Origin of the sequence: Streptomyces megasporus (assembly GCF_000718985.1) — a bacterium.
GTDB lineage: Bacteria > Actinomycetota > Actinomycetes > Streptomycetales > Streptomycetaceae > Streptomyces > Streptomyces megasporus.
In genome coordinates this window covers 55,847-106,844 of the sequence record NZ_JODL01000019.1, presented here as the reverse complement: position 1 = coordinate 106,844, position 50,998 = coordinate 55,847, and the positions used below count along the sequence as shown (strand labels likewise).

Here is a 50,998-nt window from a genome sequence, read left to right as displayed (position 1 = left end):
GGCACGCTGTTGAGTTCTCAAGGAACGGACGCTTCCTTCGACACCCCTCCTCGGGGCCCCTCCGGGCGCTTCCCTTCGCTGTTCCCGACTCTATCAGAATCGCTCTGTCCGATTGAAATCGGCTTCGCTTTCCCAACAGGAATTCGGAATGCTCCGCCGGAGTCCTCGGACTCACGGCCGGGGCGAGATGATGTTCATCTGCCTGCCCTCGGAGCTTACACCCCCGGGCAACTTCTGAACTCTACGCCCCAGAGGTCCCCCCGTCAAGAGGGCGCCTCGGAACGATCAGAACCGTACCAGGTCCGCGGGCCCTGATGCACATCCGCCCCTCTCGGGCCCTGTCAGGCCGCCGTGGGGACCTCCGCGGGGCGGTCCGCGGCCTCCACGTCACCCATCTCTCCGGCCCGTACCGCCCTGGCTCCCAGCAGGTGGACGTAGGCCAGGAAGGCCACTTCGGCCACGACCCCGATGGTGATCCGTGCCCAGGTCGGCAGTCCGGAGGGAGTCACGAAGCCCTCGATGACGCCCGAGACGAAGAGCACCGCGGCGAGGCCGAGCGCCATGCCGATGGCCGCGCGTCCTTCCTCCGCCAGAGCCGCCCGACGGCTGCGCGGGCCCGGGTCGATGACCGTCCAGCCCAACCGGAGGCCCGTGCCGGCCGCGACGAAGACGGCGGTCAACTCGAGCAGGCCGTGCGGGAGGATCAGGCCGAGAAAGGTGTCGAGACGGCCCGCCGAGGCCATCAGGCCGATGCCGATCCCGATGTTCAGCATGTTCTGGAACAGCACCCACAGCACCGGTATTCCGAGGAAGGCGCCGAAGATCAGGCAGATCGCCGCCGCCTGTGCGTTGTTCGTCCAGACCTGGGCCGCGAAGGAGGCCGCCGGGTGGCTGGAGTAGTACGTCTCGTACTGGCCGCCGGGGCGCGTCATCTCACGGAGTTGCTCCGGAGCCGCGATGGCGGACTGGACCTCGGGGTGCGTGCCGATCCACCAGCCGATGACGACGGCGACGAGCGTGGAGAGCAGGGCCGTCGGTATCCACCAGTGCCGGGCTCGGTGGACGGCGGCCGGGAAACCGACGGCGAAGAACCGTCCCGCGTCCCGCCAGGTGGAGCGGCGGGCGCCCGTGACCGCGCTGCGGGCGCGGGCGACGAGGGAGGTCAGGCGGCCGGTCAGCGCGGGGTCGGGCGCGCTGGACTGCACCAGCGACAGGTGGGTGGACGTGCGCTGGTAGAGCGCGACGAGCTCGTCCGCCTCGGCTCCGGTGAGACGGCGACGGCGGCGCAGGAGCTCCTCCAGGCGGTCCCACTCGGCCCGGTGGGCTGTGACGAAGACATCGAGGTCCATGGGGAGAGCTTCGCAGATGACGCCCGGCCGTTCTCGGGCTGCTTGGCGGTCGGCCGACTCCTGGCGGCAGACTGTCCGTACCCGGCGTGCGCGACGTACGGGGGTTCCGCGGCGATGGCGAGGAGGCGTGCCGGGTGAGTCAGCTCGTGACAGGTGACGCGGTGGTGCTCGGGCTGCGGCCCGCGCGGCTGCCCAGCCGGGCCTTGGCCGTCTTCATCGACCTGGTCGTGCTCTGGGGCGTCTACCTGGCGCTGTCGATGGCCCTGCTGTCGGCCACCGGTTCGCTGGACGCGGCGGCCACGGCCGCGGTCGCCGTCGCACTGCTGGTGCTGGTGCTGATGGGCGGGCCGGTCGCGGTCGAGACCCTGAGCCACGGCCGCTCGCTGGGAAAGCTGGTGTGCGGGCTGCGGGTGGTGCGGGAGGACGGCGGTCCGATCCGTTTCCGGCACGCGCTGGTCCGCGGGGCGCTGGGCTTCGTCGAGATCCAGATGTCGGTGGGAGTCGTCGCGTGCATCGCCTCGTTGATCTCCGCGCGGGGGCGGCGGTTGGGGGACGTGTTCGCCGGGACGCTGGTGGTGCGGGAGCGGATTCCTGTGGCGCGTCCGATGCCGGTGCCGCCTCCGCCGCCGTGGGTGGCCTCCCACTTCAGGGAGCTGGACCTGTCGCGGGTGCCGGACGGGCTGTGGTTGGCCGTACGGCAGTACCTGCTGCGGGTGGACCAGCTCGATCCGCAGGTGAGCTGGTCGATGGCCCAGAAGCTGGCGTCCGATGTCGCGTCCTTCACGGGGGCGCCGGTGCCGGAGGGCATGCCGCCGGCCGCGTACCTGTCCGGTGTGGTGGCCGAGCGGCAGGGGCGCGACGCGCAGCGGGCCTTCGGGGCGTGGCCGGGTGCGGGGCGGCCGGACGGCGTGCCCGCCGCCCCGACGCCCCCGCCGGTCGCGTCCGCCCCACCGTCCTCCTTCGCTCCTCCCTCCCCGTCTCCCTCTCCCTCCGCGCCGGCCTCGCCGGCCGCGGAACGCCCGGGGCCGGACGGGCGGCCGTCCGCCGCCGGTCCGGAGGCGGGTCGAGGGGCGGAGGGACCGCGCACCGGTTTCGTGCCGCCCGCCTGACGCGCGGACCCGACGGGCGGCCTGACGGGTGAAGGGGTCCGGTGTCGGGTCAGGTGAACGTCGAGGGTGGGGAGTCCAGGTCCTCCAGCTCGATGCCGGGGGCCGCCAGGACGACGTCCCCGGCGATGTGGACGGAGTGCTCCTCGCCCGTCTCAGGATCGCCGACCCGGTAGTGGTCCACGACCAGAGGGCCGCTGTCGGTGGGGTGTGCCTCGCTGTCCAGCAGCGCCCACGTCCGGTCGAGGGTGCGCGGGGCGAGCACGGGGGGTGCGAAGGAGACGAGGCGGACGCGGGTGGCGGGTGCGCCGAGCGCGGGGCGCAGCAGTCGGGCCGCGGCGACGAGGAAGGCGGGGGACGCGCCGGTGAATCCGTGCGCGGGCGCGTTGCCCTCCCGGGCGTGTTCGCCGGTCGCGTCGGTGCGGACCCACGTCACGCCGTCGAGGATGCCGCCGCGGACCTGCCAGTCCGTGGTGTGGAGTTCGAGACGGAGGGGGCGGCCGAGGTCGTCCAGGGTGAGGTCGACGGAGCCCGTGTGCTCGCCGGAGGGGGCGGTGGTCCGCGAGACGTAGCGCCAGCCGGTGGGGCCGGGGGCGCACTGGAAACGCTCCTCGCCGAGGGGGGTGTGGTCGTACGGGTCGTGGAGCGAGTAGCGACCGCTGGGCATCGGTGCTCCTTCACGGGTCAGGCCCCCGCCGGGGGCGGGGGCCTGACGCCTGTCGCGTGACTGCCGACCGGTGGCCGCCGTGGTCGGCCCGTGCGCGGGGCCGGGCGGGCACGTGGTCGGTGGCGGTGTCAGTAGCGGTAGTGGTCGGGCTTGAAGGGGCCCTCCACCGGGACGCCGATGTAGTCGGCCTGCTCCGGGCGGAGCGTGGTCAGCTTGGCGCCGAGGGCCTCCAGGTGGAGCCGGGCGACCTTCTCGTCCAGCCGCTTGGGCAGCACGTACACCCCGGTCGGGTAGGCGTCGGGCTTGGTGAACAGCTCGATCTGGGCGATGGTCTGGTTGGCGAAGCTGTTGGACATCACGAACGACGGGTGTCCGGTGGCGTTGCCCAGGTTCAGCAGCCGCCCCTCGGAGAGCACGATGATCGACTTTCCGTCGGGGAAGGTCCAGGTGTGGACCTGCGGCTTGACCTCGTCCTTGACGACGCCGGGGATCTTCGCCAGGCCGGCCATGTCGATCTCGTTGTCGAAGTGGCCGATGTTGCCCACGATCGCCTGGTGCTTCATCCGCGCCATGTGCTCGGCCAGGATGATGTCCTTGTTGCCGGTGGCGGTGATGAAGATGTCGGCGGTCTCCACCACGTCCTCCAGGGTGGCGACCTGGTAGCCGTCCATCGCCGCCTGGAGGGCGCAGATCGGGTCGATCTCGGTGACGATGACACGGGTGCCCTGGCCGCGCAGCGACTCCGCGCAGCCCTTGCCGACGTCGCCGTAGCCGCAGACCACCGCGGTCTTGCCACCGATCAGCACGTCGGTGGCCCGGTTGATGCCGTCGATCAGCGAGTGGCGGCAGCCGTACTTGTTGTCGAACTTCGACTTCGTCACCGAGTCGTTGACGTTGATCGCGGGGAACAGCAGGGAGCCCTCGCGCTGCATCTCGTACAGGCGCATGACCCCGGTGGTGGTCTCCTCGGTCACGCCGCGGATCTCGGAGGACAGGGCCGTCCACTTGCGCGGGTTCTCGCGCAGGGTGCGGGCCAGCAGCCCGAGGATGACGGCGTGCTCCTCGGACTCGGCGGTGGAGACGTCGGGCACGGCGCCGGCCTTCTCGTACTCCACGCCCTTGTGGACCAGCAGTGTGGCGTCACCGCCGTCGTCCAGGATCATGTTCGGGCCGCCGGACGGGGTGTCCGGCCAGGTCAGCGCCTGCTCGGTGCACCACCAGTACTCCTCCAGCGTCTCGCCCTTCCAGGCGAAGACGGGCACGCCCTTGGGGTCCTCGGGGGTGCCGTCGGGGCCGACGGCGATGGCCGCGGCGGCGTGGTCCTGGGTGGAGAAGATGTTGCAGGACGCCCAGCGCACCTGTGCGCCCAGCGCCACCAGGGTCTCGATCAGCACCGCGGTCTGCACCGTCATGTGCAGCGATCCGGTGATCCGGGCGCCCTTCAGTGGCTGCTGCTCGGCGTACTCGGCGCGGATCGCCATCAGGCCGGGCATCTCGTGCTCGGCGAGGGTGATCTCCTTGCGGCCGAAGGCGGCCAGGGAGAGGTCGGCGACCTTGAAGTCCCGAGTGGTGTCGGTCGTCGTCATTGCGAGCTGCTCCTCGGAGGTTGGTCGAGGTGGTTCGGCCGGCTGGTCTGCGGCGGCGGACGGGCGCGGGAGGGCACACGGCTCCTGTGCCGTCGTGTGTCCTCGGCGCGTACGCGCCTGTGGGCGTACCTGTCCCCTGACCGCAGCGCAGTCCGTCGGAGGCCCTCTCTCCCTCGGCCGACCCGTGGGGTCGCCCGACCGCCATCAGCAGCGACGTCTGTGCCCCATCGAATCTACACGCTCGGCGCGTCACCCGGTCGGCGCAGGGTGGGAACGGGGGGCGGGTCGCCGCACGGTTCCGGCCAGGGGCACGCTCGTGCCCCGGCCGTCACCAGCGCCGTTCGCCCTCGTGTCGGACGTTCCGCCGCTCCTCGGGTCGGGCTCTCGGGTCGGGCTCTCGGGTCAGGACGTCCTGGCCCCGGCGGTCCCGGTGGCGCCGGTGGCGCCGGTGGCGCCGGTGGCCTCCGTCCGGTAGATGTCCGGTTCCAGGTAGATCACCCGGGCGATCGGGACCGCCTCGCGGATGCGGCTCTCGGCCTCGTCGATCGCCCGGGCGACCTCCGCCGCGGACTCGCGGCTCTCCACCGCGATCTTGGCGGCGACCAGCAGTTCCTCCGGGCCGAGGTGGAGCGTGCGCATGTGGATGACGCGGGTGACCAGCTCGCCGTCGACGATCGCCTCGCGGATCCTGACGAGGGAGGCCGGGTCGGCTCCCTCGCCCAGCAGCAGGGACTTGGTCTCGACGGCGAGGACGATCGCGATGAGGATGAGCAGCACGCCGATGCAGACGGTGCCGATACCGTCCCAGATCGGGTCGCCGGTCAGCAGCGCCAGCCCGACGCCGAACAGGGCCAGGATGAGACCGATCAGGGCGCCCAGGTCCTCCAGCAGCACGACCGGCAGTTCGGGCGCCTTGGCCCGTCGGACGAACGCCGTCCACGACTGCGTGCCGCGGACCTCGTTGGACTCCTTGACGGCCGTGCGGAAGGAGAACGTCTCGGCGATGATCGCGAAGACCAGGACGCCCACCGGCCAGTACCAATGGTCCAGTTCGTGCGGGTGCTTGATCTTCTCGTAGCCCTCGTAGACCGCGAAGAGCCCGCCGACGCTGAACAGGACGATGGAGACGAGGAAGGCGTAGATGTAGCGCTCGCGGCCGTACCCGAAGGGGTGTTCCTCGCTCGCCTTCCGCTGCGACCGCTTGCGGCCGAGCAGCAACAGCGCCTGGTTGCCCGAGTCGGCCACGGAGTGGACGCCCTCCGCGAGCATCGACGAGGAGCCGCTGAAGGCGAACGCCACGAACTTGGCCACGGCAATGGACAGGTTGGCGCCCAGCGCCGCGACGATCGCCTTGGTTCCGCCTGATGCACTCATGGCAGGGTGACTCTCCTGGGGAGGGTTGAGGACAGCGGGCCCGTGCTCCGGCCGCGGCTAGACCGCCACGGTCGCGCGGAAGAGAGTACCGCTGCCGAAGGCCCTCACACCTTCTCCGGCCCGAACGAAGGCCGACCGGCCCTTTCCGAGGACCAGTTCGGCGCTTCCCTCGTTCCGGTCCGTCCCGCCGTCCGCCCGCCGCAGGGTGATCTCCCCGTCCGTGCACAGCAGGATCTGGGGGGTGCGGTCGTCCAGCACGCGCGGCGCGGACCGCGGCGTCAGGACGTGGCGGGAGAGCCGGAACTCGTCGACGGGCGTCGCGTACACCTCCTCGCCGTCGGGCGTCGCCTCCGGCCGCAGCACGTCCGGGTCGACCGGCTCGAAGCGGACGACGCGCAGCAGTTCGGGCACGTCCACGTGCTTGGGGGTGAGGCCGCAGCGCAGCACGTTGTCGGAGTTGGCCATCAACTCCACGGCGAGACCGTCGAGGTAGGCGTGCGGGACGCCGGCGCCCAGGTAGAGGGCCTCTCCGGGCTCCAGGCGCACGACGTTGAGGAGCATCGCCGCCAGCACGCCCGGGTCGCCGGGGTAGTGGTCCGCGATGCCCGCGTAGGCGGCGTACTCCGGGGCGTGGGGCCCATCCTCGGCGCCGAGCCGCCGGGCCGCCCGCGCCGCCGCGTCGACGGTCTCGGCCATCGCCTCCCGCTCGGCCGACAGGACGGCGGTCAGCACCTCGCTCAGCGCCTCGTCCTCGGGCTGGGCCCGCAGGATGTCCGCGTACGGCTTGAGCCGGTCGACGTCCAGGGCCTCCAGCAGCTCGGCGGTCTCCGCGGGGCGGCGGAAGCCGCACAGGCCGGTGAAGGGGGTGAGGGCGCAGACGAGTTCGGGCTTGTGGTTGGCGTCCTTGTAGTTGCGGTGCGGGGCGTCGACGGGGACGCCGCGCTCCTCCTCGTCGGCGAAGCCCTCCCTGGCCTGGACGAGGTCGGGGTGCACCTGGAGCGAGAGCGGCGAGGCCGCCGCGAGCACCTTCAGCAGGAACGGCAGGCGCGGTCCGAAGGCGCGGACGGTCTCCGCGCCCAACTCGCCCTCGGGATCGGCCTCGATCACCTCCGACAGGGGCGTCTCGCCCGCGCCGCGGTCGACCCGTGACGGGGCGCCCGGGTGGGCTCCCATCCACAGTTCGGCCTGCGGTTCGCCGGTCGGCTCGGTGCCGAGCAGTTCGGGGATGGCGGTGGTGGAGCCCCAGGCATAGGGGCGCACGGTGTTGGCGAGGAGGTCCATGCCGGGTGGTGTCCTTGGGTGCTCGTCCGGTTCGGTTCGGGGCCGCCCGTCGGGCCCGTCAGGGCCGCTCGCCGGTGGCGAGCGTGAGGTATACGGCGGCGAAGTCGAGGGTGGCCAGCAGTTCGGCGGCGATCTCCAACGGGCCGCTGCCCTCGGCCGGTTCCAGTTCGCTGACCGGGGTGCCGTGCCCGTACGCCAGGTCGCGGGCGGCGACGGCGGCGGAGTCGGCCGTCGGGGCGCCCTCCCGCAGCAGGACGATCCGGGTGTGCGGCGGCTCCGGCTCCTCCACGCGGTCGCGGAAGAAGTCGTCCGTGTCGTCGCGTGAGAGCGCGCCGTCGAGCAGCGCGCCGTGGACGGTCATCGCCTCGGGCAGTCCGGCCGCCAGCGCGGGGCGGCCCGCGAGCGCGGTGAGGGTGGTGGCGCAGTGGCGGGCCGCGGCGTCCGCGACGGTGCCCTCGCTCCACAGCAGCGGCAGCGCGCCGGAGAACTCGGTGGCCAGGGCCTTGGCCGGGTTGTTGTAGGTGGCGGCAGCGGGGCCGCAGCGCTCGGCGACCCGGTCGAGCCGGTCGGCGAGCGCGTGGAGGCCGGCGGACTCGGCGGTGGCCAGGCCCAGCCGGTCGACCAGGACGAGGAGCGGGGTGAGCAGCGCCCACAGGACGCCGGGGGCGGCGGGCGGGCTCTGCCGCGGCTGCTCGTAGGCGTCGCGGGGGTCGGGGCCCTCGTACCGTTGGCCCGGCACGGCGGCGAGGGGCACGGACAGGCCGCGGGCCTGGGCCGTCGCATCGGCCAGCGGGGCCTTGGCGGGGCAGACGGAGACCACGGTGCAGCCCCTGCGGTACGCCTGCTCGACGAGTTCGGCCAGGCCCGCCTCGGTGCCGTCGGGTGTGGCGAGCAGCAGCAGGTCCAGCGGTCCGACCCAGCCGGGCAGCGTCCAGCGCAGGGCGCCGGGGGACGCCCGGGGGCCGGTCGGGCGGAGCAGGGTGACGGGGACGGCGCCGTTGCCGAAGGCCCCGAGGAGGTCGGCGACGCAGGAGACGGCGGGGCCCGTCCCCGCCACGAGGACCCCGCGGGGGCGCCCTTCGGGGCGCAGGTCGGTCAGCCCCGCCTCGGCTGCGTGCCGGAGGGCCGTACGGACGCGGGCCCCGGACGCGGCGGCTTCGCGCAGCAGCCCGTGGGTGTCGGCCCCGGCCAGGGCCTCGGGGGCGTCGAGCAGGGTCTCGTCCAGCATGTGCGGCCTCTCCGGTCGCCGGGGTGGTCAGGCGGGGCGGCGTGCCTCGTCGACGAGGAGGACGGGGATGCCGTCCCGGACGGGGTAGGCCAGCCCGCACTCGGCGCCGCCGCAGATCAGTTCGTCGCCCTCCTCGCGGAGCGGGGAGTGACACGCCGGGCAGGCGAGGATCTCCAGGAGGCCGGCTTCGAGCGGCATGGGTGTGCGTCCCTTCGAGGAAGTGCGGTCGTGCGGTCAGCGTACCGCCGGCACGCGACACGCCACCCGCGGGTGTCGCACCGTGGACGACCCGTGGACATCCGGGGGCGGCGTGCGGCTCCCGGCGGGCCGGGGGCGTTCGGGCACGTTCGGGCTCGGGTCAGCCGCGGACGACGGCCAGCACCTCGTCGCGGACCCGCGCGACCGTCTCCGCGTCGCGGGCCTCGACGTTCAGGCGCAGCAGCGGCTCGGTGTTGGAGGGGCGGAGGTTGAACCACCAGTCGCCGGGCGCGGTGACCGTCAGGCCGTCCAGCTCGTCCAGCTCCACTCCCCGGCGGTCGGCGTAGGCGGCCTTGACGGCGGCGGCGCGGGCGGCCTGGTCGTCGACGGTGCTGTTGATCTCGCCGGAGGAGGCGTAGCGGTCGTACTGGGCGACCAGTTCCGACAGGGTGCCCTCCTGCCCGCCGAGCGCGGCCAGGACGTGGAGGGCGGCGAGCATGCCGGTGTCGGCGTTCCAGAAGTCGCGGAAGTAGTAGTGCGCCGAGTGCTCGCCGCCGAAGATCGCTCCGGTCCGGGCCATCTCCTCCTTGATGAAGGAGTGGCCCACCCGGGTGCGCACCGGGATGCCGCCCGCCTCCTTCACGACCTCGGGGACCGACCAGGAGGTGATGCAGTTGTGGATCACCGTGGAGCCCGGGTGCTTGGCCAGTTCGCGGGCCGCGACCAGGGCGGTGACGGCCGACGGCGAGACCGGCTCGCCGCGCTCGTCGACGACGAAGCAGCGGTCGGCGTCGCCGTCGAAGGCCAGTCCGATGTCGGCGCCGGTCTTCCGCACCCGGTCCTGGAGGTCGACGATGTTGGCCGGGTCCAGCGGGTTGGCCTCGTGGTTGGGGAAGGTGCCGTCGAGCTCGAAGTACATCGCGTCCAGCTCGATCGGCAGGTCCTTCAGGACGGTGGGCACGGTGTGGCCGCCCATGCCGTTGCCCGCGTCCACCACGACCTTCAGGGGGCGGATGGCGGTGAGGTCCACCAGGGAGCGCAGGTGGGCGGCGTAGTCGGCCAGGACGTCCCGTTGGTCGATCGTCCCCCGGTCCGCCACGGGTGCGGGGGCGCCGGCGTCGGCCCACTCCTCCACCAGGGCGCGGATCTCGGCCAGACCGGTGTCCTGGCCGACCGGGGCGGCGCCCGCGCGGCACATCTTGATGCCGTTGTACCGGGCGGGGTTGTGGCTGGCGGTGAACATCGCCCCCGGCAGGTCGAACCGGCCGCTGGCGAAGTAGAGCTGGTCGGTCGAGCACAGCCCGATCTCGGTGACGTCGGCGCCCTGGTCGGCCGCGCCCCGCGCGAAGGCCCGGGACAGGCCCGGCGAGGAGGGGCGCATGTCGTGGCCGACCACGATCGCGTCGGCGCCGGTGACCCGCACGAACGCGGCACCGAACAGTTCGGCGAGGCCTTCGTCCCACTGGTCGGGCACCACGCCACGCACGTCGTACGCCTTCACGATCTGCGACAGGTCAGGCACGGTCCACCCCTTCTGGAGTATCTGGTGACAGCCCAAATGTAACCGGGATGGATCAGTTCTCGGGGGAGCGCAGCACCCTCAGGTGGCCTCGTCTGGCCACCTCCATCAGGTCGTGGTCGCGCACGCCGCCGGGGCCGGGCCGTTCGGCGGGGGCGGCGGTCCTGCGCCGAGGGGTCCGGGCGGCCTCGCGCACGGCGTTGGCCAGGGCTTCCAGGTCGTCGCCGCTGGGGCGGGCGGGGCCGGTGTCCACGGCGAGGCGGACGACCTCCCAGCCGCGTGGGGCGGTCAGCCGTTCCGAGTGCTCCGAACACAGGTCGTAGCAGTGGGGTTCGGCGTAGGTCGCCAGGGGGCCGAGGACGGCGGTCGAGTCCGCGTAGACGTACGTCAGCGTCGCCACGGCAGGGCGGCCGCACGCGGTGCGCGAACAGCGACGTACAGGGCTCACGACGTTGGACGGTACCGCACTCTTGAGCGGGCCGCGACGACTCTCCTGCGGGTCACCCGGTTGTGTCGTACCGGTTCTCCGGGGCCGTGCGTGCCGGTCGCGCCCCGGCTGACCTGCCCTGTGACGGAAAAGCCCCGATATGGGTCGGACAGAGGGGCCGTTATCGCTTCGTTCGGATACCGTCATCGAGGAGCGATCTTCGATCGAAGGGATGACCGAAACCGCTCCGGGAGAATTCGGATTCGACCGACCGGCGACGCTTGCCTTCCGGGGGTCCCGCGGTGCCGCCCGTCGCGCCTCCCGCGGTGCCTCCGCGCGCGGGAGCGCCCCGCGTCGCCGCGGGTCCCCGGCCTCCCCCGGAGGGCTACTCTCAGGATGATGAGCAACCCTGTACCGCCTCACCGCCCCGATCCGCGACCGCGTCGCCGGGATCGTCACGGACGCGGCATGCGCGGCCCCATCGCGCCTCCCCAGGTGCCCATCGCCATGAGCCGCGCCGACGCCTTCGACGATCTGGTGCGCGACTCGGCGGACCGGCTGGAGCGGAAGTGGCCGCAACTGGCCAGGGTCGAGTTCGTGGTGCAGGAGGTACCGCCCGCCCGGTCCGCGGAGGACGACGACTGGGGCGGGCTGTGGGGCGACGGTCCGGACACCGTCCCCCTCGGTCGGTACACGGCGGCGCGGGACGGCAGACCCGACCGCATCATCGTCTACCGGCGCCCCATCGAGCTGCGGTCCAGGACGCGCGACGACCGGGCCCTGCTCGTCCACGAGGTCGTCGTGGAGCAGGTCGCCGAACTCCTCGGGCTGGCCCCGGAGTCGATCGACCCAAGGTACGGGCAGGACTGAGGCCCGGGGCGGGGCGCCCCGGGCCTCTCGGTCGAGGGACGCCCCCGTCGGGGGACGCCCCGGTCAAGGTGGGTCCCGGTCGGGGGACGTCTCAGTCGAGCAGCACGGACAGGTCCTGCTCGCTCCGCGGCACCGCCACCGTGCCCCGGTCGTCCGGGAGCGTCTGCACGGTGAACATCGGGATGCCGTCCTCCGACACCCCCAGCGTCCGCGCCGCGTACACCGGTCCGCCCGAGAGCCGCTCGACGGTGAGCGCGTACCGCCCCTTGCCGCCGTTCGGCCGCAGGTCGTCCACGGCCGTCGTGGTGCCGGCCTCGAGGGTGTACGTCTTGCTCACCGGCTCGCCGCCGTCGCTGCCCGCCGAGGCCGTCACCCGCACCTTCGCGGCCTTCTCCGGCGCCGTCAGGGAGAGCACCGTTTCCGCGTCGGTTTCCGCGTCATCGCCGCTCTGCGCCCCGGCGTCGCTGCCGGCGACGGACGCGCGCTCCTCGATCGGCGCGGTGGCGGGGACGAACGCCGTCTCCTGCTTGCTCCCCTTGCCGCGCAGCACCCGTGCCGCGGCCACCACCGGCGCCCGCTTGCCCTCCTCCGTCGGGCTCAGCAGCAGCGTCCCCGCCTCGCCCCGGGTGATGTCCCCGAGGTCCACGGCGACGGTCGTCCCGCTCCTGACGTGCAGGGTCTCCTGACCGGCCGGGGTGATCACGCCGGTGGGGGTCGACAGTTGCACCTTCAGGTCGGCGTCCTGCTCACCGGGGGCGAAGACCACCAGGCGCACGGCGGTGGCGTCGGCCGGGATGCCGGGCAGCACCAGGCCGTCGCGGGACGCGACGGAGGCCGGCAGCCAGTCGCCGCCGAGCTCGTCGTCGAGGGACTGCACCTGGGCGCCGATCCGGCCGCTGCGCGCCACGACGTGCACGACCACGTTGGTCACCGGCTCCCGCGAGAGCGTGGAGAGCAGCACGGGGACCGTGGCGCGGGCGGGGACGTTGATGCCCTCCCCGCTCTCGGTCCTCACCGAGCCGTCCTTGCCGTACAGCTCCAGGTCGACCACGGCCGGGGCGTCGTCGGGGTTGGTGAGGTGGATGTAGTCGTGGCGGTCCTCGGCGGTGCTCGCGCCGGGGAACCAGAACTCGGTGTCGGGCACCGTGCACGACAGACCCAGCAGCCCGCGGCCGGTGCCGGCCGTGACGAGGGTGCTCTGCTGAACCGTCCAGCCGGGGGCGAGCCGGCCGTCGGCCGAGCCGGTGAGCGCGGGGGACCCGGAGCGGTCGACCTCGGCGACGACCGGGACGCCGGGCTCCTTCACCGGCGCGACCGGTTCGGGTCCCTTCTTCTTCCCGTCGCCGTCCTTGCCGCCACTCTGCCCGCCGCCCTCCAGGGTGCTCGCGGCGGGCAGCAGCTCGGCCGTGTCCTTCCCGGCCGTCTTCCGCTCCGCGCCGCCCTTGGGGGTGAAGGCGGTGTACGTCGTCTCGCCGATCTCCGAGGAGGTGGGCTGCGGGCACACCAGCGTGGAGCGTTCCACCGGGAGCCGGGACGCCGCCGTGGGGGCGGCCGGGTCGTCGGAGGGGGCGTTCAGCGAGGCGAGACCGGTGACGGCGGCCAGCGCGGTGACCACGCCGATCAGGGAGTAGGCGGTGCGGTTCATGGGTGGTCGCTCCTGTTGCCGTACGTGGTGCCGTCCTGCGGGGTGCCGTGGCCGCTCGGGTCGTGGCCGCCCTGGCCGTGGCCCTGGTGGCCGTAACCCTCCTGGCCGTAGCCGCCGCCGTACGCGCCCTGGCCGTAGCCCTCCTGGTAACCCCCTTGACCGTAACCGCCGTATCCGTCGTACCCGTCGTAGGACGGCCGGTGCTGTCCGCCCCCGCCGTAGGGGTCGGACTGGTCGGCGTACCGGCCGTCCCACCCGCCGTGGTCCTGTTGGGGCACGTACGGGTCCTGAGGCCGGACGTCGGGCTCCGCGGGCACGGGCGCCGGTTCGGGGGTCGGCTCGGATGCCGGCTCAGGTGTCGGTTCGGGACGGGCCTCCGGCTCCGGCGGCGGACCGCCGGCGGCCTCCTGGGCCGCCCGCAGCCTGCGTGCCCGGCGCCCCTCGCCCGCCACGGGCTCCGCGGGCACCGTCTCGGCCTCCGGCAGGTCGTCGTCGACCTCGCGGCGCCGTCCCGGCAGCGCCATGACCAGCACCACCAGCGCCAGGAAGCCCTGTGTCCACACCCATCCGGTGTGCGCGAGGGAGGTTTCGTGCGTCAGGTCCAACCGGCCGCCCTCGGCGGGCAGTTCGAAGCCCTGCGCCCAGCCGTCCACGGTGACCGGCTTCAGCGCGCGCCCGTCGAGCGTGGCCTGCCACCCGGGGTCGGCCGCGTCGGCGATCCGCAGCACCCGGCCGGCGGGGCCGGCGGGGATCTCGGTGTGGGCCTCGACCGGGCCGGCGGGGACGGTGACCGACTCGGCCTCCTCGCCGGAGCGCGCGTCCTTCCCCGACTCGCCGGGGACGATGGTGACGCGGGCGACCTGGGCGTCCACCCGCCACAGCGCCCCGCCGTCCTGCTCGCTCAGCCTGGTCAGACCCGGCGTCGAGTCCAGCACCCGACCGATCTCCCGGGGCGCTCCGTCGCGCACCAGGACGTAGCGGACGGCGTAGCCGCCGAGCTGACCGGTCTGGTCGGCGCCGGAGCCCGCCACCAGGTTGCCGACCACCTCGCCCAGCCGCGGGTCGTCGCCGACCGTGTGGGCCACGTCCCCGTCGCCCAGGCGGGCGCCGGAGCCGCGCACCAGGCTGTAGGAGACCCGGGTCGCGTCGCCGGAGGCGGTGTCCGTGCCGCCGCCCTCGCCGTCGATGACGAGGGTGCGCGGCCGGTCGCTGGTGTTGCTCTCCTCCGCGACGAACGCCGGGACCTGCGCCGGGCCGCGCCGCGACAGCGGCCCGTCCGCACCGGCCGCCATCCACGCGACGGCGGCCACCAGCGGCGCCGCGACGGCCGCCAGCGCGATGAGCGCCGCGAGCGGTTGCCGCCAGCCGAAGCTCTGCGCGGCGACCCGCTCGTACGCGCCGTCGGCGCCGACCACGGCGGCGGCCAGCAGCGCCAGCCCGTAGACGAGGGTGGCGGGACCGGCCCATCCCGACCCGCCCGAGAGGGCGGCGAAGAGCAGACCGGTCAGGGCGGCGCTCCAGGCGGCGACGATCGCCGTGCGCCGCTCGGTGCGCAGCAGCGCGGCGAGCGCGGCCGCCACCACGCCGATGAACAGCATGCCGCCCACGGTGCCCGGCCCGCCGGGGTTGAGCGCGAGCAGTCCGGTGGCGGAGGCGGTGCCCTCGCCGTACGGCAGCCCGGCCTCGTCCAGGAAGGCCGAGGGGTCGGTCAACAGCTCCAGCGACCACGGCGCGAGCAGCACCAGCGGAACCGCCGACAGCACGACGCCGCGGATCGCGTACGCCACCGCGTGGGTGCCCTGTCGCACCCGCAGGGCCACGACCACCAGCGTGAGCACGGTGGCGATCGGCCAGATCACCGGGGTGAACGCGGTGGTGAGGGTGAGCAGCAGCGCGCAGGCCCACACGGGCCGCCACCCCGGCCCGCCCTCGTCGCTCCCGCGGAGCCCCGCCGCGGCGACCGCCGCACGGGCCATCAGCGGCAGGGTGACGGCGAGGACGGCGGTGCCGAGCCGGCCGCTCGCCAGGGCTCCGGTGGCGGCGGGGAGGAAGGCGTAGGCCACGCTGCCCCAGGCGCGCAGCAGTCGGGACTCGACCAGCGGCCGGGAGGCGAAGTAGGCCGTGAGCCCGGCCAGCGGCACCGAGCAGACCAGCAGCAGGGTGAGGGTGAATCCGGTGCTGCCGAGGAAGACGGTGGCGAGCGTGGCGAGGACCGCCAGGTACGGCGGCGCGGACGCGGAGCCGCCGACGCCGACCGGCTGCCAGGACTCCAGGTGACGCGTCCACAGGTCGGTGACGTCGCCGGGCGCGGGCAGCAGGGCGCCGCCGGCCAGCGCGCCACCGCCCAGCAGGTCACGGCAGGCCACCAGGGAGACGACGAGGAGGAGGGCGAAGAGCACGGGCGCCGGTTTGCGGGCGATCCGCTTCAACCGGGCGAACTGCTCGACGTCCAGGAAATCGGCGTCCTCGTCACCGGGGCCGGTCTCGACGGCGCCGTGCCGTCCGCCGGCGGAGAGGTCGGGGTCGGAGCGGCGGGTGAGGTTGCTCGCGATCTGCTCGACGGTGGCCCGCACCGTCGCGCCGGGCGGCGGGAAGAGGGGGCGCAGGTCGGAGTGGCTCACGACGGCTCTGCCGCGTCTGCGCCGGGCGGCGAGGACGAGGCCGGGGCGCATCAGGACGCCGGCGAGCCCGGTGAATTCGTCGAGCGCCTGCCCGGGCACCTTGCCGACCAGATAGGCCACCATCCGCAGCAGAGTGCCCAGGACCAGCCGCAGCAGGACCCAGGGCAGCAGCTTGCCGGGGGCGTTGACCAGCAGCGTGTAGACCGCGCCCGCCTTGTCCACCCGGTGGGGGCCGGCGACCGACCGCCCCATGCAGTCGATGGGGCGCCGTTCGCGCGCGGCGGCCTCGGCGTGCCGCAGGACGGCGTCCGGGGCGACGAGCACGCGGTGGCCGGCGGCCTGGGCCCGCCAGCACAGGTCCACGTCGTCGCGCATCAGCGGCAGGCGCCGGTCGAAGCCGCCGAGCTCCTCGAAGACGTCGCGGCGTATGAGCATGCCGGCGGTGGAGACGGACAGCACCTGGCGCACCTGGTCGTACTGGCCCTGGTCCTGTTCGCGGCGGTCCAGGCCGGTCCAACGGCGCCCGCTGTTGGCGATGGAGACGCCGACCTCCAGCAGTTGGCGCCGGTTGTACCAGCTACGCAGCTTTGGTCCGACGACGGCGGCCGAACGACTGGCGTCGGCGACCCGCAGCAGTTCGGCGAGGGCGTCCGGTTCGGGCGCGCAGTCGTCGTGCAGCAGCCACAGCCACTGGACGGGCTCGCCGTGGGGTAGTTCGGGCAGGTCGTAGGCGTCGTCGCGCCAGGTCCGGGTGACCGGGTCCCAGCCGCTGGGGCGCTTGAGGTAGGGCAGGTCGTCGGGGCCCATGACCGGCGCGGTGCGGACCGCCTCGTCGACGGCCGCGCCGAACCCGGTGCGGCGGGCGAGGTGCAGGACGCGGTCGGGGCCGAGGGCCTCGGTGAGCAGTCGGGCGGATTCGTCGGCGCTGCCGGTGTCGGCGGCGACGATGTTCTGCACCGGACGCTCCTGGTTGACGAGTCCGGCCAGGGCGTCGGGCAACCAGCGCGCGCCGTCGTGCGCGACGATCACGGCGGTGACGACGTGCCGCGGGAACTCCGGTGGCTGGGTGGAACCGAACGCCCCTGGCTGGGGAGAAGCGAACGCTGCTGTGGCCGCCTCGTACTGGGCCGCCGGGTGGCTGTGCACGGACATCGGGGTAGGGGCCCTCCGGCCGGGGTCCGGGGGTCGCCCCCCGGAAGGCTGCTGCGTCGGACTGGCTGTGGATCGAGCCGGACGCGGGTGCCGCACGGGCGGCGATCGCGTCGTGGACGGCCCCCCACACTAATGGCTGAGCGCGGCCCGTCGTTCGGGGTCCCGTGTGACGGCCCCCGAACAGCGGTCCGCCTCCCGCGTGTGGAGCGGGAGGCGGACCGGATGCCGGGGGAACCGTGTGGCGTTGTGTGGTGGTGTGTGCCGGTTCGTCAGGCGGCGGACGGACGGTGGCCGGTGGTCGGTCCGTCGGGCGGGAGACCGGAGCCGGTTCCGACGGTTCGACGGCGGAGGAGCCGGCGGTCCGTCAGACGGCGGCCTTCTTCAGGCGGCGACGCTCGCGCTCGGACAGACCGCCCCAGATGCCGAAGCGCTCGTCGTTGGCGAGGGCGTACTCCAGGCACTCGGAGCGGACCTCGCACGCGAGGCAGACCTTCTTGGCCTCCCTCGTCGAGCCACCCTTCTCGGGAAAGAAGGACTCGGGGTCGGTCTGGGCGCACAACGCGCGCTCCTGCCAGCCGAGCTCCTCGTCCGCCTCTTCGACCAGCAGTTGTTCGAACAGCTCGGTCATGCGTGCGCCCCTCGTCTGTCTTTACGTCCCCGTGATGCTGTCGTTATCGATCCCGGCCGAACGACACGAGTGAAATTACAAGTGTGTGCATCCACCCGAGTCAAGCCGGGATCTGCTAATGGGCCCGTTATTCACCCTGCGGAACCAAGGCCCTGCATTAAGTGCTTAAATCACCACAAACTATGACACACAGATCGGACATCCCGCTCACTCCTTCACCCCGCTCGGAAGGACGCGACCGACTCCGACCGCGTTGCCCTCCACGCGCCGAAGAGAAGTTGATCACAGTTGGATCACGGATCCACAACGGCGTTGCTCCATACGGATGTTGCGCCGCCTGTCCGTCTTCGGCCCGCATAAACCTTTCAGCGCCCCCCACGACCGGATGTGGTGAATCACACCTGCCAAACGGGCCATCCGTTTGACAGCGAGACGGGGTACCCGCTCTTCTTGGTGTCATGCCAGCGATTCGCGCGTTCAGCCCGGCCCGCCTCCGCGGGGCCCTTCGCGCTGCCTGCTTCTCCTGTCGCTGTCGCTGTTGTTGAGGCGTTCGCCGAGGCGTTGACCAGAGCGCCGACCGAGGCACCGAGCGGGGTTCCGAGGCTCTGCCTCACCTCTGCTTCCCTTCTGCCTCCCGTCTGCGCCCTCTCTGCGCCCTCCTTCGCGTCCCACCGCCTCCGCCTCCCCCGCCTCCCGGCCGTTCCGGGACCTTCCCCCTTCTCCGCCTGCCTTCGCTCCAGAGGACCTTGACCGTGAACAGCGACGTCGAGATCGCCGGCGACCCGCTCGCCGTGCCCCACCTCCTGCCGCCCGTCCCCGCCCACCCCTCCACCGTCGCCGGCTTCGCCGGCCTGGCCCGCGCCATCGCGGCCGACCGCGCCGGCTGGGCCCCGCTCGTCCGGTACGACGCCACCACCCGCTGGTACCACCGGCTGCGCACCGGCCCCGGCTACGAGGTCTGGCTGCTGAGTTGGGTGCCCGGCCAGGGCAGCGGGCCGCACGATCACGGCCCCTCCTCCGGGGTGCTCACCGTCCTCGACGGCGAGCTGACCGAGCGGAGCCCGAGCGGGGTCCGCGCGCTCGGCGCGGGCGCCCAGCGGGTCTTCGCGCCCGGCTACGCGCACGAGGTCGTCAACGACGCGCTCGAACCGGCCGTCAGCCTGCACGTCTACTTCCCCGGCCTGACCGAGATGCCGATGCGCCCCCCGCACGCCCTCGCGTGCACCCCCGCGCACCGGGACGTCCCCCCGCTCCGGACCTCGTCCCTCGGCTGACGCCCCGACCGGAAGGGGGCGTCCCCATCCTGAGAGACTGTCCCTTATGCAGCGCATTGTGGTTCTGGCCGGGGGCATCGGTGGTGCCCGCTTCCTGCGTGGGCTGAAGAAGGCCGTGCCCGACGCCGAGATCACGGTCGTCGGCAACACCGGGGACGACATCCACCTCTTCGGCCTCAAGGTCTGCCCGGACCTCGACACGGTGATGTACACCCTCGGGGGCGGCATCCACGAGGAGCAGGGCTGGGGCCGCGCCGACGAGACCTTCGCGGTGAAGGAGGAGTTGGCGGCCTACGGCGTCGGACCGGACTGGTTCGGCCTGGGCGACCGCGACATCGCCACCCACATCGTCCGCACCCAGATGATCGACGCGGGCTACCCCCTCAGCGCCGTCACCGAGGCGCTGTGCACGCGCTGGAACCCGGGCGTGCGGCTGCTGCCGATGACCGACGACCGAGTCGAGACCCACGTGGTGATCGACGCGGAGGACGGCGGACGCAAGGCCGTGCACTTCCAGGAGTACTGGGTGCGGCTGAGGGCGGTCCCGCCCGCGCGGGCCGTGGTGCCGGTCGGCGCCGAGCAGGCCAAGCCCGCGCCGGGCGTGCTGGACGCCATCGCCTCGGCCGACGTCGTCCTCTTCCCGCCGTCCAACCCGGTGGTCAGCGTCGGCACGATCCTCGCCGTGCCCGGCATCCGCGAGGCGATCGCCGACGCCGGGGTGCCGGTGGTGGGTCTCTCCCCCATCGTGGGGGGCGCCCCGGTGCGCGGGATGGCGGACAAGGTGCTGGCCGCCGTCGGAGTGGAGGCCACCGCCGCGGCCGTGGCCGGGCACTACGGGTCGGGCCTGCTGGACGGCTGGCTGGTGGACACCGTGGACGCGGACGCCGTGCCCGAGGTCGAGGCGGCGGGCATCCGCTGCCGGGCCGTGCCGTTGATGATGACGGACACGGACGCCACCGCCCGGATGGCGCACGAGGCGCTGTCGCTCGCCGAGGAGGTGCGGGTGTGAACGGCTCCGCTGAGGTCCCGGCGTACCGGGTCTGGGCGCTGCCCGGGATTCCGGAGGTGAGCCCCGGCGACGACCTGGTGAAGCTGCTGGCGGACGCGGCCACCGCGCCCGGCCTGCCCGGGCTGGCGCACGGGGACGTGCTGGTCGTCACCTCGAAGATCGTCAGCAAGGCCGAGGGTCGGGTGGTGGAGGCCGCCGACCGCGAGGCCGCCATCGACGCCGAGACCGTGCGGGTGGTCGCCCGACGCGGCCCGGCGCGGATCGTGGAGAGCCGGCACGGCTTCGTGATGGCCGCGGCCGGGGTCGACGCCTCCAACACCCGTGCCGGGACGGTGCTGTTGCTGCCCGAGGACCCGGACGCCTCCGCGCGCCGCATCCGCGACGGCCTGCGCGAGACGCTGGGCGTCGAGGTCGGCGTCGTGATCACCGACACCTTCGGGCGCCCCTGGCGCGAGGGCCAGACCGACGTGGCGATCGGCGCCGCCGGCGTGCGGGTCCTCCAGGACCTGCGCGGCGGCACCGACATGTACGGCAACCCGCTGGGCGTGACGGTCACGGCGGTGGGCGACGAACTGGCCGGGGCCGGCGAGCTGGTGAAGGGCAAGGCGGACGGGCTGCCGGTCGCGGTGGTCCGGGGCCTGCCCCACCACGTGGTGTTCGAGGGCGACGACGACCGGGGAGGCGACGGCGGCGCGGACGATGCCGGGGCCCGCGCGCTGATCCGCGACGCGGCGAACGACATGTTCCGCCTGGGCACCTCGGAGGCCGTCCGGGAGGCGGTGACGCTGCGGCGCACCGTCCGGGAGTTCACCGACGAGCCGGTGGACGGCGCGGCCGTGCGGCGGGCGGTGGCCGCCGCGGTCACGGCCCCGGCGCCGCACCACACCACCCCGTGGCGCTTCGTCCTGCTGGAGTCACAGCGGTCGCGCACCCGGCTGTTGGACGCCATGCGCGACGCGTGGGTGGCCGACCTGCGCCGGGACGGGAAGAGCGAGGAGAGCATCGCCAAACGGATTCGGCGCGGCGACGTGCTGCGCAACGCCCCGTACCTGGCGGTGCCGTGCCTGGTGGCCGACGGGGCGCACGTCTACCCGGACGCGCGTCGGTCGACCGCCGAACGGGAGATGTTCGTGGTCGCGGCCGGCGCCGGCGTGCAGAACTTCCTGGTCGCCCTGGCCGGCGAGGGGCTGGGGTCGGCGTGGGTGTCCTCCACGATGTTCTGCCGTGACGTGGTGCGGGAGGTGCTGGACCTCCCCGCCGACTGGGATCCGATGGGCGCGGTGGCCATCGGCCGGGCGGCGGCTCCGCCCAGGCCCCGCCCGCCGCGGACGGCCGACGCCTTCACCGTCGTCCGCTGAGTCGTCCACCGAGCCGCCCGTCGAGCCGCCCGCCGGTCGACCGCGCGCCCCGGGCGCTCACAGGCGCGCGATGTCCACGCGCGGGAAGCGGGGCGCGCGGCGGGGCGGGACGCGCCCCGTCGACAGGATCAGCCGGGTGGCGCGGTGGCGCTGTCCCGCGTACGGGGCGAGCAGCTCCAGCATCCGCTCGTCGTCGCCGTCCCGCGCGCCCGTGAGGGCGTGGACCACGATCCTCGGCAGGTGGAGGTCCCCGACCGTCACCGCGTCCGCCGCCCCGAGGACGCGCTGGAGCGTCTCGGCCGCCGTCCACGGTCCGATGCCGGGGATCGCCGTCAGTCGGGCCGTGGCCGCCACCGGGTCCATGTGCGCCGCCTCCTGGAGCCGGCGGGCGCGGGCGACGGCGCGCAGGATCGTCGAGGAGCGCTTGGCGTCCACGCCGGCCCGGTGCCACTCCCAGGAGGGGATCAGCGCCCAGGCGCGCGGCTCGGGCATCACGTACATCGGCTCGGGCATCCCCGTGAGCGCCGCCCCGGAGCGCGTCCCGGCCGGGCCCGGCGCGGGCTCGCCGTGGCGGCGCAGCAGCCGCCGCCAGGCGCGGTACGCCTCCTCGGTGGTGACCTTCTGCTCCAGGATCGAGGGGATCAGCGACTCCAGCACCAGGCCGGTGCGGACCAGCCGCAGTCCGGGCAGGCGGCGGTGGGCCTGGGCGACGAGCCGGTGGCGGGGGACGAAGGCCGACGGGTCGTCGTCGGCGCCGAGGAGGGCGGGGAGGCCGTCGAGCGCCCACGGGGCTCCCGGCCCCCAGGCGCGGGCCACCACCTCGCCCGCGCCCGCGTCGGGCTCCAGGCACAGGGTGGCCGGTCCGCACGGGGTGCGGGTGGCCCGCCAGACCGCGCCGCCGGCCACGCGGCAGGCGGGGTCGTACGGGCCGCGCCGCAGGACCCGCAGGTTCCGGTACAGGTCGTGCGGCTCCCAGGGCTCCGGCGGGGCCCAGCGGCGGGTGGCGGGAGCGCCGGTCACGGCCGGATGCTCCCGCCTCCGGTGTGGGCGATCGTCTCTGTCACCGGTCCGTCCTGCTTCCTGGCCGCTCTCCGACCGTACACCGGCTTCCGCGCCGGGCGGTCCGGGCCAGTCTAGGCCGGGCCGCCCGGCGCGGCGGGAGCCTTGGTGCTACCTGCCCTGCAACCGGGCCGCGTTGTTCCGGATGGTGCCCAGCTTCCCGTAGAGGCGGTCGCCGGGGCAGCCGGTGACATAGCCGTCCCGGTGGCCGGAGACGGTGTTGAACCTGACCTTGGTGCCCTTGCTGTACTTGCCGCCGGCGGAGGTCATGACCGCGGTGCCCTTGGGGTTGACGCCGTGCAGGCCGAGCTTCCACGCGACCAGGCTGGAGACGGCGTTCACCGCCGCGTTGGAGGGGTTGGTGGTGTTGTACGTGCCGAGGACGGCGATGCCGGTGCTGTCGGCGTTGAAGCCGTAGGTGTGGGCGCCCATCACCGGCTTGGCCACGCCTCCGGCGCGGCCCTCGAAGATCTTCCCGCACTTGTCGACGAAGAAGTTGTAGCCGACGTCCCGCCAGCCGTTGCTCTTGACGTGGTAGCGGTAGATGCCCCGGATGATCGAGGCCGACTGGGAGCACGAGTAGTTGTTGCTCGCCGCCGTGTGGTGGACGAAGGCGACCTTGACCGTGTTGGTGTAGAGGAACGATCCGCGGATGCTCTCGTCGGCTCCCCAGCCCCTGCGGGTGACGATGGCCGGGCGCGGACCGATGGGGGCGGCGGTGGCGGCGGTCAGCTCGCCAGTCGTCCCGCCGACCTCCGGGCCGACCACCGTGCCGACCTCCGCGCTGTTCGCCGTGCCCTCCGTTCCGGGGTTCCGGTCGACGCGCGCGGCCAACAGATCGCCCTGGGACGCCTCCTGGTCCAGGGCGGGGATCTCGTGGGAGCCGATCGGGGCGAGGTCGGCGTTGGCCTCGCCGCTGGCGCGGGCCTGGGGGGTGAGGTCGTCGGTGGGGGTCTCGCCGGGGTCGACCAGGTCCAGGCGCAGCCCCTCGGGCAGGGCCGCCGTCTGGTCGGGGCCCTCGGCCTTCTCCGGCACGACCCGGACCTGTACGCCGTTGGAGTCGCCGACCCACAGCGGGGCCGTGGCTCCGCGCAGCCCGCTGTCCTTGCGCTCGGCCGAGTCGGGATCGGGCCTGTCGGCGTGGGTCTCCAGGTCCTGCCAGTCCGTCCAGGCGCCGCTGTCCACGGCCTTGGTGCGCACCTGGATCCGGCCGTGCAGTTCCTCCTCGGGGTCGTTCCAGACCACGCCGAGCAGCGAGAAGGGCTCGACCTCGCGCGCCGGGAGGCCCAGGGGGAAGGATTCGTCGGACGAGCCGTCCGAGCCGGGGGAGCCGGGTGAGGGGGTCGCGTCGGGCGGGGTCAGCGGGACGAGCGGCAGCGACCGGGTACTGCCCGGCAGCCGGGGAGAGGTCACGGGGACGGGGGCCGAGACGGTGGCCGCGGAAGCGCTGTTCGCCGCTCCGGTGGGCAGAGACAGCGGCAGCGCCGCGGCGGCCGCGCAGGCGACACCGATCGAGGACGCAATGAATGCACGCATAAATCCGATATTGGACAGAGGTGGTAACTCTGTCGAACCGGACATTGACGGACCGTGACCCCGGCCGCCTTCCGTCGCCCGTCGACTCCGCTCCGCCCCGGCGTCCCCCGAGGAGCGGCCCGCGTACCCTGACGCCGATGAACACCACCGATCGCACCCCCGCCGACCTGCTGCGATCCGCGCTCGCCGCGGACGCCGCCCGCCCGCTGGTGACCTTCTACGACGACGCCACCGGCGAGCGTGTCGAACTCTCCGTCGCCACCCTCGCCAATTGGGTGGCGAAGACGTCCAACCTCCTCCAGGACGACCTGTCCGCCGAGCCCGGCGACCGCCTCGCGCTGCTGCTGCCCGCCCACTGGCAGACCGCGGTCTGGCTGCTCGCCTGCTCCTCCACCTCGGTCGTCGCCGACCTGACCGGGCCCGAGGCCGCCTCGGGCGCCGACCTCGTCGTCAGCGGCCCGGACACCCTCGCCGAGGCCCGCGCCTGCACCGGCGAGCGCGTCGCGCTCGCCCTGCGCCCCCTCGGGGCCCGCTTCCCCCAGGCGCCCGACGGGTTCCTGGACTACGCGGTCGAGGTGCCGAGCCAGGGCGACCGCTTCACCCCCTACGCCCCCGTCGACCCGGACGCGCCCGCGCTGGTCGTCGACGGCGCGGAGCTGACCGGCGCGCAGATCGTCGAGCGCGCCCGCGCCGACGCCGCCGCCCGCGGGCTCGGCCCCGGCTCACGACTGCTGTCGGTGCTGCCGTACGACTCCTGGGAGGGGTTGTCGGCCGGACTGTTCGCCCCGCTGGCCGCGGGCGGCTCCGTCGTGCTGTGCCGTCACGCCGAACGCCTGGACGCCTCGACGCTGGAGGAGCGGAAGGCGAGCGAGCGCGTCACCCACGTCGCCGACTGATCCGTCCCGAACACCCCCGATCCGTTTCGGGCGTCGGGACAATCCCGGCGTCCGGGACGGGCCGCGCGGCCACCGGTCGCGCAAGTGATTTTTCCGCGCCGCCCGTACAACCCCCCACGCCCATCGAGTGTCTGTACAGGAGACCGGCGACCGCACGCCTGTGCGCGTGCGTGGACACGCCGCCAACCGTGCGAGGGATGAACGCAGACGTGACCGAACCCGAGGGTGCGCACCCGGCCGATCTCCCACTCCCGCCCCGTCGTCGCTGGCTCCGCTGGACGGCGCTGGGGGCGTCGGTCGCCGTGCTCGCGGCGGCCGGGGTGGTCTGGACCCTCTACAACAAGCTGGACGGCAACATCCGCACGGATGTCGAGGCCGTCAACCAACTGCGGCGCTTCGAGAGCGAGCGCCCGGAGCCGGTGGTGCACGAGGCGGAGAACATCCTCCTCATAGGCTCCGACGACCGCGGCGGCAAGAACCGCAAGTACGGCCGCGACAGCGGCACCCAGCGCTCGGACACCACGATCCTGCTGCACCTGTCCGCCGACCGCTCCAGCGCCACCGGGGTGTCGATACCGCGCGACCTGATGGTGGACATCCCCGAGTGCGAACAGCCGGACGGCACCCTCACCCGGGCCCGGTTCGCCCAGTTCAACTGGGCCTTCCAGTTCGGCGGGGCGGCCTGCACGATCCGCACCGTCGAGAACCTCACCGGCATCCGCGTGGACCACCACATCGTGGTGGACTTCGCCGGCTTCACCAAGCTGGTGGACGCGGTCGGCGGCGTCGAGGTCTGCCTGGCCGAGCCGGTGGACGACCCCGACGCCCAACTCGCCCTGGACGCGGGCCTCCAGACGCTCGACGGCGAGGAGGCCCTCGGCTACGTCCGCACCCGCAAGGGCATCGGCGACGGCAGCGACACCCAACGCATGGCCCGTCAGCAGGAGTTCCTCTCCCTGCTGCTGCGCAAGGTGCACGACGAGGGCATCCTGACCGACCCCACCAGGCTCTACTCGGTGCTGGACGCGGTGACGTCCTCGCTCACCGCCGACCCCGGACTGGACTCCCTCGCCGAGCTCTACGACCTGGCGACCAGCGTGCGGGACATCCCGACGGACCGGGTGCGGTTCATGACCGCGCCCCGGCAGCCGTACACCTACGACCCCAACCGCGACGAGCTGGTGCAGCCGGACGCCGAGCGGCTGTTCACGGCACTGCTCAACGACGAACCGGTGCCGGAGCCGGAGACCTCCCCCGAGGAATCCGGCTCCCCCGAGGCCGGGACCGAGGCGTCCAGGGCCGGGTTCACGCCGTCGTCGACCGAGGCCGGGCCGGCGGAGCCGACCGCCTCGCCCTCACCCGGAGGACGGGCCCCCTTGGCCGAAAACGTATGCGGATGAGCACGCGGTGGGGACGCCCGAGAAAAACAACACACCCCCTGGCCGAAAAATTGACAGGGAATGCCCCTTTGGTGACCAAGACAACTTGCCTACAGGGGTGCTCTGCACCGCACTCTCCCAGATAGTGTGTGCAACCCGGTGCGCTCACCCAGCCGGCCGCGCACCACATGATGACTGACCAAGCGCCTTGACACCCCCAAGGAAAGGCGCTGCGTGGCATCGACGGAGGACTCGAACAACCGTGGACGCGCAAAGCCGTGGACGGGCGGGTGACATGGACCCCGCAGATCAGTGGGTGTTCGACCCGGACACCGGCGACTACAGACTGCGACTGCCTTCCTCCGGAGCGCAGGCGACCTCCGCCCCGCCGTCCCCCTCCGTTTCCGCTCCGTCCGGCTCGTCCTCTCCCCGGGCCGGCGGCTCTCGGGCCACCGGTACGCGCGCCGCCGGTTCCCGGTCCGCCGGCTCCCGCGCTTCCGGCTCCCGGGCTTCCGGCTCCCGAGCCGCGGACCGGGGCACGGCGACTCCCCGCGGCGAGGTACCCCGGCAGCGTCGCCGGCGCGCGGCGGAGAGCCCGTCGGCCGGCGGCGGGGCCGCGGGCGGCGACGGCCCGAAGGCCGGCCGGCAGACCGGCCGGCGCAAGCCCAAGCCGAAGAAGGACCGGAAGAAGAAGGCCCTGCTGTGGACCGGCGGCGTCACGGCCTTCCTGGTCGTCGGCACCTCGGCCGCCGCGTACATCGCCTACGAGCACTTCGACGGCAACCTCAGCACGGTCGACGTCGGCAACGCGGGCAACGGCGGTTTCGGCGAGGGCGGCCCGATCAACATCCTGCTGATCGGCACCGACAAGCGCACCGGCAAGGGCAACGAGGGCTACGGGGACAGCGGCAGCGGCGGCCACGCCGACACCACGTTCCTCTTCCACGTCTCCGAGGACCGCACCAACGCGACCGTCCTGAGCATCCCCCGGGACCTGATCACCGACATCCCCGACTGCCCCACCAAGCAGGCGGACGGCTCCACCGAGATCATCCCGGGCACGCCGAGCACCCGGTTCAACAACAGCCTCGGCCAAGAGGGCCGCGACCCGGGCTGCACCATGCGGACGGTCAAGGAACTGACCGGCCTGGACGTCCACCACTTCATGATGGCCGACTTCAACGCCGTCAAGACGCTGACCACCGCGATCGACGGCGTCGACGTCTGCCTGGAGAAACCCGTCAAGGACCCCAAGTCCAAGCTGGACCTGCCCGCGGGCGTGAGCACCGTCATGGGCGAGGACGCCCTGGCCTTCGTCCGCACCCGCAACAGCTTCGGCAACAGCAGCGACCTGGACCGCATCAAGGTCCAGCAGCAGTTCCTGAGCTCGATGATCCGCAAGCTGAAGTCCAACGACACCCTCACCGACCCGGGCAAGCTCTGGGACCTGGCCGACGCCGTCACCAAGGCGCTGACGGTGGACACCGGCATAGGCACCATCAAGAAGCTGACCCAGCTCGGTCAGGAGATCAGCGGGATCAACACCAAGAACATCTCCTTCGTCACCCTGCCGGTGAACGACAACCCCGCGGAGCGGGTCAAGGCCACGGTCGTCCTCGACGAGGCCAAGGCGCGTCCGCTGTTCTCGATGCTGCAGAACGACGTCTCCCTCACCGAGGTGGAGAAGAAGGAGAAGGCCGCCAAGGACAAGGCCAAGAAGGAGCAGGAGGCGCTGCTCAAGGGCGAGCGGGCCGCGGCGTCCGACGTGCGGGTCGAGGTCCTCAACGGCGGGGAGATCGCCGGCGCCGCACAGGCCACGCTCTCCTGGCTGCAGAACTCCCAAGGCGTGCCGAAGTCCAGCAACGGCGGCAACGCGCCCTCCAGGATCGCCGAGACGACCCTGGAGTTCGCCCCCAACCAGGCCGACCAGGCCCGTAAGCTCGCGGACATCATGGGTCTGCCCGCCTCCGCGCTGAAGCAGGGCACCGAGGACGCCGAGCCCCTCGAGCCGATGACGCTGACGCTGGGCGCCGACTTCAAGGGGGCCGGCATCCCCATCGCCGCCCCGACGAAGCCTCCGGAGGACCTCGGGAACGTGGAGGCCGACAAGCAGATATGCGCCAAGTGAGGCCCGTGCGCCGCGCCTTCGACGCCGGCTGAACGACATGGGGGAGGAAGACCCGTTGGGGCACAGTGCCGTACGGGGCGAGGGAGCGCGCGGACGCGCTCCCCGGGCAGAGGACTTCGGCTGGAACGACAGCCTGTACGACGGGCCGGAGGAGGACGGCACGGACGCCGACGCGCCCGCGGGCAAAAGCGCCGGCTCCAAAGAGGCCAATGTCCCCAAGGGGGCCAAGGGGGCCAAGGGGTCCGGAGCGCCCAAGGGACCCGACGGTTCACGGCACGACCGGCCCCGGATCCCACGCCGCGGCAGGCGGGTGCTGCGCTGGACGGCGCTCGGCCTGTCGGTGCTGATCCTCGGCACGGCGGGCGCCGGCTACCTCTACTACGAGCACCTCAACGGCAACCTCACCAAAAAACCCCTCAACCTCGGCGACAAGCAGCTCGGTCACGGCACGGACGCCGCCGGCCGCTCGCCCGTCAACATCCTGCTGTTGGGCTCCGACAGCCGGAACTCCGCGCGGAACGTCGAACTCGGCGGCGCCCGGAACGAGGTGGGCCGCGAACCGCTCGCCGACGTGCAGATGCTGCTGCACCTCTCCGCCGACCGCCGCAGCATGTCGGTGCTGAGCATCCCCCGTGACACCAGGGTCACCATCCCCGAGTGCACCGACCCCGAGGACGGCACGGTCCACCCCCGGACCGTGGACAAGATCAACTCCAGCCTCCAGCACGGCGGTCCGGGCTGCACGGTGGCCACCTGGATGGAACTGACCGACATCCCGATCGACCACTTCATGATGATCGACTTCGCGGGCGTGGTGGACATGGCCGACGCCGTCGGCGGTGTCCCGGTCTGTGTGGACGCCAACGTCCACGACCGGCGGTCGGGCCTGCGCCTGAAGAAGGGGACCACCACCATCACGGGCGAGCGGGCCCTCCAGTGGCTGCGCACCCGGCACGGTTTCGGCGACGGCAGCGACATCGGCCGGGCCAAGGCCCAGCACATGTACATGAACTCGATGGTGCGCCGGCTCAAGGCGGGCACCAAGCTCACCGACCCGGGCAAGCTCCGCTCCCTCGCCGAGGCCGCCACCAAGGCCCTCACCGTCGACGACGGCATCGGCACCGTCAAGGAGCTCTACGACCTGGCGAACGAGCTCAAGCGGGTCCCCACGGGCCGGATCACCATGGCCACCATGCCGTGGGAGTACGCGGGCGGCGGCAGCTACGTGGTGCCCAAGCCCGGCGACGCCGAGGAGGTGTTCTCGCTCATCCGCGAGGACATCGCGCTCGACGGCAAGGACGAGAAGCCGAAGAAGGACGCCGAGGAGAAGGCCGCCCCCGCCGACCGGATTCCGGTGCGGGTCAGGAACGGCACCGGCTCCACCGCCCTGGCCCCCGTCAACGGCCGCGCTGCCACCGTCACCGACCTGCTGCACCGGCTCGGCTTCACCCGGGCCGAGGCCGACCCCACCGCCGTCTCCCAGGCGAACACCACCTTGTCGTACCCGGATCAGGACCGGCGCGGCGACGCCCTGGCCGTCGCAGGAGCCCTCGGGCTGCCCGAGCGGGCCGTGCGGCGCTCCGCCGACGTCGACGGGATCACCCTGGTGATCGGCGCCGACTGGCGCGCCGGGGACGCCTACCCCAAGACGGAGCCGAGCCCGAAGGACGGGAAGCGCCGGGCCCCGGACAGCGCGGACGCGCTCAACGGCGAGGACAAGGACGCCTGTATGGAGGTGAACCCCGCCCACGTCTGGTGACACGGCCGTCCGGTGACGCGGCCGTCCGGTGACAGGTGTGGGGCCGCGTACCGCGACCCCACGCTCCGTCCTTCTCGCCGTCCTTCTCGCCGTCCTTCTCGCCGTCTTCCTTCGCCGTTCTCGCGGCCCCGGCGCCCGGGCGGTCAGCCGCCGGCGGTCACCGGGTCCCGACGACTGGCCTTCACCTTCTCCGCCAGCTTGCGCGGGCTGGTCAGAAAGCCCCATCCCCACGACATGTGCATGGTGGCCAGGGCGAGCGGAATCCGCACCCGCGCCTTCACCGGCAGCCCCTTGCCCGCCGGGATCGAGCCCGCGGTGATCGCCGCCAGATAGCCCGCCGGGACGACCAGGCCCCACGGCGTGACCAGCGCGCCCACCACCAGACCCGCCCCGATGGCCACCACGGCCGCGGGCGGCGCCAGGTAGCGCAGATTGATCGAACCGGAGTGGTAGCGGGCCACCACGTGCCGCCAACGGCCGTAGTTGCGGTACTGCTTGGCCAGGGCGCGGACGCTCGGACGCGGCCGGTAGGAGACCAGCAGCTCGGGCGAGAACCAGATCAGCCCGCCGTCCTGACGGATGCGGTAGTTCAGCTCCCAGTCCTGCGCCCGGATGAACTCCTCGTTGTAGCCGCCCAGCCGCTCCAGCACCTCCCGGCGGAAGACGCCCAGGTAGACGGTCTCGGCCTCGCCGGCCTCGCCGCCGGTGTGGAACGCGGCGTTGCCGACGCCGATCCGGGAGGTCATGGCGGCGGCCACCGCCTTCTCCCAGTCGTTCTCGCCCTCGGCGTGCATGATGCCGCCGACGTTCGCCGCGCCGGTCTCCTCCAACAGGCGTACGGCGGTCGCGATGTAGTTCGGCGAGAGCATGCCGTGCCCGTCCACGCGCACCACGATCGGGTGGCGGGAGGCGGCGATGGCGGCGTTGAGCCCCGCGGGCGTACGGCCGCTGGGGTTGGGCACCGTGCGCACCCGCGGGTCCTCGCGGACCAGTTCCGCGGCGATGGCGTCGGTGCGGTCCTCCGAGGGACCGAGGGCGATCACGACTTCCAGCTCACCGGCGTACTCCTGCTCCAGGATGTGCCGTACGGAGCTGCGCAGGTACCGCTCCTCGTTGAGCACCGGCATGATCACGGAGACCGCGGGCGGCGCCGCGGCCGGGGAGGGGGTTTCGGCTGGAGACGTCACCGGGCCACGGTACCGCGAACGGGTGACCGCCTCGCACGGCAGCCGGGTGGCCGCGGACCGAAGGCGGCGTGTGGCCGCGGTCCGTAGATCGTATGGGCCTATGTTGGCCCCTTCCCGGCCCCCACCCCACGGAGGTGGTTCTCCGATGCCCGCACGGTCCCGTCAGCGCGGCCGCCACGCCCGCCCGCGGCCCAAGCGGAGCGTCCTGTCCCGCTGGGGCATGCGGACGGCCACGGCCGTCTCGGCGCTGGTGCTGGTGACCAGCGGCATCGGCCAGGCCGTGGTCAGCCGCCTGGACACCCGGCTGGAACGGGTGGACCCCTTCCGCGGGCTCAGCCACCGGCCCGCGGTCGGCGGCGGCACCAACTTCCTGGTCGTCGGGACCGACGACCGCGACACCGTCACCGAGGAGGAGAAACAGCGCTACTCCCTCGGCGGCACCCCCTGCAACTGCACCGACACGATCATGCTCGTGCACCTCTCCGCCGACCGGGACCGGGCCAGCGTGGTGAGCATCCCCCGCGACTCCTACACCGAGTTCCCCGAACACACCGACCCGGCCACCGGGGAGCGGCGCGCCGACCGCACCGGGAAGATCAACGCCGCCTACGCGATCGGCGGCCCGAGCCTGACCGTCCGCACCGTCGAGAAGATGACGGGGGTGCGCGTCGACCACTACCTGGAGGTGGGCTTCACCAGCTTCATGCGCACCGTCGACGCCCTGGGCGGGGTGCCGGTGTGCACCCCGAGGCCGCTGCACGACAGCCGCAGCGGCCTCGACCTGCCGGCCGGCACCACCCGTCTGAACGGCGGTCAGGCGCTGCAGTACGTGCGCGCCCGGTACCTCGACCCCGACGGCGACCTCGGCCGGATCAAACGTCAACAGCGCTTCCTGGCCTCCGTCATCGACGAGACCGCCCACAGCGGGGTGCTGGTGAACCCCGCCAGGCTCAACCGGGTGGTCTCCGCGCTGCTCGGCTCGGTGCGCGCCGACCCGAATTTCGGCGCCGACGAGCTGCTCGCCCTCGCACGGGCCATGCGGGGCTTCACGACCGCCTCCTCGGAGTTCGCCTCGGTACCGGTCGCCGACCCCGACCACGCCGTGCCGGGCGTCGGCTCGACGGTGCTCTGGGACCACGAGGAAGCGGAGCGGATGTTCGCCGCGCTCCGCCGGGACCGCCCGTTGACGGCCTCCGGGACGGTGGGCGCGAAGAACCCGGAGAGGCCCGGCGAGCAGGCCGGCCGGGAGGGGAGGTCCACGCCGTCCGAGCCCCTGCCGGTCGAGGTGGACCCGAGGACGGTCCGCGTCCAGGTCGAGAACGGCACCACGGTCGCCAACCTCGGCGCGTGGGTGGACCGGGAACTCCGCGCCACCGGTTTCGACACCACCGGCACCCCGCGCGCCGCCGAACGGCAGGACATGCGCGAGACGGTCGTCCGCTACGACCCCGAGTGGGACCGCTCGGCGCGGGCCCTGGCCGCGGCGCTCCCCGGCGCCCGACTGGAGAAGGTCGAGGGCCAGGGGCGGGTGCTGGAGGTGACGGTCGGCACGGACCACAACCAGGTGCGGAGGGTACGGCCGCGCCCCGCCCCCACCGAGCCGGCGGAGGACGAGGAGTCCCCGGAGCCCGAGCGGCGCGCGCCGGCGGTCACGGGCGACGAGGTCGCGTGTTCCTGACCCGGTGTCCGGCGTCCGGCCCCTCCCCCGGGCCCGGACGCGGTCTCAGTCGTCGAGCATGCCCTCCGCCGTCCGCCGGTCGCGCAGTTCCTTGATCGCCCGGCGGCGGGCCAGTCGGTGGGTGCGCCGGATCTGCGCCTCCTGGCGGCGCCGTTCGTCCCGCTCGGTCTCGGGGATCACCGGCGGCACGGGCCGGGGCCTGCCGCTCTCGTCCACCGCGGTGAACACCAGGTAGGCCGAGGCGACCCGGGTGGCCGGGGTGGACTCGTTCCAGCGCTCGGCCATCACCCGCACGCCGACCTCCATCGAGGTCCGGCCGGTCCAGTTCACCTGGGCCTTCACATGGACCAGATCGCCCACCCGGACCGGCTCCAGGAAGACCATCTCGTCCATCGACGCCGTGACCGCCGGCCCGCCCGAGTGCCGCCCCGCCACCGCGCCCGCCGCGTCGTCGACCAGCTTCATGATCACGCCGCCGTGGACGGTGCCGAGCAGGTTGGTGTCGCCCGCCGTCATGATGCGGGACAGGGTGATGCGGGACACGGACGTGGGCTTGCCCGGCAGTTCGTGCCCGGGCGCCTGGGCCTGAATGGTCATGTCCTCCAGCCTATGCGCCCGCCCCCGGCGGCCCCCCAATGCATCATCTCTGCAACAGCCGCACCCCCGTTCCGTTCCCCCGTCTGTGCCTCACCCGTGGGGAGCGTGCACACTGCCTTCCATGACTGACTGGCCCAACGGCGGAAGCGCCGGCCCCCGCCCGGACCCGACCCGTGTCATGCCGACCGACCAGCGCGGCGGCCACAGCGGTTACGCGGGCTACGACTCCGGTTACAACACCGGCCAGGTGTACGCCGGTTCCGGTTACGGCGGCCCGGGCCGCGGCGGCTTCGGTCCCGGGGATCCGGGCCCCGGCGGCGCCGGTCCCGTCGACTGGGGCCGGCGGATCAAGGTCGGTCTGATCACCCTCCTCGTCGTGGTGCTCGTGTGGTCGGTCGGCACCTACTTCTGGGCCGACTCCAAGCTGCGTCGCGAGGTCGACCTCGGCATCGTGCAGGACAGACCCGAGGAGGGCGAGGGCACCACCTATCTGATCGTGGGCTCCGACAGCCGCGAGGGCCTGTCCTCCGAGGAGCGGAAGAAGCTGCGCACCGGCTCGGCCGGGGGCAAGCGCACCGACTCGATGATCCTCCTCCACGTCGGTGGCCAGGGGACCACGATGATCTCCCTGCCGCGCGACTCGTGGGTCACCATCCCGGAGTTCACCGGTTCCGAGACCGGCAAGACCTTCCCCTCGCCCGGCGCCCGCAAGCTCAACGCGGCGTACTCCATGGACGGCGCTCCCCTGCTGGTCCGCACGATCGAGTACAACACCGGTCTGCGCATCGACCACTACGCGGAGATAGGCTTCGGCGGCTTCGCCGAGATCGTGGACGCGGTCGGCGGCGTGGAGTTGGACATCCCCCGCGACATCAAGGACGAGAAGTCCGGAGCCGATTTCAAGAAGGGCCGTCAGACGCTCGACGGGGCCCAGGCCCTGGCCTTCGTCCGCAACCGCTACGAGGCCGGCAGCGACCTGGAGCGCACCAAGAACCAGCAGAAGTTCCTGGCCGCCCTGGCGAACCAGACGGCCACTCCCTCCACCGTCCTCAACCCCTTCAGGCTCTACCCGACGATGAGCGCGGGCCTGGACACCCTGATCGTGGACGAGGACATGGGCCTGTTCGACCTCGCCTCGATGTTCTGGGCCATGAAGGACGTCACGGGCGGCGAGGGCACCTCGATGAACATGCCGATCGCGGGCAGCGCCCCGCAGGGCTCCCTCAAGTGGGACATGGAGAAGGTCAAGCTGCTGGTCGGCCAGCTCAAGAACGGCGAGAAGGTCACGGTCGGGAGCGACTGACCGCGCCTCGCCCCGCCGGTGGGCAGGGCCCGGACCGTCCGCCCGGTCCGGGCCGTGGCAGAGCGGAGAAGGCCCGGGGACACCCCGGAGCAGGGGCGTCCCCGGGCCTCGGTCACGGCGTGGGACGGAGCCTCACGGCAGGTTGCGGGACATCACGATCCGCTGGACCTGGTTCGTGCCCTCGTAAATCTGCGTAATCTTGGCGTCGCGCATCATCCGCTCGACCGGGTAGTCGCGGGTGTAGCCGTAGCCGCCCAGGAGCTGGACCGCGTCCGTGGTGATCTCCATGGCGACGTCCGAGGCGAAGCACTTGGCGGCGGCGCCGTGGAAGGTCAGGCCCTCGGACTTGCCGTCGGCGCCCAGGGTGACGCGCTCGGAGCGGGCGGCGGCGGCGTAGGTGAGCTGACGGGCGGCCTCCAGCTTCATCGCCATGTCGGCGAGCATGAACTGGACGCCCTGGAAGTCGGCGATGGCCTTGCCGAACTGCTTGCGCTCCTTGACGTAGCCCTTGGCGTAGTCCAGCGCCCCCTGGGCGATGCCCAGGGCCTGGGCCGCGATGGTGATGCGGGTGTGGTCCAGGGTCTTCATCGCGGTGGCGAAGCCGGTGCCCTCCTCGCCGATCATGCGGTCGGCGGGGATGCGGACGTTGTCGAAGTAGACCTCGCGGGTCGGGGAGCCCTTGATGCCGAGCTTCTTCTCCGGGGCGCCGAAGGAGACGCCCTCGTCGCCCTTCTCCACCACGAAGGCCGAGATGCCCTTGGAGCGCTTCTCGGGGTCGGTGACGGCCATCACGGTGTAGTACTCGCTGACGCCGGCGTTGGTGATCCAGCGCTTGACGCCGTTGAGGACCCAGGCGTCGCCGTCGCGTACCGCGCGGGTCTTCATGCCCGCGGCGTCCGAGCCGGCCTCCGGCTCGGAGAGGCAGTAGGAGAACATCGCGTCGCCCTTGGCGAGCGGGGCGAGGTACTTCCGCTTCAGCTCCTCGGACCCGGAGAGGATCACCGGGAGCGAGCCGAGCTTGTTGACCGCCGGGATCAGGGAGGAGGAGGCGCAGACGCGGGCGACCTCCTCGATCACGATGACGGTCGCGAGGGCGTCGGCGCCCGCGCCGCCGTAGTTCTCGGGCACGTGGACGGCGTGCAGGTCATTGGAGACCAGGGCGTCCAGGGCTTCCTGGGGGAAGCGGCCCTGCTCGTCCACCTCGGCGGCGAAGGGTGCGATCTTCGCCTCGGCGAGCGAGCGCACCGACTCGCGGAGCATCTCGTGCTCTTCGGACGGCCGGTAGAGGTCGAAGTCGGTCGATCCCGCCACGGTGTCTCACTCCCTGAGTGCGGTTCTGCTAACTACCGTTAAGTAACACGATTCTAGTGCGGGGCCCTCCCCCAAGGCTCCCCCCTGGATACATGACTTTGCCGACACTGGCCACGACACGGCCGGTTATGCTCGCGGGCAGCACCTCGCCCTTCTCCCGGGAGCACTCCATGTCCCTCAGAATCACCGTGATCGGCACCGGCTACCTCGGCGCGACGCACGCCGCCGCCATGGCCGAACTGGGTTTCGAGGTGCTCGGCCTGGACGTGGTGCCCGAGAAGATCGAGGCTCTGACCCAAGGGCGGGCCCCGATGTACGAGCCGGGACTGGAGGAGCTGCTGCGCCGCCACGTCGTCGGTGTGGAGGGTTCGACCGGGCGGCTGCGCTTCACCGACTCCTGGGAGGAGGTGGGCGCGTTCGGCGACGTCCACTTCGTCTGCGTGAACACTCCCCAGAAGCAGGGCGAGTACGCCTGTGACATGTCCTACGTGGACAGCGCGGTGGACTCGCTGGCCCCGCACCTGACGCGGCCGACCCTGGTGGTCGGGAAGTCGACCGTGCCGGTCGGCAGCGCGGACCGGCTGGCGCGGCGGCTGGCGGAGCTGGCCCCGGCGGGCGAGGCGGCGGAGCTGGCGTGGAACCCGGAGTTCCTGCGCGAGGGCTTCGCGGTCGAGGACACCCTCCACCCCGACCGCATCGTGGTGGGGGTGCGCTCGGAGCGCGCGGAGGAGCTGCTGCGCCAGGTGTACGCCAAGCCGGTGTCGGAGGGTTCGCCGTTCGTCGTCACCGACTTCCCCACCGCCGAGCTGGTGAAGACGGCGGCCAACTCCTTCCTGGCGACCAAGATCTCCTTCATCAACGCCATGGCCGAGGTCTGCGAGGCGGCCGGCGGCGACGTGGTGAAGCTGGCGGAGGCGATCGGGTACGACGACCGGATCGGGCGGAAGTTCCTGCGCGCCGGCATCGGCTTCGGCGGTGGCTGCCTGCCCAAGGACATCCGGGCGTTCATGGCGCGGGCGGGCGAGCTGGGCGCCGACCAGGCGCTGACGTTCCTCCGCGAGGTCGACTCGATCAACATGCGTCGCCGCTCCCACATGGTGGAGCTGGCCCGCGAGACGGTCGGCGGCACCTTCCTGGGGCAGCGGGTGGCGGTGCTGGGGGCGACCTTCAAGCCCGACTCCGACGACGTCCGGGACTCGCCCGCGCTGAACGTGGCCGGGCAGATCCACCTCCAGGGCGGCCAGGTGACGGTCTACGACCCCAAGGGGATGGAGAACGCCCGACGGGTCTTCCCCACCCTGGGGTACGCCGACAGCGCGTCGGAGGCGGTTCGGGGCGCGCACGTGGTGCTGCACCTGACGGAGTGGCGCGAGTTCCGGGAGCTGGACCCGCAGGTGCTGGGCGAGTCCGTGGCCCGGCGGCGCATCCTGGACGGCCGCAACACCCTCGATCCGGAGCTGTGGCGGAAGGCGGGCTGGTCCTTCCGCGCGCTGGGCCGTCCGACGGCCTAGCCGCCCGTCTCCTCGCCGGGGCTCCCCGTTCCCGGGGCCCGGTTCCCGGGCGACCGCCGCGCGCGGTACGTCCGCATCTTCGCCCGGCTGCCGCAGACGGCCATGGTGCACCAGCGCCTGCGGCCGGCCGGGCTCCTGTCGTAGTACGCCCAGCGGCAGTCGTGCGCCTCGCACACCTTGAGGCGGCTCCAGGTCCCGTCGCCGGCGGCGGTCGCGACGGCGACGGCGATCCGGGCGGTGAACGCCGCGGCGCCCGGGAGGACGTCGGCGGGTCCGAGTGACGCCGTCCCTTCCTCGTCGACGGCCAGGACGAGCGGTGCGCGGCGCAGCAGCGCGGCCAGGTCGGCCGCCGCCTCCTCGGGCGCCGTCGCGCCCGTGTGGGCCAGGCAGGCGGCGCGCAGCCCCTCCCGCAGCCGGACGACGTCCGGGACATCGCGTTTGTCCAGTCCGAGTCCGGTCAACCCGTGGTCGTGCGCGAACGCGGCGAGGCCGTCCGGGGTGGCGAGGGCGTCGGTGCCCGCCCCCACGTCCAGGGTGTTGATCAGGTCCCGCACCAGGCGGAGCGCCGGTGGTGTGGGATCTCGCTCCTCGGGCTGTTCCACCCTTGCCACGTTACCGCCTTAGGGCCATCATGAGGTAACTCGTTACCGGTTGCTTGCTTCAAGGGGTAACGAGGCTCGGATACGGACACCACGGCACAGGAGGAAGCACCATGGCCATCACCGCGTTGGGGGCCGTCGTCGTACTGGACTGCCCGGAGCCGGGGAGGCTCGCCGACTTCTACGCGCGCATGCTGGGCGGGAAGGTCGAGGGCGAGGGGCGCTGGATCGAGGTGACGTTCGACTCGGGCGAGCTGAAAGGCCGGACGCTGGCCTTCCAGGAGGCCCCCGGCCACGTGCCGCCCACGTGGCCGAGCGCCGAGCGCTCCCAGCAGTTCCACCTCGACTTCTACGTGCCGCGGGAGGAGTTGGACGCGGCCGAGCGGGAGGTGCTGGAACTCGGGGCGGAACTCCTCGAGGGCGACGACGGCGGCAAGCGCGACTTCCGGGTCTACCGGGACCCGGCGGGGCACCCCTTCTGCCTCTGCGTCGACTGACCCGGCGGCGACCGACCCGGCTGCGGGGGAACGGCGAGGGCAGGCCGGGGAAGCGGGGGCCGCGGAAAGGACAAGGCGGGCGGGGAGCGAAGTGTGGGAACACTCCGCGCCCCGCCCGCCTCGCGCTGTCCTCGAAGAGGGGGTCACACGGTCCGTGTCGGACCGGTCGACTCGGCTCAGATGTTGACGCCGTTGGCCCGCAGGTAGGCCAGCGGGTTGATGTCGGAGCCGTAGCCGGGGCCGGTGCGCACCTCGAAGTGCAGGTGCGGGCCGGTGCTGTTGCCGGTGGAGCCGACGGCGCCGATCTGCTGGCCGACGGTGACCTTCTGGCCGGCGCCGACCGAGATCGCCGAGAGGTGGCCGTACTGGCTGTAGCGGCCGTCGTCGTGGCGGATGACGACCTGGTTGCCGTACGCGCCGCCCCAACCGGCGGACACCACGGTGCCGTTGGTGACGGCCTTCACCACGGTGCCGGTGCCGGCGGGGAAGTCCTCGCCGGTGTGGCCGTTGGACCAGCGGGCGCCCGCGGCCTTGTAGGAGCCGGACGGAGCGGCGTTCACCGGGGCGGTGTAGCCGCTGGAGACGTTGGTGGACGCGCCGGCGCTCCGGTCGGCCCGCTCGGTCGACCGCTGGACGGGCTTGGAGTCGGTCTCGGCCTTCTCCGTCTTCTGCTCGACCTTCGGAGCGGCCTTCTGCTCGACCTTCTGCTCGACCTTCGGGGCGGCCTTCTGCTCGACCTTCGCCTCCGGCTTGGCGGCGGCCTTCTGCTGGACGGCCACGCCGCCCAGGGAGAGCTTCTGACCCGGGTAGATCAGGTTGGGGTCGTCGCCGACGACCTGGCGGTTGTCCTCGTAGATCCGCTGCCAGCCACCGTCGACGTCGTGGGCGGCGGCGATCTTGAACAGGGTGTCGCCGCCGACGACCCGGTACGAGGTGGTCTCGCCGGACTTCCCGGCGCGCTCGGCGCGGTCGGCCCGCTCCGGCTGGGCCTGCTGGACGGGCTTCTCGGCCTTCTGCGGCTTCTGGGTCTTCTCGGGCTGCGCCTCGGCCTTGGGAGCCTTCCGCTGCTCCTGGGCGGCCGGGGCCTGCCGCTCGCTCGCCTTGTTCTCACCGTCGGGGGAGACGGCGGGGGCGGGGCCGCCCTTGGTCAGACCGGCCTTGACCGAGCACACCGGCCAGGCACCCGGGCCCTGACCGTCCAGGACCTTCTCGGCGATGGCTATCTGCTGGTCCTTGGTGGCCAGGTCGGCGCGCGGGGCGTACTGGGTGCCGCCGAAGGCCTCCCAGGTGCTCTGCGTGAACTGCAGGCCGCCGTAGAAGCCGTTGCCGGTGTTGATGTTCCAGTTGCCGGTGCTCTCGCACTGCGCGACCCGGTCCCAGGTGTCGACGGAGGCGGCGTTGGCGTTGCCGGTCGCGATCAGGGGCAGGGCCACACCGGCGCCGCCCACCGAGATGGCCAGGGTCAGGCGAGTGAGGCGGCTGTTACGGGCACGACGATGACGTCCGCGTGCGGACATAGGGGGGCTCCTTCTCCTACGCCTGCGAGGTGAGCTGTCGGGTTCGGGCTGGAGTTGCCCGGCCGTGTGGGCCACGACGTTCGGGTCGTGACACGGCTTCACCCCAAGCCGTCCCGTGCGGACACGGTCCGGCGCCTACCTTGGGTCCCCCGCTCCTGCCAATGGCGGTGTGGATGGTCCAGCCCGCTGCCGTCGGCAGGATTCGGCGTACCGACAGCGGGCCGCCGCACGTTCGTGCGACGCGGCCAGAACCGTAAACACATCGTTTCCGCCGCTACAAGCCGATGGGTCACCGGACGCCCGTTTCACAGCTATTGCCTACGTCTCATTTGTGACCTTGGGCCACGGGACCGTCTCCCAGAGCGACGATCTTCGTTCCCTGACGGGCTTTCAGGCGAGCGCTCGACCAGCGCGAATGACGGAGCGGGGCCTCCGGCCGCACGGAGTGCGACGATCGTGGAGGCCCCGCTCGTGATGTGCGTCACCGGAGGCGGTTTTGTTGTCCGCGTCACGCGTCGAGCTGCTCGATGCGGGCGATCGACGGGCCGCGCCGGGCCTGTTCGTCCCTGGCGACGGCCTCCGCGTCACGGAGCACCCGCACGGCGTTCCGCCAGGTGAGCTTGGCCAGGTCGGTCTCGGACCAACGGCGGTCCAGCAACTCGGCCACCAGGTTCGGGTATCCGGACACGTCGCTCAGGTCGGACGGGGTGAAGGCCGTGCCGTCGAAGTCGCCGCCGATGCCGATGTGGTCGATGCCCGCGACCTCGCGCATGTGGTCCAGGTGGTCGGCGACCGTCGCCGCCGTCGCGATCGGGCGCGGATGGGCCTCCTCGAAGGCCCGTTGGACCTCCCGGCCCCTCTCCGTGCCGTCCAGGGGGTGCAGGCCGTGGGCGCGCATGTTCTCGTCGGCCGCCTCGGTCCAGGCGACGGCGGCGGGGAGGACGAACTTCGGCACGAATGTGGCCATCGCCACACCGCCGTTGGCCGCCAGGCTCTCCAGGACGTCGTCGGGGACGTTGCGCGGGTGGTCGCACACCGCGCGGGCGGAGGAGTGCGAGAAGATCACGGGCGCCGTGGAGACCCGCAGCGCGTCGCGCATGGTGGCGGGCGCCACATGGGAGAGGTCCACCAGCATCCCCAGCCGGTTCATCTCCCGCACGACCTCCTCGCCGAAACGGGTCAGTCCGTCGTGGCGGGGGGTGTCGGTGGCCGAATCCGCCCAGTCGATGGTGTCGTTGTGGGTGAGCGTCATGTAGCGCACCCCCAGGCGGTACAGGGCGCGCAGCGTGGCGAGGGAGTTGTTGATGGAGTGGCCGCCCTCGGCACCCATCAGGGAGGCGATGCGGCCCTCGGCGCGGGCCGCCTCCATGTCGTCGGCGGTGAAGGCGAGGCGCAGGTCGTCCGGGTAACGGTCGGCCAGTCGCCGCACCACGTCGATCTGTTCCAGGCAGGCGCTGACGGCGGCGTCGCCGGTCAGGTCCGTGCGCACGTAGACGGACCAGAACTGCGCCCCCACCCCGCCCGCCCGCAACCGCGGGATGTCGGTGTGCAGATGGGCCGACTGGTCGGCCGCGATGTCGCGCCGGTCGAGGTCGTAGGCGACCTGCTCGCGCAGCGCCCACGGCAGGTCGTTGTGGCCGTCGACGACGGGGTGGGCGGCCAGCAGCGCGCGGGCCCGCTCCCGCGACTCATCGGTGTGGGCCACCTCACTTCCCCCCGAAGCCGAAGCCCGCGTCGCCCGCGGCGACCTTGGCCCGCAGCCGGCGCCCCTTCTCCTCGGCCTGTTCCTTCAACTCCGCCTGAAAGCGCTCCATCCGCTCCCGCAGGTCCGGGTCGTGAGCCGCCAGCATCCGCACGGCGAGCAGCCCGGCGTTGCGGGCGCCGCCGACCGAGACCGTGGCGACGGGGACCCCGGCGGGCATCTGGACGATGGACAGCAGGGAGTCCATGCCGTCCAGGTGCGACAGCGGCACCGGCACGCCGATCACCGGCAGCGGGGTGACGGAGGCCAGCATGCCCGGCAGGTGGGCCGCTCCCCCGGCGCCCGCGACGATCGCCTTCAGCCCGCGGCCGGCGGCCCGGTCGCCGTAGGCGATCATCTCGTGCGGCATCCGGTGCGCGGAGACCACGTCCACCTCGTAGGGGACCTCGAACTCGTCCAGGGCCTTGGCCGCGGCCTCCATGACGGGCCAGTCGGAGTCGGAGCCCATGACGATGCCCACGACGGGGGCGGCGGTTTCGGGGGAGCTGCTCATTCGGTGATGGTCCCTCGCAGGTAGGCGGCGGCGTGGGCGGCACGCTCGCGGACGTCCGCCAGATCGTCGCCGTAGGTGGTGACGTGGCCCACCTTGCGGCCGGGCCTCACGTCCTTGCCGTACATGTGGATCTTCAACCGCGGATCGCGGGCCATGCAGTGCAGGTAACCCTGGTACATGTCGGGGTAGTCGCCGCCGAGCACGTTGACCATCACCGTCCACGGCGCGCGCGGGCGCGGGTCGCCGAGCGGGAGGTCGAGGACGGCCCGCAGGTGGTTGGCGAACTGCGAGGTGACCGCGCCGTCCTGAGTCCAGTGGCCGCTGTTGTGGGGGCGCATGGCCAGCTCGTTGACCAGGACGCGGCCGTCGCCGGTCTCGAACAGCTCGACCGCCAGGTGTCCGACGACGTCCAACTCACGGGCCACCGTCAGGGCCAGCTCCTGGGCCCGGCCGGACAGTTCTGAGGAGAGGTTCGGGGCCGGGGCGATCACGGTGTCGCAGACGCCGTTCACCTGGATCGACTCCACCACCGGGTAGGCCACGGCCTGGCCGTGCGGGGAGCGCACCACGTTGGCCGCCAGCTCGCGGACGAAGTCGACCTTCTCCTCGGCCAGCACCGGCACGCCCGCCCGGAAGGGGTCGGCCGCCTCCTCCTCGGAGCCCACCAGCCACACGCCCTTGCCGTCGTAGCCGCCGCGGACGGTCTTGAGGACGACCGGCCAACCCCCGACCTCGTCCGCGAACCGCGCCACGTCCGCCGGGTCCGCCACGATGCGGTGCCGGGGGCACGGCACGCCGATCTCGGTGAGCCGCGCCCGCATCACGCCCTTGTCCTGGGCGTGGACCAGCGCGTCGGGGCCGGGCCGCACCGGGACGCCCTCCGCCTCCAGGGCGCGCAGGTGCTCGGTCGGGACGTGCTCGTGGTCGAAGGTGATCACGTCACAGCCCCGGGCGAAGTCACGCAGCGTGTCCAGGTCGCGGTAGTCGCCGACGACGACGTCGCGGACCACTTGGGCCGCGGAGTCCTGTGGGGTGTCGCTGAGCAGCCTGAACCTGACTCCGAGGGGGATGCCCGCCTCATGGGTCATCCGCGCGAGCTGACCGCCGCCGACCATGCCGATCACAGGAAATGTCACGGTCGTAGCCTATCCACCGAACGGCGGGGTACCCCGTCCGGCGTAGAGCCGTGGCCGCCGCCGCGGATAGCATGGCGGGCCACGGAAGCCGACACACGGCCGGCGTGGGCCGGCGGAACGGGGCAGCGCTTCTCCATGGGGATCTCCAAGGACGAACGGTGCGCACTGGGCGCCCGCCTCCGGCGGCTCCGACGCGAGGCCGCCAAGTTCGGCACGGTGGGCGCCCTGGGCTTCCTCGTCAACGTCGCGGTCTTCAACCTCTGCATCCGAGGTCTGGACCTGGCCCCGGTGCGGTCGGGGGTGATAGCCACGGCGGTGGCCATCGCGACCAACTACCTGGGCAACCGCTACTGGACGTACCGGCACAGCGACAAGAGCGGGATGTCCCGCGAGGCCGGGCTCTTCCTGCTGTTCAGCGGCGTCGGCCTGGTGATCGAGAACGGCGCCCTGGCGATCTCGCACTACGGTCTGGGCTTCACCTCGCCGCTCGCCGACAACATCGCCAAGAACGTCGTGGGGCTCGGCATCGCCACCGTCTTCCGCTTCTGGTCCTACCGCACCTGGGTCTTCCGCGGCGGTTCAGCCGGCGGCCGGGTCGTCGGTGTCGCGGCTGAGGAAGAGCGCGAAGACCGGCGGGTGCTGCTGAAGTAGCTCCAGTCGGCCGCCGTCCGCCTCCGCCAGGTCGCGGGCGACGGCCAGGCCCAACCCCGTGGAGTTGCGCCCGCTGACCGTGCGCTCGAAGACCCGCGCGCCCAACGCCGGGTCGACGCCCGGTCCCTCGTCCGTCACCTCGATCACCGCCTGGTTGCCGGCGATGCGGGTGCGCAGGGCGACCGCGCCGTCACCGTGCATCAGGGCGTTCTCGATGAGCGTGGCGAGCACCTGCGCCACCGCGCCGGGGGTGCCCACCGCCCGCATGCCCTTCCGGCCGGAGCGGACGATGGCCCGCCCGGCCTTGCGGTAGGCCGGGCGCCACTCCTCGATCTGCTGTTTGACCACCTCGTCCAGGTCGAAGCCCACCGCCGAGCCCGAGCGGGGGTCGCGCGAGTTGGTCAGCAGCCGCTGCACCACGTCGGTCAGCCGCTCCACTTGGGCCAGGCCGATCATCGCCTCCTCCCGGATGGTGGCGGTGGCGGTCTTGTCGGTGGTCGGCGCGGCGTCGGCGGCGTCGGCCGCCGTGACGATCTCCTCCAGCCGCATGGAGAGCGCCGTCAGCGGGGTGCGGAGCTGGTGGGAGGCGTCCGCGGCCAGCCGGCGCTCGGCGGTGAGCATCCGGCCGATCCGCTCGGCGCTGGCGTCCAGCACGTCCGCCACCCGGTCCAGTTCGGGCACGCCGTAGCGGCGGTGCCTGGGGCGCGGGTCGCCGGAGCCGAGCCGCTCGGCGGTCTCGGCGAGGTCGGTGAGCGGGGCCGCGACCCGGCGGGCCTGCCGCACCGCCAGGAGCACCGCGGCGATCACCGCGAGCAGCGACACCGCCAGGATGATCAGCAAGGTCCGGCCCACCTCGGCGCGGACCTCGCTGCTGGGGAGTCGGACGGTGACGGACAGGCCGTCGGCGCCGGTCGCGTGCCCCTCGATGACATCGCCGTCAGGACGTTCGCCCAGCTCGATGGAGGGCCGGCCGGGCAGCTCGATGCGGACGTGACGATCCCCGGGCACCTGGGTGCGCATGGACTCGGCCGTCACCCGTTCCTCGGCGACCAGGCGGCTCTCGACGACCGAGACCAGCCGCGCGGCGTCGGAGCGGACGCTCTCGCGGGCGCTCCCCTCGATGGTGCGGGTCTCGACGATGACCAACGAGATCCCGAAGACGGCGATCACGACGAGAACCACGGCCAGCGTGGAGTTGATCAGTCGTCTGCGCACGGCTCGGCCTCAGCCCTTCCAGGTGTCCCGGGGACCGGCCGGTCCCCGGGTGCGGTCAGTCCTTCTCGAAGCGGAAGCCGACGCCGCGGACCGTGGCGATGTAGCGGGGGTTGGCCGCGTCGTCGCCGAGCTTCTTGCGCAGCCAGGAGATGTGCATGTCGAGGGTCTTGGTCGACGACCACCAGGTGGTGTCCCAGACCTCGCGCATGAGCTGCTCGCGGGTGACGACGCGGCCCGCGTCGCGCACCAGCACCCGCAGCAGGTCGAACTCCTTCGCCGTGAGCTGGAGCTCCTCGTCCCCCATCCACGCCCGGTGCGACTCGACGTCGATGCGCACGCCGTGGGTCGCGGGGGGCTGGGCGGGCTCGACCGCGCCGCGCCGCAGCAGGGCCCGCACCCGGGCGAGCAGCTCGGCCAGCCGGAACGGCTTGGTGACGTAGTCGTCGGCGCCGGCGTCCAGGCCGACGACGGTGTCCACCTCGTCGGCGCGGGCGGTCAGCACCAGGACCGGGAAGGTGTGCCCCCCGGTGCGCAGCCGGCGACAGACCTCCAGTCCGTCCATGCCGGGCAGACCGAGGTCGAGCACGAGCAGGTCGACGTCTCCGCGCTCTCCGGCTTCCAGGGCGTCGGGGCCGTTGTCGCGCACCTCGACCTCGTACCCTTCACGGCGGAGGGCACGGGCCAGCGGCTCCGAGATGGAGGCGTCGTCCTCGGCGAGCAGTACTCGGGTCATGGCCTGATGGTAGACCTCGTGGCGACGTCCTCGGAGGGGTGCGCGGGACCGGTGCGGTCCCGGTCGCGGTCCCCGGCCGGAATGTGAAATGCGCCTCCGTGCTCGGGGTACCCGTCCTGTGTCCGGTTCGACGTGACGTACTCTGACCTAGGCGTTTGTCCAGGAGCGGCGGCCTTTGACGCGCACAGGTCGTGTCAGGGCTCTCTTCGCCGGAACAAGCCGAGGAACCCCTCGTGGGCTTCCCGGCCGGGACGCCGGTCCGTCCGGGCCCGGCCGTGTGGCAGCGCCCAAGGACCTGTCGGCCGGAGCCGGACGCGCACGGGGTGGGGGCGCGGACCGGGGCCGACCAACCGCCCCGGGCGCGTGTGCACCCCATCGCACGCGTCCCGACCGAGCAAGGAACCACCACCATGGCGTCCAGTCTCACGAAGGACTCCGTCGGCGCGTCCGACAAGACCTTCTTCGGCCACCCCCGCGGTTTGGCCACGCTCTTCATGACGGAGTTGTGGGAGCGCTTCTCCTGGTACGGGATGCGCGCCATCCTCGTCCTCTACCTGATCGCGGGCGTCCTCGAGGGCCCGCTCGCAGGCCGTGAGGCCCTGGCCGCGGCGATCTACGGCGTCTACAACGCCGTCGTCTACATGGCCGCGATGCCCGGCGGCTGGGTGGCCGACCGTCTCTGGGGGGCCCGCAAGGCGGTCCTGGTGGGCGGCATCGTGATCGCGTCGGGCCACTACACGCTGGCGATCCCGTCCGACGTGGCCTTCTTCATCGGCCTGTCCCTGATCGCGGTCGGCACCGGTCTGCTCAAGCCGAACATCTCGGCGATGGTCGGCGGTCTCTACGAGGGGCAGCCCAGCGCCCGTCGCGACGCCGGTTTCACCATCTTCTACATGTCGATCAACATCGGCGGTCTGTTCGCGCCGCTGGTGGTCGGCTACCTCGGCGAGAACGTCAACTGGCACCTGGGCTTCGCCGTCGCCGGCGTCGGCATGACCCTGGCCGTCGTCCAGTACGTCCTGGGCAGCCGCCACCTCGGCGACGTCGGCCGGTACCCGGGGACCCCGGCCACGCCGCAGGAGAAGCGCTCCGTGCTGCGCAAGGCCGCGCTGTGGGCCGGTCTGGCCCTCGCCGCGCTGCTGATCGACGTGGCCCTGGGCACCTACGACATCGAGCACGTGGTGAACTTCCTGGCCGTCCTCGGCGTCGTCGTGCCGATCCTGTACTTCGTGTCGATGTTCCGCAATCCGGAGCTGACCGGCGAGGACCGGCCGCGCGTCAAGGCGTTCGTGTGGTTCTTCGTCACCGCCGTGCTGTTCTGGATGATCTACGACCAGTCCGGCTCGCTGCTGACGATCTTCGCCGACAACGACACCGACCGCATGATCGGCGGCTGGGAGTTCCCGGCCTCGTGGTTCCAGTCGGTCAACCCGTTCATGATCATCGTCCTGGCGCCGCTCTTCGCGAGCCTGTGGGTCTGGCTGGCCAAGCGCAACCGCGAGCCCAGCGCCCCGATGAAGTTCTCGCTGGCCATGCTGCTCATCGGCGGCTCCTTCGGCCTGATGGGTCTGGCGGGCGCCGCCGCGGCGAACAGCGAGACCGGCAAGGTCACCGTCTTCTGGCTGCTGGGCGTGTACCTGCTCCAGACGGTCGGCGAGCTGTGCCTGTCCCCGGTGGGCCTGTCCCTGTCGACCAAGCTGGCCCCCCGGCAGTTCGTCGGTCAGATCATGGGCCTGTGGTTCCTCGCCACCGCCACCGGCAACGCCCTCAACGGCTGGGCGACCCAGCTCAACAAGCCGATGGGGGACGCCGCCTACTACACCATGTGGGGCGTCGTCGCCGTGGTCGCGGGCTTCGCCTTCATGACCGCCGGGAAGCGGATCCGTGCCCTGATGAGCGGGGTGCAGTAACCCTCGGGACACCGTCCGCGGGGCCCTCCCCACCCGGCCCCGCGGACGGGACGGAACGAGCCGGCCCCGGTCCTGTGACAGGACCGGGGCCGGCTCGTTTTCCGCGTGGTCGTCCCTCCGGGCGGGCGGAGGGAGGACGGGACGGGGCCACGGAGGAGGGCCGGGGCGGCGCTTCGGACCCGCCCCGGACACGACTGCGCCGGATCCCGAGCGGGGACCCGGCGGTGAGGATCGTGCGCGCTCCGGTGAGGGCGCCGGCGGCTCAGTCCGCGTCCGGGCCGGCCAGTTCGGCCCAGACCGTCTTCCCGGCCGTTCCGTCGGGGTTGCGCACCACGCCCCAGTCCAGGCACAGGCGCTGGACGATGAACATCCCGTGCCCGCCGGGACGCCCGGGGCGGTGCGGGGTGCGGGGCGAGGGCAGGCCGGCGCCCCGGTCGGCGACCTCGATCCGCAGCAGCTTGGGGCCGAAACCTATCCGGACCTCCTCGGGTCCGTCGGCGTGCAGGCAGGCGTTCGTCACCAGTTCGGAGACCACGAGCAGGGCGTCCTCGGCCGTGGCGCGCTGTTCGGCCGTGGCGGCGGGCAGCCATCCCCAGTCGTGGAGGGCCTGACGGGTGAAGTCACGGGCGCGCGGCACGGCTCCACCGGCCCCCATGAGCCGCAACCGTCGAACCTGGCGCATCTCGCGCACCTGACCGACCGGGGCGGCTGCGGTCGCGGCCGTGCCCTCCGGCTCGGGGCCGCGCTCGCCCGCCGGTTGCGGCCGGGTGGTGCTCATCAGTGCTTCACCTCACCGATTGACCAATTCGTCGGTTCGTGTTCGGTCCGCGGACAACTGTTTCGGGGGCATTTCAGGGAGTCTCCTGCCCGGACGAGCCGGGAGAACACCCTTTGATTCCGCTGGAATCGTATTCTCCGCGTAACACTCTGGTCACGGGACCAGGGCGGGTGGGCGGACGCCCTAGGACTGCGCCGTTTCCTTCAGCGCGTCGGCCAGCGTCTCGTGCAGGACGAACACGCCGTCGGCACCCGTGATCTCAAACACACGTGCCACGACCGGTCGCATTCCGGCCAGGTGGATTCCCCCGCCAGCGGCCTCGGCCTTCAGCCGGGCGCCCAGGAGGACGTTGAGCCCGGTGGAGTCGCAGAACTCCAGCCGCGAGCAGTCCACGACGACCAGCTTGCAGCCGTCCTCGAGCGCGCCTTCCAAGGGCTCGCGCAACAGATCGGCGGTGTGGTGGTCGAGTTCGCCGTCCGGCGTCACCACCAGACTCGCGCCGTGGCGCTCCACGTCGACCGTCAGCCGGCCCCGGTGGCTGGTGCTGCCGGGCATCCCGCGGTCCATGCACACCCCTTCACGTTCGTCGAGCGGCCGATCACTGCCGTCGGAATATGGACGTTCGAACCCTACGCCTTTACCGCCGCAACCGGTAGCCGCACAACCAGCACATTGGGTCATATTCGGACAACCACCACTTGCCATGCCCCCCGAGGAGCAGGTAGGCGTAGGAGAAACCACGAAAACACACGTCGGCTTTGGAGGCGCCGCACCCCGTAGTGCAGGAACGGCTTCGGCAGCCATATGCCGAGAATGATGGAGGACACCATGTCACCCCGGCTCGACGAATCGCCCACCGCGTCGTCGATCGTCTCGCCCGAACAGACAGGGAACGGGCTTCCGGAGGTGAGCCCGGAACAGGCCGAACGCCTTTCCGGACGGCTCCGGCTCCCCGACATCCCTCCGTACGACGAGGTGGGGCCGCTGGACGCGCGAGCCCTGTCCAAGACCCTCTTCGAGCGTCTGGAGACGCTGCGGGAGGGCACGCACGAGTACGCGTACGTCCGCAACACCCTCGTCGAGCTCAACCTCGCCCTGGTGAAGTTCGCCGCCGCCCGGTTCCGCTCCCGCAGCGAACCCATGGAGGACATCGTCCAGGTCGGCACCATCGGGCTCATCAAGGCCATCGACCGCTTCGAGATCGGACGCGGGGTCGAGTTCCCGACCTTCGCGATGCCGACGATCGTCGGCGAGATCAAGCGCTTCTTCCGCGACACCTCCTGGTCCGTGCGCGTCCCGCGCCGCCTCCAGGAACTCCGCCTCGACCTGGCCAAGGCCGGTGACGAGCTCGCGCAGCAGCTCGACCGCTCCCCCACCGTCGGCGAGTTGGCCGACCGGCTGGGCATCTCCCGCGACGAGGTGATCGAGGGGATGGCGGCCAGCAACGCCTACACCGCCAGCTCCCTCGACGCCCAGCCCGAGGAGGACGAGACGGAGGGCGCCCTCGCGGACCGCATCGGCTACGAGGACCACGGGCTGGAGGGCATCGAGTACGTCGAGTCCCTCAAGCCGCTGATCGCCGAACTCTCGCCCCGTGACCGCAGAATCCTCTCGCTGCGCTTCGTGGCGAACATGACCCAGTCCGAGATCGGCGAAGAGCTCGGGATCTCGCAGATGCATGTCTCCCGTCTGCTCTCTCGGACGCTGGCCAAACTTCGCAAGGGGCTGCTGGCCGAGGAGTGATCTCCCCCACTTCCCCGTCGAGACTCGTGTCGACCCGATCGGGCCGCCCCGGCTTCCACCGGGGCGGCCCGGGTCGTCTCCGGGCACGGCGCCGGGGCGTGGGAAAAGTCACACCACGCGGACGCCGCGCTGCCAGACCGCCGACACCAGCGGGACGCCGGGCCGGTAGGCCAGGTGGATGTACGACGGGGCGTCCAGGAGCACGAGGTCGGCGCGCGCACCGGGCGTCACGCGCCCGATGTCGATGCGGCGCAGGGCCGCCGCACCGCCCGCGGTCGCGGCCCAGACGGCCTCCTCGGGCGTCATGCCCGTCTCCCGAACGGCGAGG

43 protein-coding genes and 1 riboswitch (1 of these 44 only partly in view) are annotated in these 50,998 nt (G+C 72.6%); of the genes, 16 read left to right on the top strand and 27 right to left on the bottom strand.

Translation table 11 applies throughout. From position 1 onward, the window contains the following. Positions 1-341: 341 nt before the first annotated feature. Positions 342-1,349: a stage II sporulation protein M gene (locus tag IF47_RS0117630; protein WP_031509772.1), complete on the bottom strand. Its 1,008-nt coding sequence runs from the start codon at positions 1,347-1,349 to the stop codon at positions 342-344. A gap of 134 nt (positions 1,350-1,483) precedes the next feature. Here IF47_RS0117630 and IF47_RS0117625 point away from each other — a divergent pair, with 134 nt between their 5' ends. Next, positions 1,484-2,458, top strand: coding sequence for an RDD family protein (locus tag IF47_RS0117625; RefSeq protein WP_031509771.1), 975 nt, complete (start codon positions 1,484-1,486; stop codon positions 2,456-2,458). Between the two features lie 49 nt (positions 2,459-2,507). Here IF47_RS0117625 and IF47_RS0117620 read toward each other — a convergent pair whose 3' ends face one another. The 8 genes from IF47_RS0117620 to IF47_RS0117585 all read right to left on the bottom strand — a co-directional run bounded on the left by IF47_RS0117620 (position 2,508) and on the right by IF47_RS0117585 (position 10,756). Continuing rightward, complete coding sequence (locus IF47_RS0117620) at positions 2,508-3,122, bottom strand: hypothetical protein (RefSeq protein ID WP_031509770.1); 615 nt, start codon at positions 3,120-3,122, stop codon at positions 2,508-2,510. A gap of 128 nt (positions 3,123-3,250) precedes the next feature. Continuing rightward, a complete protein-coding gene (ahcY, locus tag IF47_RS0117615) occupies positions 3,251-4,708 on the bottom strand; it encodes an adenosylhomocysteinase (protein WP_031509769.1) in 1,458 nt (485 codons plus the stop codon). Positions 4,709-5,110: 402 nt separating this feature from the next. Then, the gene (locus tag IF47_RS0117610; RefSeq protein WP_031509768.1) at positions 5,111-6,082 is read right to left on the bottom strand and encodes a cation diffusion facilitator family transporter; all 972 of its coding nucleotides are present in this window, start codon (positions 6,080-6,082) and stop codon (positions 5,111-5,113) included. Between the two features lie 57 nt (positions 6,083-6,139). Continuing rightward, positions 6,140-7,363 carry a mannose-6-phosphate isomerase, class I gene (gene manA / locus IF47_RS0117605; protein WP_031509767.1) on the bottom strand — a complete coding sequence of 408 codons (1,224 nt, stop codon included), beginning with the start codon at positions 7,361-7,363 and terminating at the stop codon, positions 6,140-6,142. Between the two features lie 58 nt (positions 7,364-7,421). After that, positions 7,422-8,591, bottom strand: coding sequence for an SIS domain-containing protein (locus IF47_RS0117600; RefSeq protein ID WP_031509766.1), 1,170 nt, complete (start codon positions 8,589-8,591; stop codon positions 7,422-7,424). Positions 8,592-8,618: 27 nt separating this feature from the next. After that, positions 8,619-8,789, bottom strand: a complete 171-nt coding sequence (locus IF47_RS29575) for a Trm112 family protein (RefSeq protein ID WP_078591917.1) — start codon at positions 8,787-8,789, stop codon at positions 8,619-8,621. A 160-nt stretch (positions 8,790-8,949) separates the two neighbouring features. Then, positions 8,950-10,311: a phosphomannomutase/phosphoglucomutase gene (locus tag IF47_RS0117590; RefSeq protein WP_031509765.1), complete on the bottom strand. Its 1,362-nt coding sequence runs from the start codon at positions 10,309-10,311 to the stop codon at positions 8,950-8,952. 52 nt (positions 10,312-10,363) lie between these two features. Continuing rightward, positions 10,364-10,756: a DUF3499 domain-containing protein gene (locus tag IF47_RS0117585; RefSeq protein WP_031509764.1), complete on the bottom strand. Its 393-nt coding sequence runs from the start codon at positions 10,754-10,756 to the stop codon at positions 10,364-10,366. A gap of 378 nt (positions 10,757-11,134) precedes the next feature. Between IF47_RS0117585 and IF47_RS0117580 the strand changes: the two genes are divergently transcribed. After that, positions 11,135-11,605 (top strand): metallopeptidase family protein, encoded by a 471-nt coding sequence (locus IF47_RS0117580; RefSeq protein ID WP_078591921.1) that lies wholly within the window; start codon positions 11,135-11,137, stop codon positions 11,603-11,605. Between the two features lie 91 nt (positions 11,606-11,696). Here IF47_RS0117580 and IF47_RS0117575 read toward each other — a convergent pair whose 3' ends face one another. From IF47_RS0117575 to IF47_RS0117565, 3 genes are all read right to left on the bottom strand, one after another. Continuing rightward, positions 11,697-13,250: a DUF5719 family protein gene (locus IF47_RS0117575; protein ID WP_031509762.1), complete on the bottom strand. Its 1,554-nt coding sequence runs from the start codon at positions 13,248-13,250 to the stop codon at positions 11,697-11,699. Next, the gene (locus IF47_RS0117570) at positions 13,247-17,023 is read right to left on the bottom strand and encodes a glycosyltransferase family 2 protein (protein WP_051717819.1); all 3,777 of its coding nucleotides are present in this window, start codon (positions 17,021-17,023) and stop codon (positions 13,247-13,249) included. The genes IF47_RS0117575 and IF47_RS0117570 overlap by 4 nt, the downstream gene beginning before the upstream one ends. Positions 17,024-17,387: 364 nt before the next feature. Continuing rightward, the gene (locus tag IF47_RS0117565; RefSeq protein ID WP_003950432.1) at positions 17,388-17,651 is read right to left on the bottom strand and encodes a WhiB family transcriptional regulator; all 264 of its coding nucleotides are present in this window, start codon (positions 17,649-17,651) and stop codon (positions 17,388-17,390) included. A 752-nt stretch (positions 17,652-18,403) separates the two neighbouring features. Here IF47_RS0117565 and IF47_RS0117560 point away from each other — a divergent pair. The 3 genes from IF47_RS0117560 to IF47_RS0117550 are packed head-to-tail and all read left to right on the top strand — an operon-like array spanning position 18,404 to position 21,292. Next, positions 18,404-18,925 carry a cysteine dioxygenase gene (locus IF47_RS0117560; protein ID WP_031509760.1) on the top strand — a complete coding sequence of 174 codons (522 nt, stop codon included), beginning with the start codon at positions 18,404-18,406 and terminating at the stop codon, positions 18,923-18,925. A 46-nt stretch (positions 18,926-18,971) separates the two neighbouring features. Further along, the gene (gene cofD / locus IF47_RS0117555) at positions 18,972-19,934 is read left to right on the top strand and encodes a 2-phospho-L-lactate transferase (protein WP_031509759.1); all 963 of its coding nucleotides are present in this window, start codon (positions 18,972-18,974) and stop codon (positions 19,932-19,934) included. Further along, the gene (locus IF47_RS0117550; RefSeq protein WP_031509758.1) at positions 19,931-21,292 is read left to right on the top strand and encodes a coenzyme F420-0:L-glutamate ligase; all 1,362 of its coding nucleotides are present in this window, start codon (positions 19,931-19,933) and stop codon (positions 21,290-21,292) included. Before cofD ends, IF47_RS0117550 begins: the two co-directional genes overlap by 4 nt. Before the next feature lie 57 nt (positions 21,293-21,349). Here IF47_RS0117550 and IF47_RS0117545 read toward each other — a convergent pair whose 3' ends face one another. Next, on the bottom strand, positions 21,350-22,312 hold the full coding sequence (locus IF47_RS0117545; protein ID WP_031509757.1) for a DNA-3-methyladenine glycosylase family protein: 963 nt from the start codon (positions 22,310-22,312) through the stop codon (positions 21,350-21,352). A gap of 150 nt (positions 22,313-22,462) precedes the next feature. Then, complete coding sequence (locus tag IF47_RS0117540) at positions 22,463-23,887, bottom strand: peptidoglycan recognition protein family protein (RefSeq protein ID WP_031509756.1); 1,425 nt, start codon at positions 23,885-23,887, stop codon at positions 22,463-22,465. 137 nt (positions 23,888-24,024) lie between these two features. Between IF47_RS0117540 and IF47_RS0117535 the strand changes: the two genes are divergently transcribed. The 4 genes from IF47_RS0117535 (at position 24,025) to IF47_RS0117520 (ending at position 30,049) form a co-directional block, all read left to right on the top strand. Continuing rightward, positions 24,025-24,783, top strand: coding sequence for a TIGR03089 family protein (locus IF47_RS0117535; RefSeq protein ID WP_031509755.1), 759 nt, complete (start codon positions 24,025-24,027; stop codon positions 24,781-24,783). A 197-nt stretch (positions 24,784-24,980) separates the two neighbouring features. Then, complete coding sequence (locus IF47_RS0117530) at positions 24,981-26,183, top strand: LCP family protein (protein WP_078591916.1); 1,203 nt, start codon at positions 24,981-24,983, stop codon at positions 26,181-26,183. Between the two features lie 241 nt (positions 26,184-26,424). Then, positions 26,425-28,290 carry an LCP family protein gene (locus IF47_RS0117525; protein WP_031509753.1) on the top strand — a complete coding sequence of 622 codons (1,866 nt, stop codon included), beginning with the start codon at positions 26,425-26,427 and terminating at the stop codon, positions 28,288-28,290. Between the two features lie 37 nt (positions 28,291-28,327). Then, a complete protein-coding gene (locus IF47_RS0117520) occupies positions 28,328-30,049 on the top strand; it encodes an LCP family protein (protein WP_031509752.1) in 1,722 nt (573 codons plus the stop codon). A gap of 143 nt (positions 30,050-30,192) precedes the next feature. On the opposite strand, the gene IF47_RS0117515 is transcribed toward IF47_RS0117520, so the two are convergent. Next, positions 30,193-31,236 (bottom strand): glycosyltransferase family 2 protein, encoded by a 1,044-nt coding sequence (locus IF47_RS0117515; protein ID WP_031509751.1) that lies wholly within the window; start codon positions 31,234-31,236, stop codon positions 30,193-30,195. A 145-nt stretch (positions 31,237-31,381) separates the two neighbouring features. Between IF47_RS0117515 and IF47_RS0117510 the strand changes: the two genes are divergently transcribed. Beyond that, positions 31,382-32,914 (top strand): LCP family protein, encoded by a 1,533-nt coding sequence (locus IF47_RS0117510; RefSeq protein ID WP_106982590.1) that lies wholly within the window; start codon positions 31,382-31,384, stop codon positions 32,912-32,914. A 45-nt stretch (positions 32,915-32,959) separates the two neighbouring features. Here IF47_RS0117510 and IF47_RS0117505 read toward each other — a convergent pair whose 3' ends face one another. Next, complete coding sequence (locus IF47_RS0117505; protein ID WP_031509749.1) at positions 32,960-33,511, bottom strand: acyl-CoA thioesterase; 552 nt, start codon at positions 33,509-33,511, stop codon at positions 32,960-32,962. A gap of 121 nt (positions 33,512-33,632) precedes the next feature. Here IF47_RS0117505 and IF47_RS0117500 point away from each other — a divergent pair, with 121 nt between their 5' ends. Next, complete coding sequence (locus IF47_RS0117500; RefSeq protein ID WP_425423605.1) at positions 33,633-34,814, top strand: LCP family protein; 1,182 nt, start codon at positions 33,633-33,635, stop codon at positions 34,812-34,814. A gap of 132 nt (positions 34,815-34,946) precedes the next feature. On the opposite strand, the gene IF47_RS0117495 is transcribed toward IF47_RS0117500, so the two are convergent. Then, positions 34,947-36,125 carry an acyl-CoA dehydrogenase gene (locus IF47_RS0117495; protein ID WP_031509747.1) on the bottom strand — a complete coding sequence of 393 codons (1,179 nt, stop codon included), beginning with the start codon at positions 36,123-36,125 and terminating at the stop codon, positions 34,947-34,949. A gap of 170 nt (positions 36,126-36,295) precedes the next feature. Between IF47_RS0117495 and IF47_RS0117490 the strand changes: the two genes are divergently transcribed. Then, positions 36,296-37,636 carry a UDP-glucose dehydrogenase family protein gene (locus IF47_RS0117490; protein WP_031509746.1) on the top strand — a complete coding sequence of 447 codons (1,341 nt, stop codon included), beginning with the start codon at positions 36,296-36,298 and terminating at the stop codon, positions 37,634-37,636. Here IF47_RS0117490 and IF47_RS0117485 read toward each other — a convergent pair. Further along, complete coding sequence (locus IF47_RS0117485) at positions 37,633-38,238, bottom strand: CGNR zinc finger domain-containing protein (RefSeq protein WP_051717818.1); 606 nt, start codon at positions 38,236-38,238, stop codon at positions 37,633-37,635. The genes IF47_RS0117490 and IF47_RS0117485 overlap by 4 nt on opposite strands. Before the next feature lie 110 nt (positions 38,239-38,348). Between IF47_RS0117485 and IF47_RS0117480 the strand changes: the two genes are divergently transcribed. Beyond that, positions 38,349-38,732: a VOC family protein gene (locus IF47_RS0117480; RefSeq protein WP_031509744.1), complete on the top strand. Its 384-nt coding sequence runs from the start codon at positions 38,349-38,351 to the stop codon at positions 38,730-38,732. A gap of 176 nt (positions 38,733-38,908) precedes the next feature. Here IF47_RS0117480 and IF47_RS0117475 read toward each other — a convergent pair whose 3' ends face one another. The 4 genes from IF47_RS0117475 to IF47_RS0117460 all read right to left on the bottom strand — a co-directional run bounded on the left by IF47_RS0117475 (position 38,909) and on the right by IF47_RS0117460 (position 43,640). Beyond that, on the bottom strand, positions 38,909-40,249 hold the full coding sequence (locus IF47_RS0117475; RefSeq protein ID WP_031509743.1) for a transglycosylase family protein: 1,341 nt from the start codon (positions 40,247-40,249) through the stop codon (positions 38,909-38,911). A 4-nt stretch (positions 40,250-40,253) separates the two neighbouring features. Continuing rightward, positions 40,254-40,426: riboswitch (cyclic di-AMP (ydaO/yuaA leader) on the bottom strand. A 331-nt stretch (positions 40,427-40,757) separates the two neighbouring features. Further along, positions 40,758-41,954, bottom strand: a complete 1,197-nt coding sequence (locus tag IF47_RS0117470) for a dipeptidase (protein WP_031509742.1) — start codon at positions 41,952-41,954, stop codon at positions 40,758-40,760. A 1-nt stretch (position 41,955) separates the two neighbouring features. Next, positions 41,956-42,504: a 5-(carboxyamino)imidazole ribonucleotide mutase gene (gene purE / locus IF47_RS0117465; RefSeq protein WP_031509741.1), complete on the bottom strand. Its 549-nt coding sequence runs from the start codon at positions 42,502-42,504 to the stop codon at positions 41,956-41,958. Beyond that, positions 42,501-43,640: a 5-(carboxyamino)imidazole ribonucleotide synthase gene (locus IF47_RS0117460; RefSeq protein ID WP_078591911.1), complete on the bottom strand. Its 1,140-nt coding sequence runs from the start codon at positions 43,638-43,640 to the stop codon at positions 42,501-42,503. Before IF47_RS0117460 ends, purE begins: the two co-directional genes overlap by 4 nt. Positions 43,641-43,775: 135 nt before the next feature. Between IF47_RS0117460 and IF47_RS0117455 the strand changes: the two genes are divergently transcribed. Next, positions 43,776-44,291 (top strand): GtrA family protein, encoded by a 516-nt coding sequence (locus tag IF47_RS0117455; protein WP_031509739.1) that lies wholly within the window; start codon positions 43,776-43,778, stop codon positions 44,289-44,291. Here IF47_RS0117455 and IF47_RS0117450 read toward each other — a convergent pair. Together IF47_RS0117450 and IF47_RS0117445 are read right to left on the bottom strand one after the other, a co-directional pair. Then, positions 44,220-45,506, bottom strand: coding sequence for an ATP-binding protein (locus IF47_RS0117450; RefSeq protein WP_031509738.1), 1,287 nt, complete (start codon positions 45,504-45,506; stop codon positions 44,220-44,222). The two genes, IF47_RS0117455 and IF47_RS0117450, sit on opposite strands and share 72 nt — an antisense overlap. Before the next feature lie 55 nt (positions 45,507-45,561). After that, entirely contained in the window at positions 45,562-46,239 is a 678-nt protein-coding gene (locus tag IF47_RS0117445) for a response regulator transcription factor (protein ID WP_031509737.1), read from the bottom strand. Between the two features lie 410 nt (positions 46,240-46,649). Here IF47_RS0117445 and IF47_RS0117440 point away from each other — a divergent pair, with 410 nt between their 5' ends. After that, positions 46,650-48,149 (top strand): peptide MFS transporter, encoded by a 1,500-nt coding sequence (locus IF47_RS0117440; RefSeq protein ID WP_031509736.1) that lies wholly within the window; start codon positions 46,650-46,652, stop codon positions 48,147-48,149. A 262-nt stretch (positions 48,150-48,411) separates the two neighbouring features. Here the strand turns inward: IF47_RS0117440 and IF47_RS0117435 are convergent, their stop codons facing one another. Both IF47_RS0117435 and IF47_RS0117430 read right to left on the bottom strand, forming a co-directional pair. Continuing rightward, positions 48,412-48,927: an ATP-binding protein gene (locus IF47_RS0117435; protein ID WP_031509735.1), complete on the bottom strand. Its 516-nt coding sequence runs from the start codon at positions 48,925-48,927 to the stop codon at positions 48,412-48,414. A 183-nt stretch (positions 48,928-49,110) separates the two neighbouring features. Further along, complete coding sequence (locus tag IF47_RS0117430) at positions 49,111-49,494, bottom strand: STAS domain-containing protein (RefSeq protein ID WP_031509734.1); 384 nt, start codon at positions 49,492-49,494, stop codon at positions 49,111-49,113. Positions 49,495-49,743: 249 nt separating this feature from the next. Between IF47_RS0117430 and IF47_RS0117425 the strand changes: the two genes are divergently transcribed. Next, positions 49,744-50,670 carry an RNA polymerase sigma factor SigF gene (locus tag IF47_RS0117425; RefSeq protein ID WP_031509733.1) on the top strand — a complete coding sequence of 309 codons (927 nt, stop codon included), beginning with the start codon at positions 49,744-49,746 and terminating at the stop codon, positions 50,668-50,670. Between the two features lie 108 nt (positions 50,671-50,778). Here IF47_RS0117425 and hutI read toward each other — a convergent pair whose 3' ends face one another. After that, positions 50,779-50,998: the end of an imidazolonepropionase gene (gene hutI, locus IF47_RS0117420; protein WP_051717817.1), read on the bottom strand. It continues 995 nt past the right edge of the window; the window shows 220 of its 1,215 coding nt (coding positions 996-1,215); its start codon lies beyond the right edge, outside the window — the gene reads right to left on this strand; the stop codon is at positions 50,779-50,781.

Coding starts and splice junctions, on each gene's coding strand:
- IF47_RS0117580 (WP_078591921.1), top strand. CDS start 11,135: ATGAGCAACCCTGTACCGCCTCACCGCCCCGATCCGCGACCGCGTCGC.
- IF47_RS0117425 (WP_031509733.1), top strand. CDS start 49,744: ATGGAGGACACCATGTCACCCCGGCTCGACGAATCGCCCACCGCGTCG.
- purE (WP_031509741.1), bottom strand. CDS start 42,504: ATGAGCAGCTCCCCCGAAACCGCCGCCCCCGTCGTGGGCATCGTCATG.
- IF47_RS0117505 (WP_031509749.1), bottom strand. CDS start 33,511: ATGACCATTCAGGCCCAGGCGCCCGGGCACGAACTGCCGGGCAAGCCC.
- IF47_RS0117535 (WP_031509755.1), top strand. CDS start 24,025: ATGAACACCACCGATCGCACCCCCGCCGACCTGCTGCGATCCGCGCTC.
- IF47_RS0117530 (WP_078591916.1), top strand. CDS start 24,981: ATGAACGCAGACGTGACCGAACCCGAGGGTGCGCACCCGGCCGATCTC.
- cofD (WP_031509759.1), top strand. CDS start 18,972: ATGCAGCGCATTGTGGTTCTGGCCGGGGGCATCGGTGGTGCCCGCTTC.
- IF47_RS0117455 (WP_031509739.1), top strand. CDS start 43,776: ATGGGGATCTCCAAGGACGAACGGTGCGCACTGGGCGCCCGCCTCCGG.
- IF47_RS0117575 (WP_031509762.1), bottom strand. CDS start 13,250: ATGAACCGCACCGCCTACTCCCTGATCGGCGTGGTCACCGCGCTGGCC.
- IF47_RS0117445 (WP_031509737.1), bottom strand. CDS start 46,239: ATGACCCGAGTACTGCTCGCCGAGGACGACGCCTCCATCTCGGAGCCG.
- IF47_RS0117630 (WP_031509772.1), bottom strand. CDS start 1,349: ATGGACCTCGATGTCTTCGTCACAGCCCACCGGGCCGAGTGGGACCGC.
- IF47_RS0117475 (WP_031509743.1), bottom strand. CDS start 40,249: ATGTCCGCACGCGGACGTCATCGTCGTGCCCGTAACAGCCGCCTCACT.
- IF47_RS0117620 (WP_031509770.1), bottom strand. CDS start 3,122: ATGCCCAGCGGTCGCTACTCGCTCCACGACCCGTACGACCACACCCCC.
- IF47_RS0117570 (WP_051717819.1), bottom strand. CDS start 17,023: ATGTCCGTGCACAGCCACCCGGCGGCCCAGTACGAGGCGGCCACAGCA.
- ahcY (WP_031509769.1), bottom strand. CDS start 4,708: ATGACGACGACCGACACCACTCGGGACTTCAAGGTCGCCGACCTCTCC.
- IF47_RS0117490 (WP_031509746.1), top strand. CDS start 36,296: ATGTCCCTCAGAATCACCGTGATCGGCACCGGCTACCTCGGCGCGACG.
- IF47_RS0117500 (WP_425423605.1), top strand. CDS start 33,633: ATGACTGACTGGCCCAACGGCGGAAGCGCCGGCCCCCGCCCGGACCCG.
- IF47_RS0117430 (WP_031509734.1), bottom strand. CDS start 49,494: ATGGACCGCGGGATGCCCGGCAGCACCAGCCACCGGGGCCGGCTGACG.
- IF47_RS0117610 (WP_031509768.1), bottom strand. CDS start 6,082: ATGAGTGCATCAGGCGGAACCAAGGCGATCGTCGCGGCGCTGGGCGCC.
- IF47_RS0117440 (WP_031509736.1), top strand. CDS start 46,650: ATGGCGTCCAGTCTCACGAAGGACTCCGTCGGCGCGTCCGACAAGACC.
- IF47_RS29575 (WP_078591917.1), bottom strand. CDS start 8,789: ATGCCGCTCGAAGCCGGCCTCCTGGAGATCCTCGCCTGCCCGGCGTGT.
- IF47_RS0117435 (WP_031509735.1), bottom strand. CDS start 48,927: ATGAGCACCACCCGGCCGCAACCGGCGGGCGAGCGCGGCCCCGAGCCG.
- IF47_RS0117520 (WP_031509752.1), top strand. CDS start 28,328: ATGGGGGAGGAAGACCCGTTGGGGCACAGTGCCGTACGGGGCGAGGGA.
- IF47_RS0117540 (WP_031509756.1), bottom strand. CDS start 23,887: ATGCGTGCATTCATTGCGTCCTCGATCGGTGTCGCCTGCGCGGCCGCC.
- manA (WP_031509767.1), bottom strand. CDS start 7,363: ATGGACCTCCTCGCCAACACCGTGCGCCCCTATGCCTGGGGCTCCACC.
- IF47_RS0117565 (WP_003950432.1), bottom strand. CDS start 17,651: ATGACCGAGCTGTTCGAACAACTGCTGGTCGAAGAGGCGGACGAGGAG.
- IF47_RS0117600 (WP_031509766.1), bottom strand. CDS start 8,591: ATGCTGGACGAGACCCTGCTCGACGCCCCCGAGGCCCTGGCCGGGGCC.
- IF47_RS0117510 (WP_106982590.1), top strand. CDS start 31,382: ATGCCCGCACGGTCCCGTCAGCGCGGCCGCCACGCCCGCCCGCGGCCC.
- IF47_RS0117480 (WP_031509744.1), top strand. CDS start 38,349: ATGGCCATCACCGCGTTGGGGGCCGTCGTCGTACTGGACTGCCCGGAG.